The sequence below is a fragment of the Streptomyces albospinus genome (assembly GCF_014648695.1).
Classification (GTDB): Bacteria; Actinomycetota; Actinomycetes; order Streptomycetales; family Streptomycetaceae; genus Streptomyces; species Streptomyces albospinus.
This window is the reverse complement of record NZ_BMRP01000001.1, coordinates 506,504-564,174: the sequence shown is the minus strand read 5'-3', so window position 1 is coordinate 564,174 and position 57,671 is coordinate 506,504. Positions and strand designations below refer to the sequence as shown.

Annotated in this window: 48 protein-coding genes (1 of these 48 cut by a window edge); 32 read left to right on the top strand and 16 right to left on the bottom strand. The window is 71.9% G+C overall.

Annotated features, from left to right (window positions below; all coding sequences use genetic code 11):
- The 13 genes from gcvH to ectB all read left to right on the top strand — a co-directional run.
- Positions 1-63, top strand: the 3' portion of a protein-coding gene (gene gcvH, locus IEZ17_RS02460) for a glycine cleavage system protein GcvH (protein WP_189295815.1). 315 nt of this gene lie to the left of the window's left edge; only the last 63 of its 378 coding nucleotides appear in the window; the start codon falls outside the window, past its left edge; its stop codon occupies positions 61-63.
- Between the two features lie 51 nt (positions 64-114).
- Positions 115-1,374: a serine hydroxymethyltransferase gene (gene glyA / locus IEZ17_RS02455; protein WP_189295813.1), complete on the top strand. Its 1,260-nt coding sequence runs from the start codon at positions 115-117 to the stop codon at positions 1,372-1,374.
- 255 nt (positions 1,375-1,629) lie between these two features.
- The gene (locus tag IEZ17_RS02450) at positions 1,630-3,012 is read left to right on the top strand and encodes an L-serine ammonia-lyase (RefSeq protein WP_189295811.1); all 1,383 of its coding nucleotides are present in this window, start codon (positions 1,630-1,632) and stop codon (positions 3,010-3,012) included.
- 681 nt (positions 3,013-3,693) lie between these two features.
- Positions 3,694-4,968, top strand: coding sequence for a SidA/IucD/PvdA family monooxygenase (locus tag IEZ17_RS02445; protein ID WP_189295809.1), 1,275 nt, complete (start codon positions 3,694-3,696; stop codon positions 4,966-4,968).
- Positions 4,969-5,011: 43 nt separating this feature from the next.
- Entirely contained in the window at positions 5,012-5,356 is a 345-nt protein-coding gene (locus tag IEZ17_RS02440) for a cupin domain-containing protein (RefSeq protein WP_189295807.1), read from the top strand.
- A gap of 90 nt (positions 5,357-5,446) precedes the next feature.
- Positions 5,447-6,706, top strand: coding sequence for a cytochrome P450 (locus IEZ17_RS02435; RefSeq protein ID WP_189295805.1), 1,260 nt, complete (start codon positions 5,447-5,449; stop codon positions 6,704-6,706).
- Positions 6,706-7,905, top strand: coding sequence for an NAD(P)/FAD-dependent oxidoreductase (locus IEZ17_RS02430; protein ID WP_189295803.1), 1,200 nt, complete (start codon positions 6,706-6,708; stop codon positions 7,903-7,905). Before IEZ17_RS02435 ends, IEZ17_RS02430 begins: the two co-directional genes overlap by 1 nt.
- Before the next feature lie 10 nt (positions 7,906-7,915).
- The gene (gene epsC, locus IEZ17_RS02425) at positions 7,916-8,617 is read left to right on the top strand and encodes a serine O-acetyltransferase EpsC (protein ID WP_189295800.1); all 702 of its coding nucleotides are present in this window, start codon (positions 7,916-7,918) and stop codon (positions 8,615-8,617) included.
- A gap of 46 nt (positions 8,618-8,663) precedes the next feature.
- A complete protein-coding gene (locus tag IEZ17_RS02420; protein ID WP_189295799.1) occupies positions 8,664-10,292 on the top strand; it encodes a class I tRNA ligase family protein in 1,629 nt (542 codons plus the stop codon).
- Complete coding sequence (locus tag IEZ17_RS02415; RefSeq protein WP_189295797.1) at positions 10,292-11,506, top strand: hypothetical protein; 1,215 nt, start codon at positions 10,292-10,294, stop codon at positions 11,504-11,506. The genes IEZ17_RS02420 and IEZ17_RS02415 overlap by 1 nt, the downstream gene beginning before the upstream one ends.
- A gap of 75 nt (positions 11,507-11,581) precedes the next feature.
- A complete protein-coding gene (locus tag IEZ17_RS02410; protein WP_189295794.1) occupies positions 11,582-12,313 on the top strand; it encodes a hypothetical protein in 732 nt (243 codons plus the stop codon).
- 101 nt (positions 12,314-12,414) lie between these two features.
- Positions 12,415-12,693 (top strand): cupin domain-containing protein, encoded by a 279-nt coding sequence (locus IEZ17_RS02405; protein WP_229851756.1) that lies wholly within the window; start codon positions 12,415-12,417, stop codon positions 12,691-12,693.
- Between the two features lie 73 nt (positions 12,694-12,766).
- Positions 12,767-14,035 carry a diaminobutyrate--2-oxoglutarate transaminase gene (gene ectB, locus IEZ17_RS02400; RefSeq protein ID WP_189295792.1) on the top strand — a complete coding sequence of 423 codons (1,269 nt, stop codon included), beginning with the start codon at positions 12,767-12,769 and terminating at the stop codon, positions 14,033-14,035.
- 72 nt (positions 14,036-14,107) lie between these two features.
- Here the strand turns inward: ectB and IEZ17_RS02395 are convergent, their stop codons facing one another.
- A complete protein-coding gene (locus IEZ17_RS02395) occupies positions 14,108-14,680 on the bottom strand; it encodes a CGNR zinc finger domain-containing protein (RefSeq protein ID WP_189295790.1) in 573 nt (190 codons plus the stop codon).
- A gap of 117 nt (positions 14,681-14,797) precedes the next feature.
- Here IEZ17_RS02395 and IEZ17_RS02390 point away from each other — a divergent pair, with 117 nt between their 5' ends.
- On the top strand, positions 14,798-16,120 hold the full coding sequence (locus tag IEZ17_RS02390) for an APC family permease (RefSeq protein ID WP_189295789.1): 1,323 nt from the start codon (positions 14,798-14,800) through the stop codon (positions 16,118-16,120).
- A gap of 134 nt (positions 16,121-16,254) precedes the next feature.
- Here the strand turns inward: IEZ17_RS02390 and IEZ17_RS02385 are convergent, their stop codons facing one another.
- Positions 16,255-16,719, bottom strand: coding sequence for an Lrp/AsnC family transcriptional regulator (locus IEZ17_RS02385; protein WP_189295787.1), 465 nt, complete (start codon positions 16,717-16,719; stop codon positions 16,255-16,257).
- A 389-nt stretch (positions 16,720-17,108) separates the two neighbouring features.
- Between IEZ17_RS02385 and IEZ17_RS02380 the strand changes: the two genes are divergently transcribed.
- Positions 17,109-17,831: a LuxR C-terminal-related transcriptional regulator gene (locus IEZ17_RS02380; protein WP_189295785.1), complete on the top strand. Its 723-nt coding sequence runs from the start codon at positions 17,109-17,111 to the stop codon at positions 17,829-17,831.
- 4 nt (positions 17,832-17,835) lie between these two features.
- On the opposite strand, the gene IEZ17_RS02375 is transcribed toward IEZ17_RS02380, so the two are convergent.
- Positions 17,836-18,537: a pyridoxamine 5'-phosphate oxidase family protein gene (locus tag IEZ17_RS02375; RefSeq protein WP_229851696.1), complete on the bottom strand. Its 702-nt coding sequence runs from the start codon at positions 18,535-18,537 to the stop codon at positions 17,836-17,838.
- A 303-nt stretch (positions 18,538-18,840) separates the two neighbouring features.
- Here IEZ17_RS02375 and IEZ17_RS02370 point away from each other — a divergent pair, with 303 nt between their 5' ends.
- The gene (locus IEZ17_RS02370) at positions 18,841-19,017 is read left to right on the top strand and encodes a hypothetical protein (RefSeq protein ID WP_189295783.1); all 177 of its coding nucleotides are present in this window, start codon (positions 18,841-18,843) and stop codon (positions 19,015-19,017) included.
- A gap of 245 nt (positions 19,018-19,262) precedes the next feature.
- On the opposite strand, the gene IEZ17_RS02365 is transcribed toward IEZ17_RS02370, so the two are convergent.
- The 4 genes from IEZ17_RS02365 to IEZ17_RS02350 form a co-directional block, all read right to left on the bottom strand.
- Positions 19,263-19,559 (bottom strand): hypothetical protein, encoded by a 297-nt coding sequence (locus tag IEZ17_RS02365; protein ID WP_189295781.1) that lies wholly within the window; start codon positions 19,557-19,559, stop codon positions 19,263-19,265.
- A gap of 148 nt (positions 19,560-19,707) precedes the next feature.
- Positions 19,708-20,430 (bottom strand): phosphatase PAP2 family protein, encoded by a 723-nt coding sequence (locus IEZ17_RS02360; protein WP_189295778.1) that lies wholly within the window; start codon positions 20,428-20,430, stop codon positions 19,708-19,710.
- A complete protein-coding gene (locus IEZ17_RS02355; RefSeq protein WP_189295776.1) occupies positions 20,427-21,083 on the bottom strand; it encodes a phosphatase PAP2 family protein in 657 nt (218 codons plus the stop codon). The genes IEZ17_RS02360 and IEZ17_RS02355 overlap by 4 nt, the downstream gene beginning before the upstream one ends.
- 106 nt (positions 21,084-21,189) lie before the next feature.
- Positions 21,190-21,906: a DedA family protein gene (locus IEZ17_RS02350; protein WP_229851695.1), complete on the bottom strand. Its 717-nt coding sequence runs from the start codon at positions 21,904-21,906 to the stop codon at positions 21,190-21,192.
- A gap of 114 nt (positions 21,907-22,020) precedes the next feature.
- Here IEZ17_RS02350 and IEZ17_RS02345 point away from each other — a divergent pair, with 114 nt between their 5' ends.
- Positions 22,021-22,455 carry a BlaI/MecI/CopY family transcriptional regulator gene (locus IEZ17_RS02345; RefSeq protein WP_189295772.1) on the top strand — a complete coding sequence of 145 codons (435 nt, stop codon included), beginning with the start codon at positions 22,021-22,023 and terminating at the stop codon, positions 22,453-22,455.
- Entirely contained in the window at positions 22,452-23,423 is a 972-nt protein-coding gene (locus IEZ17_RS02340; RefSeq protein ID WP_189295770.1) for a M56 family metallopeptidase, read from the top strand. The genes IEZ17_RS02345 and IEZ17_RS02340 overlap by 4 nt, the downstream gene beginning before the upstream one ends.
- Positions 23,424-23,476: 53 nt before the next feature.
- On the opposite strand, the gene IEZ17_RS02335 is transcribed toward IEZ17_RS02340, so the two are convergent.
- On the bottom strand, positions 23,477-24,946 hold the full coding sequence (locus IEZ17_RS02335) for a sensor histidine kinase (RefSeq protein WP_189296217.1): 1,470 nt from the start codon (positions 24,944-24,946) through the stop codon (positions 23,477-23,479).
- Between the two features lie 6 nt (positions 24,947-24,952).
- On the bottom strand, positions 24,953-25,699 hold the full coding sequence (locus IEZ17_RS02330) for a response regulator transcription factor (RefSeq protein WP_189295768.1): 747 nt from the start codon (positions 25,697-25,699) through the stop codon (positions 24,953-24,955).
- A gap of 345 nt (positions 25,700-26,044) precedes the next feature.
- Between IEZ17_RS02330 and IEZ17_RS02325 the strand changes: the two genes are divergently transcribed.
- The 4 genes from IEZ17_RS02325 (at position 26,045) to IEZ17_RS02310 (ending at position 29,537) form a co-directional block, all read left to right on the top strand.
- Positions 26,045-27,316 (top strand): glycosyltransferase family 4 protein, encoded by a 1,272-nt coding sequence (locus IEZ17_RS02325; RefSeq protein ID WP_189296215.1) that lies wholly within the window; start codon positions 26,045-26,047, stop codon positions 27,314-27,316.
- 194 nt (positions 27,317-27,510) lie between these two features.
- Positions 27,511-28,065, top strand: coding sequence for a GH25 family lysozyme (locus IEZ17_RS02320; protein ID WP_189295766.1), 555 nt, complete (start codon positions 27,511-27,513; stop codon positions 28,063-28,065).
- A gap of 97 nt (positions 28,066-28,162) precedes the next feature.
- Entirely contained in the window at positions 28,163-29,002 is an 840-nt protein-coding gene (gene nadE, locus IEZ17_RS02315) for an NAD(+) synthase (RefSeq protein ID WP_189295764.1), read from the top strand.
- Positions 29,003-29,180: 178 nt separating this feature from the next.
- Positions 29,181-29,537: a hypothetical protein gene (locus IEZ17_RS02310; RefSeq protein ID WP_189295761.1), complete on the top strand. Its 357-nt coding sequence runs from the start codon at positions 29,181-29,183 to the stop codon at positions 29,535-29,537.
- Here IEZ17_RS02310 and IEZ17_RS02305 read toward each other — a convergent pair.
- The 7 genes from IEZ17_RS02305 to IEZ17_RS02275 form a co-directional block, all read right to left on the bottom strand.
- On the bottom strand, positions 29,534-30,430 hold the full coding sequence (locus tag IEZ17_RS02305; RefSeq protein ID WP_189295759.1) for a cytochrome c biogenesis CcdA family protein: 897 nt from the start codon (positions 30,428-30,430) through the stop codon (positions 29,534-29,536). The two genes, IEZ17_RS02310 and IEZ17_RS02305, sit on opposite strands and share 4 nt — an antisense overlap.
- The gene (locus IEZ17_RS02300) at positions 30,427-31,206 is read right to left on the bottom strand and encodes a DsbA family protein (protein WP_189295757.1); all 780 of its coding nucleotides are present in this window, start codon (positions 31,204-31,206) and stop codon (positions 30,427-30,429) included. Before IEZ17_RS02300 ends, IEZ17_RS02305 begins: the two co-directional genes overlap by 4 nt.
- Before the next feature lie 58 nt (positions 31,207-31,264).
- The gene (locus IEZ17_RS02295; protein ID WP_189295755.1) at positions 31,265-31,687 is read right to left on the bottom strand and encodes a hypothetical protein; all 423 of its coding nucleotides are present in this window, start codon (positions 31,685-31,687) and stop codon (positions 31,265-31,267) included.
- Positions 31,688-32,078: 391 nt separating this feature from the next.
- Positions 32,079-32,606: an ATP-binding protein gene (locus tag IEZ17_RS02290; protein WP_189295753.1), complete on the bottom strand. Its 528-nt coding sequence runs from the start codon at positions 32,604-32,606 to the stop codon at positions 32,079-32,081.
- A gap of 274 nt (positions 32,607-32,880) precedes the next feature.
- Entirely contained in the window at positions 32,881-33,648 is a 768-nt protein-coding gene (locus IEZ17_RS02285; protein WP_189295750.1) for an enoyl-CoA hydratase/isomerase family protein, read from the bottom strand.
- Positions 33,649-33,700: 52 nt separating this feature from the next.
- Positions 33,701-34,942, bottom strand: a complete 1,242-nt coding sequence (locus tag IEZ17_RS02280; RefSeq protein ID WP_229851693.1) for a L,D-transpeptidase — start codon at positions 34,940-34,942, stop codon at positions 33,701-33,703.
- A 179-nt stretch (positions 34,943-35,121) separates the two neighbouring features.
- Entirely contained in the window at positions 35,122-36,435 is a 1,314-nt protein-coding gene (locus IEZ17_RS02275; RefSeq protein WP_189295747.1) for a L,D-transpeptidase, read from the bottom strand.
- 386 nt (positions 36,436-36,821) lie between these two features.
- Here IEZ17_RS02275 and glgX point away from each other — a divergent pair, with 386 nt between their 5' ends.
- From glgX to IEZ17_RS02225, 10 genes are all read left to right on the top strand, one after another.
- On the top strand, positions 36,822-39,071 hold the full coding sequence (glgX, locus tag IEZ17_RS02270; protein WP_189296211.1) for a glycogen debranching protein GlgX: 2,250 nt from the start codon (positions 36,822-36,824) through the stop codon (positions 39,069-39,071).
- An 85-nt stretch (positions 39,072-39,156) separates the two neighbouring features.
- Complete coding sequence (locus tag IEZ17_RS02265; protein WP_189295745.1) at positions 39,157-41,253, top strand: ABC transporter ATP-binding protein; 2,097 nt, start codon at positions 39,157-39,159, stop codon at positions 41,251-41,253.
- Complete coding sequence (locus tag IEZ17_RS02260) at positions 41,250-43,145, top strand: ABC transporter ATP-binding protein (protein ID WP_189295743.1); 1,896 nt, start codon at positions 41,250-41,252, stop codon at positions 43,143-43,145. The genes IEZ17_RS02265 and IEZ17_RS02260 overlap by 4 nt, the downstream gene beginning before the upstream one ends.
- A complete protein-coding gene (locus IEZ17_RS02255) occupies positions 43,142-44,968 on the top strand; it encodes an ABC transporter transmembrane domain-containing protein (RefSeq protein WP_189295741.1) in 1,827 nt (608 codons plus the stop codon). The genes IEZ17_RS02260 and IEZ17_RS02255 overlap by 4 nt, the downstream gene beginning before the upstream one ends.
- Complete coding sequence (locus tag IEZ17_RS02250) at positions 44,965-46,902, top strand: ABC transporter ATP-binding protein (RefSeq protein ID WP_189295739.1); 1,938 nt, start codon at positions 44,965-44,967, stop codon at positions 46,900-46,902. Before IEZ17_RS02255 ends, IEZ17_RS02250 begins: the two co-directional genes overlap by 4 nt.
- Positions 46,903-47,235: 333 nt before the next feature.
- The gene (locus IEZ17_RS02245) at positions 47,236-49,275 is read left to right on the top strand and encodes a M4 family metallopeptidase (RefSeq protein WP_229851690.1); all 2,040 of its coding nucleotides are present in this window, start codon (positions 47,236-47,238) and stop codon (positions 49,273-49,275) included.
- Between the two features lie 278 nt (positions 49,276-49,553).
- Positions 49,554-51,188, top strand: coding sequence for a M4 family metallopeptidase (locus tag IEZ17_RS02240; RefSeq protein WP_189295737.1), 1,635 nt, complete (start codon positions 49,554-49,556; stop codon positions 51,186-51,188).
- 678 nt (positions 51,189-51,866) lie between these two features.
- Positions 51,867-53,870, top strand: coding sequence for an alpha-1,4-glucan--maltose-1-phosphate maltosyltransferase (locus tag IEZ17_RS02235; protein WP_189295735.1), 2,004 nt, complete (start codon positions 51,867-51,869; stop codon positions 53,868-53,870).
- On the top strand, positions 53,867-55,585 hold the full coding sequence (treS, locus tag IEZ17_RS02230) for a maltose alpha-D-glucosyltransferase (RefSeq protein WP_189295732.1): 1,719 nt from the start codon (positions 53,867-53,869) through the stop codon (positions 55,583-55,585). Before IEZ17_RS02235 ends, treS begins: the two co-directional genes overlap by 4 nt.
- A gap of 403 nt (positions 55,586-55,988) precedes the next feature.
- Positions 55,989-57,452, top strand: coding sequence for a maltokinase N-terminal cap-like domain-containing protein (locus IEZ17_RS02225; protein WP_189295730.1), 1,464 nt, complete (start codon positions 55,989-55,991; stop codon positions 57,450-57,452).
- Positions 57,453-57,671: the final 219 nt, after the last annotated feature.

Sequence of the window (57,671 nt, the reverse complement as noted above, 5' to 3'; positions counted from 1 at the left end):
ATCACCGGTGAGCCGGAGGACCTGCTCACGGCCGACGAGTACACCGCCTTCACCGCCGGCTGAGCCCGCCCCTGCCGGAGCTTCGCACCCCTCCCGATCCTCCAGGAAGAACTCATGTCGCTTCTCAACAGCTCCCTCCATGAGCTCGACCCCGACGTCGCCGCCGCCGTCGACGCCGAGCTGCACCGCCAGCAGTCCACCCTCGAAATGATCGCCTCGGAGAACTTCGCTCCGGTAGCCGTCATGGAGGCCCAGGGCTCCGTCCTCACCAACAAGTACGCCGAGGGCTACCCCGGCCGCCGCTACTACGGCGGCTGCGAACACGTCGACGTCGTCGAACAGATCGCCATCGACCGCATCAAGGCCCTCTTCGGCGCCGAGGCCGCCAACGTCCAGCCGCACTCCGGCGCACAGGCCAACGCCGCCGCCATGTTCGCGCTGATCAAGCCGGGCGACACCATCCTGGGCCTCAACCTCGCCCACGGTGGACACCTCACCCACGGCATGAAGATCAACTTCAGCGGCAAGCTCTACAACGTCGTCCCCTACCACGTCGACGAGAAGACCAACCTCGTCGACATGGACGAGGTCGAGCGCCTCGCCAAGGAGCACCGCCCCAAGCTCATCGTCGCCGGCTGGTCCGCCTACCCGCGCCAGCTCGACTTCGCCGCCTTCCGCCGTATCGCGGACGAGGTCGGCGCCTACCTCATGGTCGACATGGCCCACTTCGCCGGCCTCGTCGCCGCGGGCCTGCACCCCTCGCCCATCCCCCACGCCCACGTCGTGACCACCACCACCCACAAGACCCTCGGTGGCCCCCGCGGCGGCGTCATCCTCTCCACCGCCGAACTCGCCAAGAAGATCAACTCCGCGGTCTTCCCCGGCCAGCAGGGCGGCCCCCTGGAGCACGTCATCGCCGCCAAGGCCGTCTCCTTCAAGGTCGCCGCCTCGGAGGAGTTCAAGGAGCGCCAGCAGCGCACCCTGGAAGGCGCCAAGATCCTCGCCGAACGTCTCATCCAGGACGACGTCACCGCACACGGCGTCTCCGTCCTGTCCGGCGGCACCGACGTCCACCTCGTCCTGGTCGACCTGCGCGACTCCGAGCTCGACGGTCAGCAGGCCGAGGACCGCCTCCACGAGGTCGGCATCACCGTCAACCGCAACGCCATCCCCAACGACCCCCGCCCCCCGATGATCACCTCCGGCCTGCGCATCGGCACCCCCGCGCTGGCCACCCGCGGCTTCCAGGCCGACGACTTCCGCGAGGTCGCCGACATCATCGCCGAAGCCCTCAAGCCCACCTACGACCGCGACGCCCTCTCGGCCCGGGTCACGGCCCTGGCCGAGAAGTACCCCCTCTACCCGTCCCTGTGACGCGTCTCATGACGTGAGGGCCGGCCCGTTCGCGGGCCGGGACGAAGCGGGCGGCGAGCCCGGGGCCGGCCTTCGGCCCCGGGCTCGTGCCCTGCTGCCCGGATTCCTCCGTTTTTCCCGCTGACATCCGCCCGACGCCTGACGTCCGGCGGCAGCACCGCCCGAGCGGGTTACGCTCGACAGTCGGGACGGAAACACCCCTCCTGCCCGACTTGCTCCACCGTCCACCACGAGCAGACAAAGGAGTCCGCCCCCGTGGCCATCTCCGTCTTCGACCTCTTCTCCATCGGCATCGGCCCCTCCAGCTCGCACACCGTGGGCCCCATGCGCGCCGCCCGGATGTTCGCCGGCCGGCTCAAGAAGGACGGTCTGCTCGCCCAGACGGTCTCCGTACGCGCTGAACTCTTCGGCTCCCTCGGTGCCACCGGCCACGGCCACGGCACCCCCAAGGCCGTCCTCCTCGGCCTCGAAGGCCACTCCCCCCGCACCGTCGACGTGGAAACCGCCGACGACGAGGTGGAGCGCATCCGCACCACCGGCCGGCTGCGCCTCCTCGGCGCCGAGATAGGCACCGCCCACGAGATCGACTTCGACGAGTCCACCCAGCTGATCCTGCACCGCCGCCGCTCGCTGCCGTACCACGCCAACGGCATGACGCTCTTCGCCTACGACGGCACCGGCGCGCCCCTGCTGGAGAAGACCTACTACTCGGTCGGCGGCGGCTTCGTCGTCGACGAGGACGCGGTCGGCGAGGACCGCATCAAGCTCGACGACACCGTTCTGACGCACCCCTTCCGCACCGGCGACGAGCTGCTCCGCCTCGCCCGGCAGACGGGCCTGTCGATCTCCGCGCTGATGCTGGAGAACGAGAAGGCATGGCGGACGGAGGAGGAGATCCGCGCGGGCCTGCTGGAGATCTGGCGGGTCATGCAGGGCTGCGTCGAGCGCGGTATGTCCCGTGAAGGCATCCTGCCGGGCGGGCTGAAGGTCCGCCGCCGGGCCGCCAACGCCGCCCGCGCCCTGCGCACCGAGGGCGACGCCGCCGCCCACGCCATGGAATGGGTCACCCTCTACGCCATGGCCGTCAACGAGGAGAACGCCGCCGGCGGCCGGGTCGTCACCGCCCCCACCAACGGCGCCGCCGGCATCATCCCCGCCGTCCTGCACTACTACACCAACTTCGTCCCCGGCGCCGACGAGGACGGCGTCGTCCGCTTCCTGCTCGCCGCCGGCGCCATCGGCATGCTCTTCAAGGAGAACGCCTCCATCTCCGGCGCCGAGGTCGGCTGCCAGGGCGAAGTCGGCTCCGCCTGCTCCATGGCCGCCGGCGGCCTCGCCGAAGTCCTCGGCGGCACCCCCGAACAGGTCGAGAACGCCGCCGAAATCGGCATGGAACACAACCTCGGCCTCACCTGCGACCCCGTCGGCGGCCTCGTCCAGATCCCCTGCATCGAACGCAACGGCATGGCCTCCGTCAAGGCCGTCACCGCCGCCCGCATGGCCCTCCGCGGCGACGGCCGCCACCACGTCTCCCTCGACAAGGTCATCAAGACCATGAAGGAGACCGGCGCCGACATGAGCGTCAAGTACAAGGAGACCGCCCGCGGCGGGCTCGCGGTGAACATCATCGAGTGCTGAGGGGATGGGCCCTGACCAGCGCTTTTGCATCTTTCAGCGCTGGTCGGGGCCTTTCCTGCCTACGCGGCGGACAGTGCCTGGAGCCTCCCTGTCTGCACGGAGGGCCGGCTGCTCGCCGCTGCCGGCCCGCATGGCCACAAGTGCGCCCTCGACGCCATCGTGACCGCCACCGCACTCGCCTCGCCCGCCCCCGTGACCATCCTGACGTCGGGCCCTGAGGACCTTCACCTGCTGTGCGGCGCCGGCGTCCGCATCACCGAGGTCCGACTCCGCGAGGTTTTGTCCTGTGCGAGACGGGCAAGCGGCACGGCGCCGTACCGGTTGAGGTTTCCCGCACTTCCTCTGCAGCGTGGCGGAACACCCCCGGTTTCTTCCGGATTTCGTCGACCGGGCTCATGGAAGAGCGACAGTTCCGGCCATGCGTCGTTCGCCGCTCGCCGCTGGCATCCGACAGTCGGTTGTCCACCGACAGGCCCTGGGGCTCCACCTTCGAGGGAGTGCTGGACAGCCGGCGCTGGACGGCGGTGGAGCCCCGCGCCCTCAAACGTGCTGAAGAGTTGAATGGTCTCGCGCCGGGCGGCTGATGACCGCACTAATTTTCGACCCATAGTGTTCTGGTTGCCGTTGGGATGCCACCAGGTAATCCCCGGAGCGCCGTCGACCGGATTGGGGACCTGCAGCATGACAGCTCACGATGCAGATGTGATCGGCATTGGGTTCGGCCCGTCCAACATCGCGCTCGCCATCGCCTTGGAAGAGATCTATCCGGACATGAAGGCGCTCTTCCTGGAGGGCCAGAGTTCGGCGGCCTGGCAACCGGGGATGTTGCTGAGCGGCTCCGACATCCAGCATCATCCGGTGCGCGACCTGGTCTCCCCGCGCAACCCCCGAAGCCACTACAGCTTCATCAATCACCTGCACGAAGAGGAACGGCTCTTCGAGTTCCTCAACCTGAACATCCCCTTCCCATTGCGCAAGGACTATGCGCGCTACGTGAAGTGGGCGGCCCGGCAGTTCGACGACCAGGTGAAGTACGGGACCCGGGCGGAAAGCGTCGCACTCCTCCCGGATGGTGGCGTCGAGGTGAGCAGCGCCGACGGTCAGCGCTATCGGGCCCGCTCGGTCGTGGTCGCCACCGGACGCCCCACCCATTTCCCGCCCGCTTTCAAGGCACTCGACGACAGTCGGGTCTTCCATTACACACAGTATCTGGACCGGGTGGACGAGATAGCGGCCCTTCCCGGTGCCCGTATCGCAGTGGTGGGCGGCAGTCAGGGAGCCGCGGAAATATGCCTTGACGCGGCACAGCGCTTCCCGCAGAGCCCCATCAAGAACATCCTACGGGGATTCGGGTACCGGCAGAAGGACCTCAGTCCGTTCCAGGGAGAGGTCTTCTTTCCCGAATTCATCGACTACTACTACGAAGCCTCCCCCACGTCGAAGTCGGCACTGGACCGCCAACTCCGATACACGAACTACTCGGCGGCGGACATTGACGTACTCACCGCGTATCACACGAAGCTGTACGAGCAGCGGCTGGACGGCGAGTACCAGATCCAGCTCCTGCGCAATACGGATGTGGTGAACGCCGAGAGCTCGAAGAGCGGCATCACGTTGGAACTGTTCGAGCAACATCTGGGGGACAAGGGCTCGTTGGAGGTGGACTTCGTCATCGTCGCCACCGGATTCGTCGATCTGACGGACGAGCAGGGCGAGAACTTTCTGCCCCGCGTGCTCTCCCCTGTTCAGCACCTCGTCGACCGCACTCCGTTGCGGCACGCCCGGATCGGCCGCGACTACCGCCTCCAGCCGAGCGCCGGCGACGAGCTGCCGCCCATCTTCCTGAACGGGCTGTGCGAGACCACGCACGGACTGGGCGACGCCGGCTCCTTCAGCCTTGTGTCCCTGCGCGCCGCCGCCATTGCAGACAGCCTGAGCAAGGCCCTCGCGTCCTGACGCGTCCGCCTGCTCGGTGACGCCTCCGGAGAGGAAGCAAGCAATGCACATGCACAGCTGGGATGCGGACGACTTGACGTTCGAGCCCGCCTACAACGTGAAAGCGCAGCGTCTGCCGCGCTTCGACGGTGCGGCTGAGCCGTATGAGGGCGGTGCCTGGGTCGTCGTCCCGCCACACACCACCATGAGCGAGCACGTGAACCCCGACGGGGAGTCGGAACTGTTCTACGTCATCTCCGGTTCCGGGGAGATGGAGGTGGCCGGAGAACGGTCGCGGGTGAAGTTCGGCGACACCATCTTCATTCCACCGCACGAGAAGCATCTGCTGGTGAATGACACGGACGAGCCGTTCGTCTTCCTTTCGCTGTGGTGGGGCGGGCAGCCGTAGTCGAAGCCCTGGAGCAAGAGCCCTGGAGAAACCCGTAAGTCCTCGCGGGATCCAACGCGCCATACAGATCAGGGACAACTAGGAGAAGCAATGCCACAGTTGGCACACGATGGGGATCTGAGCTCGTTCAACAACCTTCTCCAGCCGGACATCCTCTCGGACCCGTATCCTGTGTACGACATGGTCCGCGAGCGGGAACCAGTCTGGTGGAACGAGCACCTCGGATCCTGGTTGCTGCTCGGTCATGACGATGTGCTGGAAGCCCTGAACCACCCGGAGAAACTCTCCTCCGACCGCACCTCGGCCTTTCTGGGCCACCTCAGCGAAAGCGAGGAGAACCGCTTCCGGGAATGGGCCGACATGCGCCGCCGGATGATGCTCTACAACGACCCTCCCCGGCACACCCGGCTGCGCCGCCCGGTCCAGCGGGGAATGAGCGTCAAGCTGTCCAAGCAGATGCGCCCCAAGATCCAGCGAGTCGTGGACGATCTGATCGACGGCGTGATCCAGCGCGGGGAGTGCGACGGAATCCAGGATCTGGGCTATCACCTCCCGGTCATCCTGAATTCGGAGCTCATCGGAATCCCCGCCGAGGACCGGAACAAGGTCAAGGTCTGGACCGCCGACTTCGTCAAGGCGATCAACGCCGGCGGCGCCAACGTCCCGATAGCGGACCTGGAATGCGGACAGAACGCCATCCTCGCCATGCGGGAATATTTCACGGATCTCGCCGCCGTGAAGCGGGCCAACCCCCAGGAAGACCTGCTCTCCGCCCTGGTCCGGCGTGACGGGAATCCGCTGGAGGGCGACGACCTCGTCGCCACCTGCATCGTGGTGATGTTCGCCGGCCTGGAGACGGCCCTCAACCTCATCGGGAACGGCCTGCTCGCCCTGCTGCGCAACCCGGACCAGCTGGAACTGCTGCGCGCGCAGCCCGAGTTGATGCCCTCGGCCGTCGAGGAAATCCTGCGTTTCGACGGCCCCCTGCACCTGGTGGGCCGTATGGCCACCGAGGACATGACGATCAGGGGCCGCGAGATCGGCAAGGGCGACAAGGTGCTGGTGATGCTGGGCGCGGCCAACCGCGACCCGAACGCCTATGAGAACCCGCACAAGCTCGACATCACCCGTGCCGACAACCGGCACCTGTCCTTCAGCCACGGCATCCACTACTGCCCCGGCGCCGAGATCTCCCGCATCATGGGCGAGCTCTCGTTCGCCACGATCCTGCGGCGCATGGGCGGCCTGCGGCTGGGCGCCGGAGAGCTCACGTGGCAGCCCAACCTCTCCTTCCGCGGCCTGAAGACCCTCCCGCTCGAATTCACACCCGGCCCGCGAAAGGCCTCGTGATGCCCGGCACCGCGGATGTCGCCGTCATCGGTGACGGAGCGATCGGCGCGAGCATCGCGTACCACCTGGCAGCCGCGGGCGCGAAGGTCGCGCTGCTGGCCCGTAGCGGCGGCTTCCGGTCCAGCGCGACCCGCCGGTCGGCCGGCCAGGTCCGGATGCACCACAGTGATCCGCACGATGCCCGCCTGGCCGCGCTCGGCCTGGAGACCTTCGAGCACTGGGCGGAGATCATCGGCGGCGACTGCGGGTTCCGGAGGGCGGGCTTCGCCTTTCTCGTCGACGAGGATCATGCCGGCGTACTCGCCCGTACGGTCGCGGAGCTGAAGGGCCTCGGTGTCGAGACCACCGTCCTGACCCCCGACGAACTCGCGGACGAACAGCCGGCCCTCGACCTCGACGGCGTGGCCGCCGTCGCCTACGAGCCGCGCAGCGGTTACGCGGACCCGGTCCGTACGGCGATGGCGCTGACCGAGCAGGCACGTGCCCGCGGCGCCGAGGTACTCACCGGGCCGGGGGGTGTCCGACTGCACCGCACCGGCGACCGGTTCGCCGGTGCCGTCCTCAACGGCGACCTGGTCAGCGCAGAGCACATCGTGGTCGCGGCCGGCGTCGGCTCGGCCGCTCTCTGCGCGGCGGCAGGCGTCGGCCTCGGCACCGCGGACGGCACCGGCGCGCCCCGGGCCCTGGTGCACTCCAAACAGGTCGGCTGGGCCGTGGCGAACACCTCGACGATCCCCTGCGCGGCGTCCCTGTGCATGGTCATCGACGACATCGCCGGGACGTACTTCCGCCCGGACGGCTCCGGCCAGGTGCTGTTCCGTGTCCCCTTGGACGGCAGCCAGGCACCGGGCGACGACACCCGCATACCCCGCCGCTCGGCGGAGGTCGCCGCGGCACGGGCGCTCGCCGCACCCCGGCTCCGCGGCCTCACCGCCGCCGAAGTCACCACGGCCGCCCGCGCCGCCGAGGCCTACACCTCCGACGGCCGTGCGCTCATCGGCCCGCTGGCGCCGCACCCCGGGCTCTACCTCGCCACGGGATTCAACGGCGGCGGATTCAAGGCCGCCCCCGCCGTGGGCCGCGCCGTCGCCGCGGAGCTGCTCTCGGGAGTCGTACGGCCCGAGCTGGATCCGTACCGACCGGACAGATTCGCCGCCGGGGAGCCCGTACCGATCATCCAGCGCTACCGGAATATGTAGGGCGACTGACATGACTCGACTGCTCCGTCGGCCGGCGAAGAGGACGAAGTCCGGGGAGGAAGAGACAGACGGACGGCCCAGGCGCCGTGCCATCCGCACAGCGCTGCGCCGCGCCCGCGAGGACGTCCAGGTCGTCTGCGACAAGGACCCGGCCGTGACGAACCCGTTCGAAGTGCTGCTCTACCCGCATGTGCACGCCCTGTGGCTGTATCGCGCCGCGCACTCCCTGTACCTCCGCGACCACCGGGTCGCCGCCCGCGCCATCTCCATGATGGGGCGCTTCATTTCGGGCGGCATCGACATCCACCCCGGAGCCCGGATCGGCCGGCGGCTGTTCATCGACCACGGCTGCGGGGTGGTCATCGGCGAGACGGTACGCATCGGCGACGACGTCATGCTCTACCACCTGGTGACACTCGGTTCGGTCGGGTGGTGGCACGACGCGACACGCGCACCGGGGGCCAAACGTCATCCCACCCTCGGTGACGGTGTGGTGGTGGGTACCGGAGCCTGCGTGTTGGGCCCGGTCGACATCGGCCCCGACAGCATGATCGGCGCCAAGGCCGTGGTGATGGCCTCGCTGCCCCCCAAATCCCGTGTCCGTCCGGGACAGATCGTCAACCGCACCGCAGAGAACGGCGGTCAGCCCCACCCGGTGCCCGCTGCGAACCCGCTCCCTCTTCGCGTGGCCAATCAGTACAGCTCCGAGTAGCGCCGAACCGCGTCCGCACTCTTCCACCGGAAAGGACCGCGCACCTATGCCCAAGAGGGTTTTGATCACCTGCGCTCCGCCGAACCCCAACGGTGACCTCCACCTGGGACACCTCTCCGGGCCCTTCATGGGAGCCGATGTGCTGCGCAAATACCTCGCAGCGCGGGATGTCCCCGTGACCTATGTGGCCTATACGGACGACCACTCCTGCTATGTCCCGCGCCGCGGAGCCGAGTTGGGCTGGGACGCGCGCACGACGGCCTTCCGTTACACCAACCGCATCGAGCACACCCTCGCGCTGGCCGACATGCTCCCCGACTACTACGAGCACCCCCACCGCGAGCCCAGGCACGACACGCTGGTGCAGGAGCACTTCCTGCGCCTCTGGGAGAGCGGCGTCATCACGGAGCACGAGGTGCCGACCCCGTACTGCACGACCTGCGACGGCTTCGTCTACGAGGCGTACATCCGCGGCAACTGCCGGTCCTGCGCGGCCCCGAGCGACGGTACGTACTGCGAGGAGTGCGGCCTGACCCAGGAGCCCGGAGGCGTGGTGGACGGCCACTGCTTCACCTGCGGCTCGCAGCCCGAAATCCGCACCGCATCAAGGCTGGTGGTGGCCCTCGCCCCCTTCGCCGAGCGGCTGACCGAGCTCTGCGAGAAGAGCCCCTGGCGGCAACGGGTGCTCGACTTCTGCACGGGACTGCTCGCGCGCGAACTGCCGGTGGTCCCGATCAGCCGGGTCGCGGACTACGGAATCCCGGTGCCCCTGGACGCGTGGCAGGGGCACATCCTCGACACCTGGTTCAGCGGGATCTTCGGCTATATCGCCGCGACCGCGGCACACGGCGCGGCCCTCGGAAAACCCGACGAGTGGCGCGATATATGGCGCGACCCGCAGACCGAACTGGTGCACTTCATCGGCTTCGACTGCAGCTTCTCGCACGCGGTGCTCTGGCCCTCGCTCCTGCTCGGTCTCGGCGAGTACATCACGCCCAAGTACGTGATCAGCAACGAGTTCTACACCCTGGAGGGAGACAAGTTCTCCACCAGCCGCGGCCATGCGATCTGGGGGTCCGACTTCCTGCGCGAGGTTCCCTCGGACGCGGTCCGCTTCCATCTGTGCCTGACGGCGCCAGAGGAGGCCAAGTCGGACTTCCGACTGGCCGACTTCGACCGGACGGTGAACACCCTGCTCGTCCGGGACTGGGAGGGGTGGGCCGCCTCGGTCGTCGAACTCCTGGCGAAGGAGCACGGTTCGGTCGTTCCCGAGACCGACCGCGCCGCTTGGCCGTCGACCATCCGTACGCTCGTCGAGCAGCTGCCTCTGGAGCTGGCCGGCCACCTGGAGCCGGCGACCTTCTCGCTGCGCGGCGCGGCGGCCCGGCTGCTCGAAGCGGTGCGGTCCGCCGCCGAGGACCTGCGGCGGTTCCAGGAGTCGCCGCCCGCCGACCGGGTGGAGGCGGCGGCCGTGCTCGCGGCCCACGCCGAGCTGCTCGGTGTCATCGCGGCGGTGTCGGGGCCCATCATGCCCACCTGGTCCCGGCACACGTGGCGGCAGTTGGGGCTGGCCCCCCGTTTCCACGACGTCCCCTGGCCGCAGCAGGACCGCGCGGTGCTCCCGACCGGGTCACGGATCGCTCCCGAGTACCGACGCATGTTCCAGACCCGTTGATGGACGGCGGGCCCGCACGGTCCGGTCTGGGCCTGGCGGTCAACGTCCTGGGCGTCGGGGCGCTGTTCCTGCCCTGGACAGCTCAGGCCGTCCAGGGCCGGGCAGCCCTGTGGGGCTGGGGGTACCACGTCGTCGCGGGGGCCCTGCTGGTGGGAGCCCTGACCGCCGTCTCCCGTGCCCCCGGTGCCGCGGCGGGAGCCATCTCCCTGATAGACGGTGCGCTCGGCCGGGCGCCGGGCCGGGCGGTCCGGGCGTTCTACGTTCTCGGCATCACGGCGGGGCAGGTCGTGGTCGCACTGGTGGCGGCCGGATTCCTCGGCCAGGCACTGGCGCCGGGTCTGAGCCGTACGGCGGCCGACGGGTCCCCCGGCGCGGACGGCTTCATCGGCTGGGTGGCGGCCGGGGTGCTCGTACTGGCCGTGGCGCTGGCCTCGTCCGACCGTGAGGTGGCGGGCCTCTGGGTGTTCGGCGCCCTTCTCGTGCTCCTCGCTCTCGCGCTGCTGACGGGGGCGCGAGCGGCACCGGGGACGGCCGGCGGTCCCTCGGTGGCGCCGATCGGCATCGCCAAGGCGACGGCCCTCCAGTTCTTCGTGGTCGTCGGCTGGGAGGCGTCCTGCCGCCTGGCCCCGACGACGGGCCGGCGTCGATGGCCGGGACCGTTGGGCGGGGTGATCGCGGTCGGCATCCTCTACGGAGCGGTCCTGTCGGCCGCCCCGTCCACCGGCACGGTCCCGGCGATCGCCGGCCTCGCCCTGCCGGACCTGGGCGGGAGCGCGGCGGGCCGGGCCGTGTCCGCGGGCATGGGGGTGGTCACCGCGTACTTCTGCGTACGCAACATCCGTACCGCCGCGCGGCTGGCGGCCGATCTGTCCGGTCGTGGTGCGTCCTCCCCGCGGACCGTCGCCACCACGGCCCTGTCCGCGGGCGCCGCGGCCCTGGCCGGGGTGGCACTCGTGCAAGGAGGGCTGCTGACAGCCACCGACGCGCTCTCGGTGCCCAATGCCATGGCCTGGGCCGTCTTCCTCACCGCCGCGGTCGCGGCCGTCGTCGCCGGCACGGGGCGGGGGCGCGGCCTCGGTGCGGCGGCCGTGGCCGCCTATCTGCCGCTGCTGCCGTTCCTCGGCGCGGCGGTGCTCCTCCCCCTCGCCGTACTGGGCGGTGCCGCCCTGCTCGATCCGGCCCGTTCCAGGAGCGGCCGGCGCGAGCCGTCGTGACCCCCGCACCCCCGCTCGCCCGTGCCACCACGTTCTTCCACGCCGAAAAGCCGAGACGCTGACGAAGGGAATCCCATGCCATTGCTCTCCCGTGGCGCATTCGAGCAATTCGAGGCCACCCCGAGCGGTCCGGCAGCCGACGAGTACGGCCTGACAGGCCGTCATCCCTTCACCGTGCTGCGGGAAGTCACCCGCGGACTGCAACCGGTGCCGCTGAAATTCGCCGCCTCCGCCGAGGAGCGGGGGATTGCGCTCACCCGGCTCGTCCTGACCATGGGCAGCCGCGTCATGCTGCGGCGGGTGGCCGATGCCTCGACCCCGTTGCACATCCTGTGCTGGTCCTGGGATCTCAGCGGCGAGCCGCCCCTGGTGCATCCTGCTCCGGATGCCGATCCGGCGCGGTGGCAGGTACCCCTGCGCGGGGACGAACGCCGCCTGGACGAAGGCCCCTTGGAGCTGGTGCCGCCCCGCCGGATCGTCGGCAGCCAGTCGGTACGTATCATCCTGTGGCAGTCGGACCGCGGCGCGGACCCGGCCACGGTCACCGGCGAAGTACGGGAGGCGCTGCGGCACAGCCGGCTCGCCAGCACGCTGGCGACGCTCTCACCGGACGCTCGGGCGACCATGATGACCGCCGTCGGAGTCCGGGAGGCCGCAGGCGAGTTGGGCCGCGAGATCGCCCCCGTGCTACGGGCCCTGTGCACCGACTACGTCGACTTCTTCGAGGGCTTCTACCCCGTGGTCGACGACGTCGTCCGCTCGGACCGCCTCGCCGGTTTCCACAGCGAGCTGTCGCTACGGATGTAATCACTACACAGGCAAGGAGATCGATCCCATTGCTGGACCAGCCGGAGTTCCATGAGTTCGAGAACGTCAGGCAGGAAGGGGAAGCGAGCGGCGAACGGTATGTGGAATTCCTCCGGGTGCCGACGATGAGCGCCGGGGTGTACGCACTGGCCGCCGGGGCCACGGACCCGCAACAGCCGCACGCCGAGGACGAGTTGTACATCGTCATCGCGGGGCGGGCGACCATCTGGGCGGGCACCGAGAGCCGCCCGGTCGGACCGGGATCGATCGTGTACGTACCGGCCGAAATGCCGCACCGCTTCACCGACATCACCGAGGATCTGCGAGTCGCGGTCGTCTTCTCACCCCCGGAGAGCCGTCCGACGGGCAGCGCGTCGTGACCCGGCGCACCGTCACCGGCTGCTCCTCCACAGCGCTTCACCCCTTACTCCTCTCACCCCCCAGGAGCTTGCTGTGACCCTTACCCAGCCGGATCTGAGCGTCTTCGAGACCCTGGAGTCGGAGGTGCGCAGCTACTGCCGCAGCTGGCCGGTTGTCTTCGACCGGGCGCAGGGCAGCCGGATGTTCGACGAGGACGGCCATGGCTATCTCGACTTCTTCGCGGGTGCGGGGTCGCTGAATTACGGACACAACAATCCGGTGCTCAAGCGGGCGTTGCTGGGCTATCTCGAACGGGACGGGGTCACCCACGGCCTGGACATGTCCACCACCGCCAAGCGGGCGTTCCTGGAGTCGTTCCATTCCATCGTGCTGCACCCGCGTGATCTGCCGTACAAGGTGATGTTCCCGGGGCCGACCGGCACCAACGCGGTGGAGGCGGCGCTCAAGCTGGCCCGCAAGGTCAAGGGCCGCGAGTCCATCGTCTCCTTCACCAACGCCTTCCACGGCATGACCCTGGGCTCGCTCGCCGTGACCGGCAACGCCTTCAAGCGGGCCGGGGCCGGCATCCCGCTGGTGCACGGCACCCCGATGCCGTTCGACAACTATCTGAACGGGCGCACCCCCGACTTCCTCTGGTTCGAGCGCCTCCTGGAGGACCAGGGCTCCGGGCTGAACCGTCCCGCCGCGGTCATCGTCGAGACGATCCAGGGCGAGGGCGGCGTCAACGTCGCCCGCGCCGAGTGGCTGCGCGCCCTCGCGGACCTGTGCGAGCGGCACGACATGCTGCTGATCGTCGACGACATCCAGATGGGCTGCGGTCGCACCGGCGCCTTCTTCTCCTTCGAAGAGGCCGGCATCGTCCCGGACATCGTCACCGTCTCCAAGTCCATCAGCGGCTACGGCCTGCCCATGGCGCTCACCCTGTTCAAGCCCGAGCTGGACATCTGGGAGCCGGGCGAGCACAACGGCACCTTCCGCGGCAACAACCCCGCCTTCGTCACCGGCGCCGCCGCCCTCAGCACCTACTGGGCCGACGGCCAGATGGAGAAGCAGACCCTCTCCCGCGGGGAAGTGGTCCACTCCCATCTGCGTGCGATCGTGGCAGAGCATCCGCACCCGGGGACCAAGTACCGGGGCCGGGGTCTGGTCTGGGGCCTGGAGTTCGCCGACCCGACTCTCGCCGGCCGTATCGCCAAACGGGCCTTCGCGCTGGGCTTGTTGGTCGAGACCTCCGGGCCCCGGGACGAGGTCGTCAAGCTGCTTCCTGCCCTGACGATCACCCCCGACGAACTCGACGACGGGCTGCGCACCCTGGCCCGCGCCGTCCGCGAGTGCACCTGACCTCCGTACGTGCACGACACAGCCGAAGCGGCGGTCGTGCTTCCGGGCCCCGGCTCGGGAGCGCGACCGCCCTCAGCGCTGCCGCTCGCGATACGCCCTGGTCTTCATGCGGTTCCCGCACAGCTCGGCAGCGCACCAGCGGCCCCTGCCGGGCTTCGAGCGATCGTAGAAGACCCACTGGCAATCGGCCGCCTCGCACATCTTCAGGCGGCCCCAGGTCCCTGCCGCAACCGCCTCGCAGACCAGTAGCGCGATACGCTCCAACGCGCCCTGCGCTCCCGCTCCCACGGGGACCAGAGCCGGCGGCTGCCCGGGGGGCGTACCGAGCCGAAGGTTCAGCGGAACACTCCCCTCCGGGCCGGGCCGCTCCTCCAACGGCCCTGGGGACTGCGCCCGTTGCCCCAGGGATCCCCGGAGCTGCGCCCGCAGCCGGCGGGCGTGGCGCAGGTCGTCCTCACTCGCGGCGGCATCGGCCGCCAGTAGACCCCGCTTCCGCAGCCAGTCCGTCAGCGCCTGCGTCGTGGACAGGTGGTCGCCACCGCGGTGCACGGTGCCGTGATGCGTAAAAGAGCGCAGGTCAAGGCTGTTGAGGAAGGCGTGCAGCGGCGCAATCTCGGAGGGCAGCGGTGTGCGTACGACATCCATGGGCACCCCTCGACCGATCACTGGCAACACTTGTTAACACCAATAGTAGGTGTTGACGGCGACCTTTTCCCGCCTCTACGGTCTCGTCGTACGTACGGGACGTTGGAGGTAAGGCCGATGGCAGAGCCGTCGTTACGTCGCAGCATCACGGTCACGCAGGGCGTAGCCCTCTACGTCGGCGCCATCGTGGGTGCGGGGGTTCTGCTGCTGCCGGCACTCAGCGCCACCAGGGCCGGGCCCGCCTCCATCCTGGCCTGGACCTTCGACGCGGTACTGGGCATCCCTCTGGCGCTCACGCTCGCCGCACTCGCCAGCCGGTACCCCAACGCCGGTGGCGCGGCGACCTTTGTGACCCAGGCCTTCGGCTCCGCGGCCGGCACCGTGATCGGCTGGTTCTACTTCATCGCCGCGGCCACCGCCCAGACCCTCGTCGCACTCACCGGCGCCTACTACGCCTCCTCCTACCTCGGCCTGTCCCGGGCCGTGACCTTCCTCCTCGCCGGGCTGATCCTCGTCGTCGCCACCGTGGCGAACCTGCGCGGAATCAAGGTCAGCGGTCGGCTTCAGCTCGCGTTCGCCGGGACCGTGGCCGTGATGCTGCTCCTTGCGCTGCTGGTCTCCATCCCCCGCTTCAGCGCCGCGCATTGGACGCCCTTCGCGCCGCACGGCATGGGTGAAGTGGGCAGCGTGGCGGTGGTGATCTTCTTCGCCTTCTTCGGCTGGGAAGCGATCACTCATCTCGCGGAGGAGTTCCGCGACCCGGTACGGGACGTACCGCGCAGCACCGTGATCAGCGTGGGGGTCATCACCCTGCTCTACGTCGGTGTCGTCGTCGCGACGATCAGCACCAGGACCTACGGCACCGATGCGGTCAACCGCACCGTCATCGCCCGGCTGTTGGCGAACGGGTTCGGTGGCCCGGCAGGCACCATGACCGCCGTCATCGCCCTGCTGATCTCCCTGGGCACGGCGAACGCGTTCGTCGCCGCCACCTCACGGCTGGGCTACGCCCTCGCCCGCGACAAGGCGTTCCCCGCTCCGCTGGCCCGCGTGAGCGCGCGGAGCGTACCGGCGGTGTCCGTCCTGGTGGTCGGCGGCTACGCGACGCTGGGCGTCATCGTCGGCTACTTCGCGCAGTGGGGACCGGAGACGCTGCTGGTCGTCCCGAACTCCCTTGTCATCATGACGTTCCTCGCCGCCATGGCGGCCGGGGTGCGGCTGTTGCACGGACGGGCGCGGATCCTGGCGGGCATCGGGACCGTCCTGTGCCTGGCACTCATTCCGTTCAGCGGCGTCGTGGTCGTCATTCCCGTACTGATCGCCGTGCTCGCTCTCCTCTACCGCAGGTGGACCAAGCGCCCCGGCACGAACGAGGGTGCCGAGGGGCAGCCGAACCCGCAGGCAGGCGCGCCTTCGGCCGCCGCCCACCACCAGGAGTAACGGAGAAATCCCCCCCTCACAGTCCGCCTCGCGTCGACCGGAAAGCCTCAGGCTCCCTACCGGTCGGCGCGAGGCCTCTTTCGCGCCAATTCCCGAGGGAATTTTTCTCGCCCACCGCTGACTACTGTCGGTCTCTACTGGCCGGAACCCGTCGGTATGCCACGGTCCTGCTTGACTTCCTTCATGATCAGATGGGAAGTGACCTGCACAACTCCGGGGAGATCGCAGAGCACTTCGCTGTAGAACCGCTCATAGGCCTGCACATCGTGAACGGCCACCCGCAGCAGATAATCCGGATCCCCGAAGAGCCGATGCGCCTCGATCACCGGGGGAAGCTGCGCCACCTCGTGCTCGAACCGCTCGACGTTGGAACGGTCCTCGCGATGCATCACCAACGTGACAAAAGCCTGTAATTCGCAATTCAAGGAATTGTAGTCCAGTAACGCCCGGTATCCGCGGATGACTCCAGCCGCCTCCAGCTGTCGCACGCGCCGCAGGCATGGCGATGCGGTCAGCCCCACCCGCGCGGCCAGCTCGGCATTGGCCAACCGGGCATCTTGTTGGAGCTCATGCAAGATTCTGCGATCGATTTGGTCCATGGCGCAACATCCTGCTGGCCGGACACCATCGGGGGCAAGAGATCGCAATCGCCTGCCAACCGGATCTTGCTAACGTTCGCTTCCAGGGCATGAACACTCGGGCACTGTCACGATCATGCGGCCGGTCGGCCGCGGAGGGACGTCCATAGATCACACACGTCTGGACCGTTTTGTACGGCATGCATGGAAACGCGACTGCACACGAACGAAGGGGGCCGCCTGGAGAACGGGCCCGGGGTGGATATTTTTACGCCTGTCAATGGGACAATTCAGGCAAGCATCACGCAACACCAACCTGACTGTACATCGATCACTGTAGCATTTTGCGAGGAATGGTGCCGGAATTCCACCACGGGGAAGACTGATTCATTGCGTCTGGGGAGCCGCGCATGGCGATTCGGGGAATTGACCACGTCCCACAAAGGCGAAAACACGACATCAAACGCATCATCGTTCTGGACCGGAACGAACTCAGCAGGGCGGGTTTCACCTCCCTGATTGCCGGAGAGCTTGACATCCGGGCAACGGAAGCCGATTTCTCCCGCATGGGAGTGGAGGCCGCCATCCGTCAGACAGACCCCGACCTCATCATCATTGCCTGCGACGACCGCGTGTTGGACAAAGTCGAGCGGGTGGTGTCCACCGCCACGCCGACCCCCATCGCGGCCTTCGCCCATCACTGGGACCGAGAGGACGCCATCAGCGCACTGCGCCTCGGAGTGCGCGGTCTGGGAGTGAAGTCGCAGAGCAAGGACACCATCATCGCGGCGATTCACACGGTCGCGGCCGGGGGTACCTACCTCTCCCCCTGCGTGGCCGACTGCATCATAGATGCGGCGCTTGACCGGATGACATCACCCGATGCGGAAGCACTCGCCAAAATAGCCGCGCTAACCGATCAGGAACGCCGGGTACTGACGTTCCTGGCCAACGGCATGACGACGGCGGAGATTGCCGGAGAAATCACCGTCAGCTCCGCCACCGTCAAGTCGCACATCTCCCATATCCTGCGCAAGCTTGAACTCCAGGACAGAGTGCAAGCCGTGGTATTCGCCTACAAATCAGGCTTCGCAGTGAAAGAAGCCTGCCTGACCGGCTTAAGGGACCGGTAAGGAATCAGCGATCGACGTGGTGCGCCGGTTTACCGGACATCGACGAAATGTGCGAGGGCAACCGCACATCCGACGGCAGGGCCGGGTCCGGCACCGGCGCACCCCGCACGACCGACGTGGGCACCACGCCTGCCCACAATCCCAGCACGGCGTCCGGACTGTCGCCGTCGCCCGGGGGGCCGGTGCGCACCTTCACCGACGCCTCGGCCAGACCGAGCGCCAGCAAAGTGGTCGCGGCCAGTTCCTTACGATTCGGTTGGCGCGCGTACTCCCATTGTCCTGGCGCGCACTGCTCGGTCAGTGCCCGCAACCCCGCCAGCTTTTCTTCGGGATCCTCCACGGTACGAGGAATGCCATAGATCATGGCGCTGCGATAGTTGATGCTCTGCTCGAACATGGAGCGCGCCAGCACGATGCCGTCCACATGGGTAATGGTCACGCACACAACGGATTCGGGTGCCTGTACCAGACTCCGAGAGGCCACGGAACCGTGCAGATAAAGGGTATCCCCGATAACGCCGTAACCCGTGGGAACGACCATGGGAGCGTCATCCACGACCACACCCAAATGGCAAACAAATCCGGCAGCCAGGACCGAGTCCAGATCGGCGCGTGCCGTACGCTCCTTCTCTCGTGCCCGGCGAAGTCGGGTCCGATCGGTGGCCACCAGTTTCGCCGCCGCGGAAGGTTCATCGGAATGTTTCACGACAGCTCTCCTATCGTCGGAACTCGCCTCAATTCAGCCGGTCGCATGATCGACTGAAACCCTAGCGCACATCGGATATGGCGAGAAAGGAGTCGGCCGATTTTCCGCCTTTTTCGCCCCTCACGAACGCGGATGGCACCCCTGACCCGCCGGATCCCCCGGCTCGTGACCAGCGCCCCCTGCCACCTACTGGGCTTGAATTCGTGACGTCGTGACAGGTAAGTCCGCATCGGAGATCACACCCGCCCGCTCCGCGCACGTCATGCCCGGAGCGGGCCGGCGCGGCTTGGCCGCGAGGGACACGTGACTGGAGCAAGATCGTCCGCGCACCGCCCTGAGAAGTCCCTGCGAGTTGACCGGATCACGGAAATACCCCCGAATCCGCAGGTCAAGGACATGATCGGGAAAGTGGTCGGCATCTGCTTCAAGTACGGGGAGACGGCGCGGGGCGGGCTCGCGGTCGACATCGGCGAGTGCTGACCCGGCCGCCACCGGGCCGGTGACTCCGCTGACGGGCCGACGGACCGCCCGCAGGAACTCCGCCGGCAGGCCGGCGGAGTCGGCGTAGTGGGCGGAGTCGGCGGAGTACCGCTGGATGCCGTCAGGCCGCTGGACGCCGTCCCGGCAGCGCGCCGGGCGCCGTCTGCCGCGTCGTCAGTCGCCCCGCCCGAAAGCGTGGGGCGCGGCACGGACCACGCCCGCCGCGGGCCGTTGCGCGGGCCGGGCTATCTGCCGATCTCCCAGGCGCAGGGCGGGAGTTCGCGCGCCCGGAAGTAGATGTCCAGGGCCTGGGCGGAGGGGACGAAGGGGTGCACGCGGGCGCCGTCCAGGCCGGCCAGGAGGCGGGCGCAGTGGTGGACGCAGCCGGCGACCTCTCTGCCGTCGCGGGCGACGATGGTGGCGGCGTCGCGCGGGCCCTCGCACGGGGTCGGGTCGGCGACCGCGGCGGCGGCGCAGCGGTCGCGGGGACGGCCCGGAGCGGCGGGGCGGCCGGCCGGCGGGACGTCGAGCGAATGATCCATTGCTGTCCCCCTGTCACACGGTGGTGCACGGTGAATCGGCGCCGGTACCGGTGACCGCTCCCTCGGTCGCCGGCACCCAGGACAGTGGTGCTCGGCGCGCCGGGCGTCCATGCGGCCTTGGCGAAGACCTGGGCCGTTCGTCGGTGATTCATGGACAAGCGGAGGGGGGAGCTTCCGGCGCGGCCGGGGCCGGGCGGGGGAGGACCAGCGGCTCCAGGAGGAGGGCGAGGGCGAGCAGGGCGGCGGCCAGGAACCAGCCGGCCAGGACGTCGCCGGCCCAGTGGACGCCCAGGTAGATGCGGGTGAGGCCGACGCCGGCGGCCCAGAGGGCGAGCAGGGCGCACCAGAGGCGGCCGGCGCCGGGGCGGGTGCGGTGCAGCACGCCCCAGGCGAGGATGCCGGCGGCCAGCGCCGCGGTGGTGGAGTGGCCGGAGGGGAAGGAGTAGCCGGTGGCCCGGGCGGCCCAGTCGGCGACCGGCGGGCGGGGGCGGGCGAGCAGTTCCATCAGGCCGTAGCGGATCGCCTGGCCGGCGGCCAGGACGGCCACCGCCCCGGTCACCGCCCGGCGCCGGCCGCGCCAGGTGCGGCCGGCCAGCAGGCCGGCGAGCACCGCCATCAGGTACGGGACGACTCCGGTGCCGGTCGCCGTCAAGACGCGGGCCAGGGAGCGCAGCGGCTCCCCGCGGTGGGCCGTGCTCCAGTGGAGTGCGGCCAGTTCGGGGGCGAACGGGGCTCCGTCGCGTACGGCCGTGACGGTGGCCGCGGCGGCGAAGAGGGCCGCGCAGACCGCCGCGACGGCGATCGGGCGGCCCGGCGCCGGACCGGGGCCCGGCCGGGGCGCCGGTGCCGCGTCCGCCCCCGGTGTCGTCACCTGGCGGACACCAGGGGGCGCAGCGAGGTGTCGCGGAGCCGTTCGACGAGGGGGGCGGCGCGCCGGGCGAGCGGCATGAGGACCGCGGCGACCAGGGCGCCGACGATCAGGCCGACCAGGACGTCGTGCGGGTAGTGGGCGCCGACCCAGACGCGCGAGGCGCCCATCAGGAGCGCGGCCGGGACGGCGATCCAGCCGAGCCGGCGGTCCAGGAGGACCAGGGCGACCGCGGCGGAGGCGGCGATGGCCGAGTGGTTGCTGGGGAAGGACCAGTCGCCCAGCGCGGGGCACGCCTCGACGGTGATGGTGTGGATCGTCTGGCAGGGGCGCTGCTCGTGGAAGAAGGCCTTGACCACGTCGTTGGCCACGTAGGCGAGGACCACGATCACGGGGACGGCCAGTGCCCTCGCCATGGCGACGGGGGCGGTGTGCCGCATCTCACCGGGGTCGAGCCGGCGGCGGGAGCTGCCGCCGAGCCGCTGGCGGGCCCGCCACCAACCGACGAGCATCAGGACGGCGAAGATCCCGAGGCCGAAGTCGGTCCAGAAGGAGACCAGGACGTTCAGGAAGTGCGGCATCTCCTGGGCGAAGCCGGTCACAGAGGTGTACAGGCCGCCGTCGATCGAGGCTCCGCCGAAGGCGAGGTCGGTCACTGGGTTTTCTCCTTGGCGGGTCGCTACGTGGTACGTGGGCTGGGGGACGGGACGGCTTACGGGGTGCCCGGGCCGGCCGCGTGCTTCAGCAAGTGTGCCGGGTCCTTCAGGGTGCCGGTGGCGCGGAGGGGGTTTCGACCGGTTCCGTCCCCTGTCGGGCGGCCGGGCGCCGCTTGCGGGAGCGCAGGACTTCGAGGGCGAGCGGGGTCAGCGAGGCGATCACGACGAGGCCCACGACCGGCAGAAGGTACCGGTCGACGTTGGGGACGGACGAGCCGAGGGCGTACCCGGCGAGGGTGAGGCCGAACGTCCAGACCAGGCCGCCGGCGATCTGCCAGAGGGTGAAGGCGCGGGTGGGCACGTTCAGGGCGCCGGCCAGCGGGTTGAGCACGGTGCGGACGACGGGGACGAAGCGGGCCAGGATGATCGCCTTGGCGTGGCCGTAGCGCTCCAGGTACTCCTCGGCGCGGGCGGCGCCGTCCTGGAGCTTGCGCGAACGGCCGCCGGCCAGCAGGGCACGGCCGCCGCGCCTGCCGATCCAGAAGCCGGTCTGGGATCCGGCGAGCGTGCCGACGACGGCGGACGCCAGGACCTGGGGCAGGGAGAGGTGGACGGCACCGCCGACGCCCGGGGCGCAGAGCAGTCCCGCGGTGAACAGCAGCGAGTCGCCGGGCAGCAGGAAGCCGACCAGCAGTCCGGTCTCCGCGAAGAGGACGACGGCGACACCGAGGGCGCCGAAGGCGGCGAGCAGTGAGCCGGCGTCGAGGATGTTGACGGCCTGGGTGACCGCGCCCAGGTGCAGGTCTGCGGCGGCTACGGCCATGTCGGTGGCCCCTCCCATAATGGGTTCTGGGCCCGCCGAGCGGCCGACCCCACCGTCTACAGTCCCGTAGACGGTCTACAAAACTGTAGACGACGGAAAGGTGGAGGGCGTTCCATGTCGGAGACATCACCCGTGCAGCGGCGCCCGGCCGGTGAGCTGGAGGCGAGCGTGCTGGCGGCGCTCTGGGCGGCCGAGGGCCCGCTGAGCCCCGCCGAGGTGCAGAACGGGCTGGGCGGCCGGCTCGCCCGTACGACCGTCACCACCATCCTCACCCGGCTGCACGACAAGGGGGCGGTGTCCCGCACCCGGGCGGGCCGCGGCTTCGCGTATTCGCCGATACACGACTCCGCGGGACTGACCGCCCGCCGGATGCGCAGCGAACTGGACAAGCAGGACGACCGCGGCACTGCCCTCGCCCGCTTCGTGTCGGAGCTGACCACCGAGGACGAGCAGCTGCTCCGCTCGCTGCTGGACGAGGCGGAGGCCGATGACGCCGGCGGTGCGGACGCCTCCGACGGCCGGCTGCCGGGACCCGGGGCCGCACCGTGATCTTCGCCGTCTGGATCCCGCTGCTGATGCCGCTGCTCGCGGTGCCGGCCGCCCGCCGGCTCGCCGAGTCGCTGCCGCCGCGCGCCGCCGCCTGGCTGCTGACCGGGTGCGCCGCCGCGCTGGCCGCCTGCACGACCGCCGCGCTCGGCCTGCTGATGGCCGCCGGGGCGCTGTGGCTGCCGCCGGTCGCCGCCTTCGGCCATCTCTCGCTGTCGCTGCTCGGCGGCGACGCGGACGTGACCGTGCCGGCCGCCTCGGTCGCCGGCGCGCTGCTGACCTGCTGCGCGATCGCCGTCACCCGCCGCGCGCTGCGCCACCGCGCCGAGCTGCGCGCCGCCCGGCGCACCGCCGACGCCCACGCCCTCGCCGGCGATCTGTGCATCGTCCCCGATGCCGCGCCCGACGCCTTCGCCCTGCCGGGCCGGCCGGACCGCGTGGTGGTCACCGCCGGGATGCTGCGGGCGCTGCCGCCGGCCGAACGGGAGGCCCTGTTCGCCCATGAGCGGGCCCATCTCACAGGCCGGCACCACCTCTTCCTGCTGACGGTCGCCCTGGCCTCGGCCTGCCATCCGCTGCTCCGCGGGCTGCGGCCCTCGCTGGCGTACGCCCTGGAGCGCTGGGCGGACGAATCGGCCGCCTCCCGGGTGGGCGACCGCCGGGTCACCGCCCGCGCCATCGGCCGAGCCGCACTGGCCGCCCGCGCGCACACCGCGGCGGTCCCCCGCCCGAGCACCGCGCTCGCCGCCACGACCGGTCCGGTGCCGCGCCGGGTCGCCGCGCTGCTGGCCCCCGACCATCCGACCGACCACCCCCGTATCCACCTCGGCCTGCACGGCCGCCGGCTGATAGCCGCCGCGCTCCTGGCCTGTGTCACCTTCTCCGCGGCTGCCGCGGTGGAAGCCGCGGCCGATCTGCACCAGACGGTGGAGTCGGCCCAGGGCGAGCACCACGGGGACCACGGGGACTGAGCCCGGTCCGAACCGTGTCCGGTGGGTAGAGCCGGGATGGTGGCCGGGCGGCGCTACCCGGCGCCCGGCCCGCCGTCGCGCACGGTGAAGCCGATGCCGGCCCCGCCGCCGGGGCGTACGGTCGCGAAGACCTGGCCGCCGTGGGCCGCCGCGATCTCCCGGACTATCGCCAGGCCGAGGCCCGAGCCGGGGAGGCCGCGGGCGGCCGGGGCGCGGTAGAAGCGGTCGAAGACCCGGGTGAGGTCGGCCTCGGCGATGCCCGGGCCGCGGTCGAGGACCTCGACGCGGGCGCCGGTGACGACGACCTCGATGGGCGCGGTGCCGTCGGCGTCGAACTTGGCGGCGTTCTCCAGGAGGTTGCCGAGCGCGCGGTGCAGCGCGGCCGGCCGGCCCTCGACGACCGCGGCGCGGCTGGTGCGCACGGTGATCTCGCGGCCGGTGCGGCGGCGGGCGGAGGCGGCGGCCCGCTCCGCGACCTCGGCCAGCCGCACCTCCGACAGCGGGGAGTCGTCGCGCTGTCCGGCCGCCAGGTCCACCAACTCGTTGACCAGGTCGGTCAGTTCGCGGGCCTCGCCTGCCAGGTCGGCGAGCAGGTCCTCACGGGCGTCCGGCGGCAGTTCGTCGAAGCGCTTGAGCAGCGAGATGTTCGTACGGAGCGAGGTCAGCGGGGTGCGCAGCTCGTGGCCCGCGTCCTGGACGAGCCGCTGCTGGTCCTGCACCGCGCTGGTCAGCCGCCCGAGCATGTCGTCGAAGGCCCGCCCGAGCCGGGCCACCTCGTCGCGCCCGGCGACCGGCACCTGGACGTCCACCGGCCCGTGCTCCGCGACGCGCTCGGCGACCGACGTCAGCCGGACCAGCCGGCCGGTGATCCGGCAGGCCAGCCACCAGCCGACGGCGCCGGCCAGCGCGATGACCCCGGCGGCCAGCAGCACGGTGCGCTTCTGGAGCGCGGCGAGCAGGTCCTCGGTCCCGCTGACCTTCCGGGCGACCTGGACGGCTCCGCGCCCGCCGCCGAGCGAGACGGTGGCGAGGTGGTAGGCGTCGCCGTCGAGCAGCACCTCGTCCTGCGCGTAGCGGCCCGCGTCGCGGTGGGCGGCGATCCTCCGCTCGGCGTCCCCGGCCGGGAGCGCGGGGTGACCCGGTTCGACGACCCGCCCGCCGGCGCCAAGGATCTGCACGTCCGTCCGGGCCGGCCGGGTCAGGTCGTCGCGCGGCCCGTCGTGGTCCGGGCCGGCGGCGGTGTAGTCGGCGGGCGTGTACGGCCGCTCCCGGACCTGGGACCGCAGATCCGCTACGACCTCGGAGAACACCGACTTCTCGTCCACCCGCACCAGCCGGGCCGCCGCGTCGTAGCCGAGGAACCCGACCAGAACGGTCACCCCCGCGGCCCCGGCGGCGAAGGCCAGCGCGAACGAGGTGCGCAGGCTGGCCGGCTTGCGGGTGCGCAGCCAGGCGACCGGACGGCAGTCCCGCAGCCGGGCGGCGATCCGCCGGACGCCGGACCGCCGCGGGCCGGGGGGCACGCGCACTCAGTCCTCCCGCAGGACGTAGCCGACGCCGCGCACGGTGTGGATCAGCGGCCGGCTGCCCGGCACATCGACCTTGCGGCGCAGATAGCCGACGTAGACCGCGAGGTTCTTCGAGCCGGGCCCGAAGTCGTAGCCCCAGATGCGGTCGTAGATCGTCGAGTGGTCCAGGACGATCCCGGCGTTGCGGGCCAGCAGCTCCAGCAGCTCGAACTCGGTCCGGGTCAGCTCCAGTTCCCGCTCCCCGCGCCAGGCCCGCCGCGAGGGGCCGTCGATCCGCAGGTCGGCCGCCTCGACGACCCCGCTGTCCGCCGCCCGCGCGTCGTACGCCTCACCGGCCTCGGCGCCGTCCCCCGCCGCCGGTCCCGGCGCCACCGGCCCCGCCGTCGTCCGCCGCAGCAGGGCCCGCAGCCGGGCGAACACCTCCTCGACCTCGAAGGGCTTGACCACGTAGTCGTCGGCCCCGGCGTCCAGGCCGGCGATCCGGTCCGCGGTCTCGACCCGGGCGGTGAGCATCAGGATCGGGGTGCGGTCCTGTTCGGCGCGCAGCACCTGGCACACCTGGAGCCCGTCGATGCCCGGCATCATCACGTCCAGCAGGATCACGTCGGGCCGCTCGCGGTGGGCGGTGGCCAGCGCCTGGATCCCGTCGGCCACGGCGGTGACCCGGTACCCCTCCAGGGTCAGGGCACGCTCCAGCGCGGTGCGGATGGGGCGGTCGTCCTCGGCGAGCAGTACGGAATGGGTCACCCGGCAAGTCTGCCAAGACCGGCCCGGCAGGTCGGAGGGCGGCCGGTGGGGCGGGGGGTTTCTTACCGGGCTCTCACCCGGGACACGCCCTCGGCTTACCCCGTCCCGGGACGGTGACGGGTGCCGGACGGGCCGGCCGCGGCGGACCACACCGCCCAGGGTCCCGGCCGGCGGCAGCAGGCCGGCACACCCGGGCACACCGGGTCGACACCGCGTGAAGAGCACCATATGCACCGCATGAAGAGCACGGATGACGCAGGCCGCACGGAGGGCGCGGACCGTACGGAGGGCGCGGACCGTACGGACCGCGCCGGGCGCCGGGGCCGCCCGGACCGCCCGGACCGCCTGAAGGTGACCCTCCTGCTGCACGACGCGTACGCCGTCGGCGGCACCATCCGCACCACCCTGAACCTCGCCGCGGCGCTCGCCGACCGGCACGACGTCGAGATCGTCTCGATGCTGCGGCACCGCGAGGTCCCGCGGTTCGCGGTGGACCCCCGGGTGCGGCTGATCCCGCTGGTGGACACCCGGGTGGGCAGCGACGACATGGCGCATCCGCTGTTCGGCGAGCCCGCGGTGGACTTCCCGCTCGACGAGAAGCGGCACCACCAGTACAGCCGGCTGGTGGACCTGCGCGCCGCGGAGTTCCTGCGCGGCAGCGACGCCGATGTGCTCATCGGCACCCGGCCCGGCGTCAATGTCTATCTGGCGCTCTTCGGTCCCCGCCGCGCCCTGCGGATCGCGCAGGAGCACCTCCGGCACGACGCGCACAGCACCCAGCTGCGGGCCGAACTCGCCCGCCACTACCGGTCGTTGGACGCGGTGATCACCACGACCGAGGCGGACGCGGCGGTCTACCGCACGCGGATGCCGCTGCCCGGCGTACGGATCCTGGCGGTGCCCGACGTCGTCCCGGCGCCCGCCGGGCCGCCGTCCGACGGCACCTCGAAGATCATCGCGGCGGCCGGCCGGCTGGTCCGCGGCAAGCGCTTCGACCTGCTGATCGAGGCGTTCTCCGCGGTCTCCGTCAAGCACCCCGACTGGCGGCTCCGCATCCACGGCGGCGGCGCCGAACGCACCCGGCTCCAGAACCTGATAGACGGGCTGGGGCTCTCCGGGCGGGCCGAGCTCACCGGGCCGCGGACGCCGCTTGAGGAGGAGCTCGCCAAGGCGTCGATCGTCGTCTCGGCCTCGGACGCCGAGTCGTTCGGGATGACCCTCGTCGAGGCGATGCGCTGCGGCGTACCGGTCGTCAGCACCGACTGCCCGCTGGGCCCGGCCGAGATCGTCCACGACGGCGCGGACGGCGTGCTGGTGCCGCGCGGCGACGGACGGGCGCTGGCCGGCGCGCTGCTCGACCTGATCGAGGACCCGGAGCGCCGCCGGGAGATGGGCGCCGCCGCGCTGGCCGGCGCGCACCGCTACGACCCCGAGCCGATAGCCGAGCGGTACGAACTCCTCTTCCGGGAACTGCGGTCGACCCGCCGGGTCCGGGCGCTGCGCCGGGCCGCGGACCCGGCCCGGACCCGTGCCCGCGGACTGGTCCGGCGGGTGCGGCGGCGCCTCGACGTGCGGACGGAACCCGGCGCCGGCGGCATGTCGACGACCGGCCGCTGAGCGGCCACCCGCACCCCTCCCGCACCATCCGCACCACGGACGCCATGCGTCACCAACTCGCCTGCCCCGTCGGGAACTTCAGCGCGTCGATCTGGCGTCTCCGGTCGTGAACATGCTGAACTGCTGGGGGGCGGCTGCCGCTTCGCGCAGATGACGCTTCGCATTCCGCAGATCCGATCGGCAGGAGGTCGCTCATGCTGCACGGTGTCGATGTCAGCTCCTACAACACCGGTTATTCCGCCCAGGGGTTGGACTTCGTATTCATCAAGGCCACCGAAGGCCGCTCCTACGTCAATCCGCATCAGTCGGCGCAGGCGGCACGGGCACGCGAGGCGGGCGCCGTGGTCGGTTTCTACCACTTCCTGTGGCCGGGAAATATCGCCGCCCAGGCGCAGTACTTCGTCGAGCAATGCGCCTCGGTCCACGGCGACCTGCTGGCGGCCGACTGGGAGACCACCGGAGCGGGCTCGTACGCCAGCAATGCGCAGAAGGACCAGTTCCTTGTGGAGGTCAAGAAACTGCGGCCCACGCACCGCGTGCTGCTCTACTGCAACCGCGATTTCTGGCTGAACCGCGACACCACGTCCTACGCCGCGGACGGCCTGTGGATCGCCGACTACGTCGCCGCAGGGGAGCCGCGGATCAAGGCGAAGTGGCGTATCCACCAGTACACGGACCAGCCTCTCGACAAGAACGTCGCCGCTTTCTCCAACAAGGCCGAGCTCAAAAGCTGGGCGCACCCCGCATAAACTTCTCCGGCAGTATCCGGATACGCGCAACGGGCACACCGCGTGACAATCCCACGCGGCCGGCACACAGTGCGTGACGAGAACCAGAGGAGCACCCGTGACCGACCCGGCGTCGAAGGCCCTGCAACAGCACATAGCCCAGGAACTCCAGGTGGCACCGTCCACCACGGCCTTCGACGCCGAGCGGGAGATCGAGCGCCGGGTGGCCTTCCTCACAGAGCGGCTGACGTCCACGGGCCTGCGCTCCCTGGTGCTGGGCATCAGCGGCGGCGTCGACTCCACCACCGCGGGCCGGCTCTGCCAGCTCGCGGTGGAGCGGGCCCGCGCGGCCGGCCACGACGCGACGTTCTACGCGATGCGGCTGCCGTACGGCGAGCAGGCGGACGAGAAGGACGCACAGCTGGCGGTGGAGTTCATCCGCGCCGACCGGCTGCTGACCGTGGACGTCCGCCCGGCGAGCGACGCGGCGCTGGCCGCGGCGCTGGCCGGCGGTGTCGCCTTCCGCGACGCCCACCATCAGGACTTCGTCCAGGGCAACATCAAGGCCCGGCAGCGCATGATCGCGCAGTACGCGGTCGCGGGTGCCCATGACGGCCTGGTCGTGGGCACCGACCACGCCGCCGAGGCGGTCTCCGGCTTCTTCACCAAGTTCGGCGACGGCGCGGCCGATGTCGTACCGCTCACCGGGCTCACCAAGCGCCGGGTGCGCGCCGTGGCGCAGGCCCTCGGCGCCCCGTCCGAGCTGGTGTGGAAGGTCCCGACCGCCGACCTGGAGACCCTCGACCCGGGCAAGCCCGACGAGGACGCGCTCGGTGTCACCTACGACCAGATCGACGACTTCCTGGAGGGCCGCCCGGTCGACGAGGACGCCTTCGCGGCGATCGTCCGGCGCTACCGCCTCACCGAGCACAAGCGGGCGCTGCCGATCGCCCCGTGACGCGGCGGGTGCCCGCGCCCGCGCGGTGCGGGCACCCCGTTCCGTCATGCTCCGGCCAGGGGCCGGTCACCGTCCCGGTGCTAAATCGTGGGTGGGAGCGGGCATGCATGCGGCCATGGGAAGCCACGAAGTGCGATCGGAAGATCAGCTGTCAGTGGGGCCGCCTACTCTCCAGGACATGGGTTACGCAAGCCTGGACGAACTCCGTACCGCGCTGACCACCGCCTCCGACCTCGCCTCCTCCTTGCCGTCCGCGCCCACCCGGGGGGACGCCGACCAGCTCGTCGACGTCCTCCGGCGCGCGCTGACCGCCGCCAGCTCGCTGGGCGCACAGACGCCCGGCCCGACGGGCTGCCCCCTGCACCCCAACGGCGCGGTGGATCCGCTGTACGGCGATCCCGAAGACCCCCTGCCGCCGGGCTACGGCAGGTGCCTGCTGTGCAACGACCGGCGGCGCCGGGCGGACGCCCACCCCCCGCACGCCCGCCCGCGCCCCCGGCCGCATCCGCACTGGCACCGGCGGCTGAGCGCCTAGGACCGGTCCGACGGGGCGGGGCCGGACGTCTCCGCCGCCGGCCCGGCGGTGTCGTCGTCGGCGGCCCGCGGCGCGCGCTCCGGCCGGAGGGCGATCCGGCCCAGCACCGCGGCGACGGCCAGCCCGGCAAGGGCGATCAGGACGAAATCCGGTACGCCGTTGCCGATCCGGGTGGCCCACTCCTCCAGCCGCATCTCGGCGTCCGGGTCCAGGATCCCGGGCAGTGCGCTGGTCCCGTTGAAGCGCAGGAACAGTACGCCGATGCCGATGAAGAAGGCGCCGGAGAGCACCGACGTGGTGTGCAGGTGCAGCCGGCCGAGGCGGAAGGCCCGGCCGCGCAGCCAGCCCCGGGTGCCGAGCCGGAAGCGGTCCCACAGCAGCGCCAGGACGAACAGCGGCAGCGCCATGCCCAGGGCGTAGACGGCGAGCATCGAGGCGCCGTAGAGCGGTGAGCCGCTGACCGCGGTCACGGTCAGCACCGCGCCCAGGATCGGCCCCGCGCAGAAGCCCGCGAGGCCGTAGACGCAGCCGAGCAGGAAGGTGGACAGCGCCGAGCGGGGGGTGATCCGGGCGGCGGCGGCCTGGGCGCGCTTGGAGGCGAAGCCCAGGCCCAGGATCTGCGCGAACCCCATCGCGATCACCACCCAGCCGCCGACCGCCACCAGCAGATCGCGGTGGCCGTTGAACAGCCTGCTGGCCGCCGTACTGGCCGCGCCCAGCGGCACCAGCGTCGTGGCCAGCCCCAGGTAGAACACCCCGGTACGGGCCAGCAGCCGGCCGGGGTTGGCGAGGGAGTAGGCGAAGAACGCCGGCAGCAGCAGCGCGCTGCACGGGCTGACCAGCGCCAGTGCGCCGCCCAGGAATGCCGCGAGGTAGCCGATGTCGGTGCTCACTTCCCGGCCCCCGTGCCGTGCCCGCCCTTCGCCGCGGCGGCGGCCTGGGTGATCGCCTGCTCGAAGACCGCGGTGGGCTGGGCCCCGGCCACCGGCCGGCCGTTGATCAGGAAGGACGGGGTGGACTGCACGCCGAGCTGGTAGCCCTCGTCCTGGTCCTTCTTCAGGGCCTGTTCGGCGGCGGCGCTCTTCAGGTCGGCGCGGAACTTCTCGATGTCCGGCACGCCGCTCGCGCGCGCCAGGTCGACGAGCTTGTCCTCGGCCAGCGCGTCGCCCTTGCGGGTCTTGGCGTACAGCTGGTCGTGCAGCTGCCAGAACCGGCCCTGCCGGCCGGCCGCCCAGGAGGCGCGGGCGGCGCGCTCGGAGTCGGCACCGAAGACCGGGAAGTTGCGGAACTCGATGCGCAGGGTGCCCGCGTCGACGAACTTCTTGATCAGCGCGGGCTGGGTCTCGCGGGTGAAGCGCCCGCAGAACGAGCACTGGTAGTCGGCGTACTCGACCAGGACCACCGGGGCGTCCGGCTTGCCGACGGCCAGCGGGTCGCCGGCGACGCGCCGGCTGGTGCGCCGGGCGAAGTCGTCGTACAGCTTCTGCTGTGCGGGGTCCTCCTGCGGCAGTGCGGAGGCGGCGGTCCCGGGTGCGGCGGTGCCGCCCTCGTCCCGGCCGCCCTCGACGGCCTTGCCGACGGCGACCGCGATGGCGATCACGGCGACGACGAGCGCGACGACCGCGCCGATCGCGGCCAGTTTTCGGGTGGGGGAAGCGGAAGTGGGCATGCGAAAGCTCCAGACGTACGGAAGCGGAAGGAACAGGCGGGTGCGTCGGGGCAGCGGCCTATATCCGCAGTACGGGCAGGAGCGCCGTGCGGTCGGTGGCGGGGGCGGCGTCCGTCGGCGGGCGGGCCCGCGCGAACTGCGCGGGCAGGTCCGCGGGGAGCGGCCCGGGGCCGGTGGTGGCCGGGGTGAGCGGCTCGGCGCGGTGCGGCGCCGGGATCGGGGCCGATTCGTCGGGGCTCGGCGCATGGCGGCCGGAGCACTTCTTGGAGGTGTCGGCGACCGCGATCGGGGCGGCCTCGGCGAGCGGCAGGCCGCGCTGTGCGGCCGGGCCGGCGGGACCGGAGTCCCGGGCCGCCGCGGCGCTCGCCGCCCGGCCCGCGAGCCATGCCTGGTCGCCGCCGATCCGGCAGAGCATCGGCCCGAAGGTGACCGCGAGGAGGAGCAGCAGGGTCAGCGTCGCCGACCGGCGCAGCTGGCGCATGTTCCCTCCCCCTCGATGGCGGTCCCGATCCGGCGGTCCGTGTCCGGTGGGCTCGGTGATCCGGTGGTCTGCGTCCGGCTGGTCCCGGTCCGGCGCGCGGATGAACGTCCCATCCTACGGACCGCTGCCGGGAGGCGGCCCGCGGTGGCACACCTCACCCCGCGGGCGCGATCGATTAATAGCACTATGCCCGAATATCTACCGTTCGGCGTCTTTGACCGCCCCCCGCCCCGGCTGCCATGGTCGATCGCGGCGGCCCCGCCGATGCGGTCCGGGCCGTCCACGACCCCGCGGGCCCACCCCTTCCGCCCGCCGGAGGTCGGGTCACCGGGGCCCACCCCGCGGCATCCCGCGGGAGGGCCCCGGTCCCGTCTCGGGGCGGCCCGCCCGGTCAGCGGTCGTTGACCCGCACCTCGAACCACGTCGTCTTGCCGCGCGGCAGCAGATCCACGCCCCAGCGGTCGGAGAGCTTGTCGACGAGGAAGAGGCCGCGACCGCTGGTGTCCATCGCCTGCACCGGCATCAGGCAGGGCAGGCCACGGGACGGATCGCGCACCTCGACGCGGATCCAGCCGCGCCGGCGGAGCATCCGCAGCCCGAACGTACGGGCACCGGTGTGCCGTACGGCGTTGCCGACCAACTCGGAGACCAGCAGCACCGCGTGCTCGGCGAGCTGCGGCGAGAGCTGCCACTGCCGCAGGAGCACCGCGGCGGTCAACCGCCGGGCGGTGCCGGCGGACTGGGGGCGCGACGGGAGTCTGACCTCGCCGAGGGTCGGGGCGCCGACCAGGTCGAGGGGCGCGGACACCGGACCGACGGAAGCCGGAGCCGCCTCCCGGTCCGCACCGGGAGCGCACCGACGCGCGGCGGCCGTACCACTCCCCGGCCGCGGCTGCTCCATTCCATCGAGGCCCGCCATGCCTCCATCATGGCCGCTGATCGGCACCTCGGGGGGCGGAACCGGCGTAATCAGTTGTCCGGAATCACCAGCTCCGCGCCCCCGACAGGACATATGCCAGCGGCAGTTAAGGTTCGGCGTCACCTCGCTGACCTGCACCGACCGCGCGCCCGCAGTGGATCGACGGGCCACGCCGACAAGGTTCTCTTAAGGTGCAACGAGATTTTCGGCAATTCGCCCACACGAGGCACCGCGTCCCGGACGAACCCCAGGCGTCCCGTCAACACCAGGCGCATCAGCGGAACTTGGCCTTGCCGGGACCCTCCTCGACGAAGCTGCGCATCCCGGTCTCCCGGTCCTCGGTCGCGAACAGCCCGGCGAACCAGTTGCGTTCGATCGTCAGCCCGGTGTCGATGTCCGTCTCCAGCCCGGCGTCGACGGACTCCTTGGCGGCCCGTAGGGCCAGCGCGGGGCCGGACGCCAGCCGGGCCGCCCAGGCGTGCGCCTGCGCATGGACCTCGGCGGCGGGCACCACGCGGTCCACCAGGCCGATGGCGAGCGCCTCTTCGGCCTTGACGTGACGGCCGGTGAAGATCAGGTCCTTGGCCTTGGACGGGCCCACCAGCCGGGCCAGCCGCTGGGTGCCGCCGGCGCCCGGGATCAGCCCGAGCAGGATCTCGGGCTGGCCCAGCCGGGCGTCGTCGGCGGCGATCCGGAAGTCGGCGCAGAGCGCCAACTCGCAGCCGCCGCCCAGCGCATAGCCGGTGATCGCGGCGACCACCGGCTTGGGGATCCGGGCCACGGCGGTGAACGCGTCCTGGAGCGCCTTCGAGCGGACGACCATGGCGGCGTGGTCCATGGCCTGCATTTCCTTGATGTCCGCGCCGGCCGCGAACACCTTCTCGCTGCCCCGGACGACGACGGCACGGATGTCGTCGCGGCGGCCGGCCTCCTCCGCCAGCTCGCGGAGCCGGTCCTGGGTGGCGATGTCCAGCGCGTTCATCGGCGGGCGGTCCAGGCGGATGGTGCCGACGCCGTCGGCGACCTCAAGATTCACAGTCATGCGGGCAGGTTAGTACGCGTTAACGCCGCCCGCCGCCCCGCATCCGGCCGGGCTACCCGCCGGCCCGCCACGTGTCCCAGGAGAGGTTCCAGTCGCCGAAGCCGTTGTCCGGCTGGATCGTTTCGTCGTGGGCGTTCTCGACGATGACGACATCGCCGATGATCGAGTTCTGGTAGAACCAGGCCGCCGGGGTGGAACCGTCGCCGCCGCCCCGGGCGTCGAACAGGCCGACGCAGCCGTGGCTGGCGTTGCGGGTGCCGAACGTGTCCCGGCCCGACCAGTAGTTGCCGTGGATGAAGGTCCCGGAGGTGCTCAGCCGCATCGCGTGCGGGACGTCCTTGATGTCGTACTCGCCGCCGAAGCCGACGGTGTCGCCGTTCATCCGCGTCACCAGATGCTTCTCGCTGATCACCATCTGACCGTTGTACGTCTCGGTGCCCGGCGCGCCGGCGGTGATCGGGACGGTCTTCAGCGTCTTCCCGTCGCGGACCACCGTCATCTGCTTCGAGCGGGCGTCGACGGTGCTGACCTGGCTGCGGCCGACGGTGAAGGAGACCTCTTTGGCCTGGGTGCCGTAGACGCCGGGGCGGCCCTCGACGCCGTTGAGGTCGAGCTTGAGGGTGACCTTGGTGCCGGGCGCCCAGTATTTCCGGGGGCGGAAGTCGAGCCGGTCGTTGCCGAACCAGTGGCCGGCGACCGGGACGGCCGGCCGGGCCGTGACCGTGATGGCCTTCTCGACGGCCGCGGGGTCGGTGATCCCCCGGGTGAAGTGGATCGAGACCGGCATCCCGACGCCGACCTGCTGGCCGTTCTCGGGGCTGTACTGGCCGATGAAGGTGTTCTTCGGGACGAGGGTGGTGAACGTGGCGTGCTCGGCGGCCTGGCGGCCCCGGGCGTCCACGGCGACCGCGTCGACGGTGTACTTCGTCGAGGCGCCGAGATGGCCGCTCGGCTCCCACAGGGCACCGGCGCCGGATATCTTCCCGTCGACCTCGTTGCCCTTGGCGTCCTTGACCTTGACGGACCGCAGCCGGCCCTTCTGGGCGGACACCTTCAGCGCGCCGCTGGTGGCGACGTCGTGCGCGCCGTCCCCGGGCGCGATCGTCACGGCGGCCTGCGAGGCGGCGGTGTCCGACCCCGCTTTGCCGGACGGTCTGCCGCCGCCCTCCTCCCCTCCCCCGCACGCGGTCACCAACAGCAGCATCGAACCGAGCAGCAGCCCGAGCGGGGCGCGCCCCCGGCGCGGCCACGGCCGCCGGCGGGCCGGCTCCCCCGATATCGGCTGGACGTTCACGACTGGCCCCTCTTCCCCTCGCACCGCCCGCGGACCACCGCGCGCCGGCCCCGAGGCCGCGCGCGTGCCGCTAGATAACCACACCGCACTGACACTCAACTCCCCCCGGACGTCACCGTTCAGTCCCAAGTGGGAGGGTGGGTGTTCGCTCGTGCGTACGAACGCGGGCGGGGGCTCGTTCAGTGGAGCGCGCTGCCCGCCTGCCAGGCCGGCCACGACATGTTCCAGCCGCCCAGGCCGTTGTCCGGGGCGACCGTGCGGTCCCGGGAGTTGAGGACCTCCACGGTGTCGCCGACGATCGAGTTCCGGTAGAGCCAGCCGGCCGGGGTGTTCGGGCCACCGCCCTTGACGTCCTTGAGCCCGACGCAGCCGTGGCTGGTGTTGGCACCGCCGAAGACCCGCGGCGGCGCCCAGTAGTTGCCGTGCAGGAAGGTCCCGGACCGGGTCAGCCGCATCGCGTGCGGCACGTCCGGGATGTCGTACTCGGCGCCGAAGCCGACGGTGTCGCCGTCCATCCGGGTCACCACCTGGCGCTCCAGGATCACCATCTTCCCGTTGTAGGTGGGGTTGTCGGCGTTGCCCGCGGTCACCGGCAGGGTCGCCAGCACCTGGCCCGAGCGGCGGACGGTCAGGGTGTGCCGGGCCGCGTCGATGACGCTGATCTGGTCCCGGTCGACCTGGTAGTGGAGGGTCTTGCGCTGGAGCCCGTAGGAGCCGGGGCCGGCCTTCACGTCGCGCAGCCGCAGCCGGACGGTGATCCGGGTGCCCGGCCGCCACCGGTGCCGGGGCCGGAAGTCCAGCCGCCGGCGGCCGAACCAGTGGGGGGCGACCTCGACGCCCGGCTCGGCGCTGACCGTGATGGCGCGCTCGACGGCCGCGCGGTCGACGACCGCGCGGTTGAAGGCCAGCGAGAAGATCAGGCCGGTGCCGACCGTGGTGCCGCTCTCGGGCGTGTAGTAGCCGATGAGGCGGTGCGGGGGCAGGAAGGTGGTGAAGGTGGTGTGGCGGGCCAGGCGGCGGCCGGCGGCGTCTCGCGCGACGGCGTCGACGGTGTACCGGGCCCCGAGTTCCAGGGAGTCCGCCGCCGGCCGCCAGATCGTCCCGTCCCGCGAGAAGCGGCCGGCCACGGATTCCCGGCCGTCGCTGCCGGTCCGGGTGACCTCCACCCGCTCCAGCCGCCCCTCCTGGACCCGGACCTCCATCCGCCCGTTGGCCCGTACGCCGCGCGCGCCGTCGCCCGGCAGGACCCGGATCGCCTCCTCCGGGGTGGCCGGCGGACTGCCGATCAGCGCGTCCGGACCGCCGCAGCCGGCCAGCGCCGCCCAGCCCGCGAGCGCGGCCAGCAGTGCGCGGGCGGCGCGCAGACGGGGCGCCCGCGGGGGCGCCCCGGAGGGCGCGCGGCGGACCGGCAGGCCCGGCACCGGGGCCGTCGTCCGGTCCGTCCGTCGGTCCCCCGTGTGGTCCCCTGCTCGGTCGTGCTGATGGCCGGTCATACGCCGGATTGTGACGGATGATGCGCGGGTTGGGCGGTATGCCACGATTCGGAATGTCATGGACGCGGCCCGCGGCGGGGCGGGGACGGCGCGCGGGCGGGCTGCGGGAGCGCCGGGCGTCCACGGCGGCCGGAAGCGTGAGGCAACGCCCGGTTGCGGGCAGAACAACGGGGAGCGACACCGAACAGCGCAGCACGACACCTCGCGACACAGCACGACGCAGCAGGCACCGCACGACGCAGCACGACAGTGCGGGCGGTGGGCCCGCGCGCGGCCGGGACTCCGCCAGCTGACGCTGGGAGGTGCCCCCAGGCTCGGGGCCGCCACCCGACCGAGCCCTGAGCCGCAGGAGGCCGGCAGTGTCCAGCGCACCCGAGCAGGAGGCGATGGCGGGGCAACCGCTCACCGCACCCGCGGACGTCCGCCCCGGCAGCCCGACGCCCCTCGGGGCCCGCTGCCGCACCGGGCCGGACGGCGTCGCGGGCACCAACTTCGCCCTGTGGGCGGGCGGTGCCGAGGCCGTCGAGCTCTGCCTCTTCGACGACGAGGGGCAGGAGACCCGCCATCCCCTCACCGAGCTGACCCACGAGATCTGGCACGGCTTCCTGCCCGGCGCCGGCCCCGGGCAGCGCTACGGCTACCGGGTGCACGGCCGCTGGGACCCCTGGACGGGCGCCCGCTGGAATCCGGCCAAGCTGCTGCTCGACCCGTACGCCCGCGCCGTGGACGGCGACTTCGGCACGTACACGGAAACGGGCCCCGGCGGCCCCGCGCTGCCCGCTCAGCTCTACGGGCACGCCCGGGACTGGCCGCAGCAGCAGTACGCCGACACCGTGCGCGACGACCGCGACTCGGCGCCGTACGTCCCCAAGGGAGTGGTGGTGACCGACGACGAGGGCGGCGACGCGTGGCGGGACGACCGGCGGCCCAAGACGCCCTGGCCGGATTCCGTCCTCTACGAGCTGCACGTCCGGGGCTTCACGATGCGCCACCCCGGTATACCGGAGGAGCTGCGCGGCACCTACGCGGGACTGGCGCACCCCGCCGCGCTGGACCATCTGACCCGGCTCGGCGTCACCGCCGTCGAGCTGCTGCCCGTCCACCAGTTCGCGCACGAGGACCATCTGGTGCGCCGGGGGCTGCGCAACTACTGGGGCTACAACTCCATCGGCTATTTCGCGCCGCACGCCCGGTACGCCGCCACCGGCACCCGGGGCCAGCAGGTCGGCGAGTTCCAGCGGATGGTGCGGGCGCTGCACGACGCCGGTATCGAGGTGATCCTGGACGTCGTCTACAACCACACCGCGGAGGCCGGTGAACTGGGCCCGACGCTCTCCCTCCGGGGCATCGACAACCGCGGCTACTACCGCCTCCAGGGCGACGCCCGCCGCTACGCCGACTACACCGGCTGCGGCAACACCCTGCACGTCGTCCAGCCCAACGTGCTGCGGCTGATCACCGATTCGCTGCGCTACTGGGTCACCGAGATGGGGGTGGACGGCTTCCGCTTCGACCTGGCGGCGGCGCTGGCGCGCTCCATGCACGACGTCGACATGCTCTCCCCGTTCCTCGCGGTGATCGCCCAGGACCCGGTACTGCGCCGGGTCAAGCTGATCGCCGAGCCCTGGGACGTGGGCTCCGGCGGCTATCAGGTCGGCGCCTTCCCACCCCTGTGGACGGAGTGGAACGACCGCTACCGCGACACCGTCCGCGACTTCTGGCGCGGCGGCACGCACGACGTCCGCGACCTGGGCTACCGGCTCTCCGGGTCGAGCGACCTGTACGCCTGGGGCGGCCGGCGCCCGTACGCCTCGGTCAACTTCATCACCGCGCACGACGGCTTCACCCTGCGCGACCTGGTCACCTACGAGCAGAAGCACAACGCGGACAACGGCGAGGACAACCGGGACGGCACCCACGACAACAGGTCCTGGAACTGCGGCGCCGAGGGCGAGACCGACGACCCGGGCATCACCGCACTGCGCCGCCGCCAGCTGCGCAACCTGCTCACCACCCTGCTGCTGTCGACCGGGGTCCCGATGCTGGTCGCCGGCGACGAGCTGGGCCGCACCCAGCACGGCAACAACAACGCCTACTGCCAGGACGGTCCCACCAGTTGGCTGGACTGGTCGCTCCTCGACGACCCCCACTGGCGCGCCCTCGCCGCCCTCACCGCCCGGCTGATCGCGCTGCGCCGCGCCCATCCGGTGCTCCGCCGCCGGGCGTTCTTCTCCGGCCGGCCGCAGCGGCACGGCGGGCTGCGCGATCTGGCCTGGTTCGGCGCGGACGGCACGGAGATGACCGAACCGGACTGGTACGCACCGGGCGCCACCCTGGCCATGTACCTGTCCGGCAACGACATCCCGCAGCGCGACGACCGCGGCGTCCGGGTCGTCGACGACAGTTTCCTGGCCGTGCTGCACGCCGGCGCGCAGCCGCGGGCGGTGACCCTGCCGGGGCCGCCGTGGGCGGGCGCGTACGAGCTGGTCGTGGACACCTCGGCCGACGGGGCGGACGCGGACACCGCGGACGGTCCGGGAGCCGGCGGGGCGCCTTCGGCCGTGCGGTACGCGGCGGGAGCCGAGGTGAGCGTGCCCGGGCGGACGGTGCTGCTGTTCCGGGTGGTGCCCGGATAGCGGAGACCCGCCGCCGGCTGCCGCACCACCGCATGCCGGAAAACCGCATGAGCGCTGTCAGTGCCTCGCCGTACGCTCGCGAGTGATGGCACTCACCGCGCACACGACGCCCCGGACCGACCCGGCCCACCCGGCCGCGCCGGCCCAACACTCCGCCGTGCGCTCGCTGTTGCGCCTGTGGCCGTTCGTGCGGCCGGTGCGGGCGCGGCTGTTCACCGCCGCGTTCGTGGCGGTGGTCGCGTCGTGCATCGGCGTGGTCATTCCGCTGGTCCTCAAGTGGCTGGTGGACGGGCCGGTGGCGGCCGGCGACACCGGAGGGGTGTGGTGGGGCGGCGGCTGCCTGCTGCTGCTCGGGCTTGCCGAGGCGGGCCTGTTCGGGCTGCGGCGGTGGCTGGTGGCGCGGCCGACGGCCGGGGTGGAGGCGGCGATGCGCGAGGCGCTGTACCACCGCGTGCAGCGGCTGCCGGTCGCCTTCCACGACCGCTGGGCATCGGGGCAGTTGCTCTCCCGGGCCACGACGGATCTTCAACTGCTGCGCCTGTTCCTGGTCTTCCCGCTGACGTTCCTTCTGGTCAACGGCGCGACGATCGTGGTGGGTTGTGCGATCCTGCTGGCCCAGCGCTGGTCGCTCGGGCTGGTGCTGCTGGCGCCGGTGCTGCCGCTGACGGTGATGTGCTCGGTCTTCCAGGCGAAGTACGCGCAGGTCGCGCGCCGGGCGCAGGACCAGCTGGGCGATCTGACGACGGTCGTCGAGGAGTCGGTCCTCGGCATCCGGATCATCAAGGGCTTCGGCCGGCACCGCAGCCAGGCCCGCGCCTTCAGGGAGCTGATCCGGTCGGTCCGGGCGACCGAGCTGCGCAAGGCCCGGCTGCTGTCCGTCGTCTGGGGCGCCAACACCCTCCTCCCGGAGCTCGCGGTGGGCACCGCGCTGGTGCTGGGGGCGGTCCAGGTCGCCGACGGCCGGTTGTCCGCGGGGACGCTCGTCGCCTTCCTGTCCACCGCGCTGGCGCTGCGCTGGCCGGTGGATTCGATCGGCTTCCTGCTGGCGATGAGCAGTGCGGCGGCGACGGCGGCCGACCGCTGTTTCGAGGTGCTGGACGCGCCCCTGGCGGACGACCCGGCGGCGCCGGACCGGGCCGCGGACGCCGGCGGCGGCCGGACCGGCGGTGCCCCGCCCGCGGGCGGCCTGGTCTTCGAAGGGGTCGGGTTCCGGTATCCGGACGCGCCGCCGGACACCCCCGCCACCCTCCGGGGTGTCGATCTGCACATCCGGCCCGGGGAGACGATGGCGCTGGTCGGGGCGACCGGCAGCGGGAAGACCACGCTGACGGCGCTGGTGCCGCGGCTGTACGACCCCACGGCGGGCCGGATCACCCTGGACGGCCGCGATCTGGCCACGCTCAGCCGGGACGAGGCGCGGGCGCTGGTGGCGGTGGCCTTCGAGGAGCCCACGCTGTTCTCGGCGACCGCGGCGGAGAACGTCCTGATGGGCGCGGCGGGCACCCCGGACGCGGACCGCGCGGCGGGCCGGAGCGGCAGGCAGGACGAGCGGGACCACCCCCGGGCTGCCCGGGACACGGAGGACGGCCGGGACACCGGGGACGGGCACGGCGACCGCGACGTCCTCGCCGACCGCACCGGCCTCGCCACCGCCCGCCAGGCGGACCAAGAAGCCGCGCTGCGGCGGGCGTTGGAGGTGGCGCAAGCCGACGGATTCGTGGCCGCGCTCCCCCAGGGCGCCGCGACCGAGGTCGGTGAGCAGGGGATGAGCCTGTCCGGTGGGCAGCGGCAGCGGCTGGCCCTGGCCCGCGCCGTGGTCGGCCGGCCGCGCTTCCTGGTCCTGGACGATCCGCTCTCCGCCCTCGACGTCCACACCGAAGCCCTGGTGGAGGCGGCGCTGCGGAACGTCCTGGCGACCACCACCGCGCTGGTCGTCGCGCACCGTCCGTCCACGGTCCTGCTCGCCGACCGGGTGGCGCTGCTGTCGGACGGCCGGATAGCCGCCGTGGGCACCCACCGCCAACTCCTGCGGGACAGCCCGGAGTACGCCGCGCTGATGTCCGGTGCGGCGGAGCCCGGCGACGGGGGTCCCGCCCATGGCAGCGGCCCGGACGCCGGAGCCGGCCGCGGCCCCGCCCGTACCACCGGCACCGGACCGCACGAGGGGGAGAGCGCCCGATGACGACCACGGCGACCGGCCTGCCGGCCGACGACCCGGACGGCTGCGGCGGGCGGCACGGCCGCCCCGCCCCCTCCGGGCAGCGGCGTCCCCCGGAGGCCGCCCCCGACGCCTTCGCGACGGACCTGCTGCCCACCCCCGAGGGCGCCTCGCGCGCGCTGCTGCGGTCCTTACTGGCGCCGCACCGCGGACGCATCCGTGCCGCCGCCTTCGTACTGCTGCTCCAGCAGGCCGCCGTGCAGGCCGGACCGCTGCTGGTCGCCTACGCCCTCGACCGCGCGGTGCCGGCGCTGCGGGCGGGCGACCGCGGCCCGCTGATCGCCGTGGCGGTGGCGGCGGCGCTGTGCGCCACGGCGGCCGGCGGCTTGCAGTGCGCCTTCGTCCGGCTCTCCGCCCGGGCCGGCCAGGACGTGCTGGTCGACCTGCGCGACCGGATCTTCCGGCACGCGCAGTCGCTGAGCCTGGACTTCCACGAGCGCTACACGTCCGGCCGGCTGATCTCCCGGGCCACCACCGACGTCGAGGCGCTGCGCGAACTCCTCGACGAGGGCCTCCAGGAGCTGGTCACGGTCGTCCTCTCGACGGTGTACATCACCGCGACCCTCCTCTGGCTGGACCCGGGGTTCGGTGCCGCCGCGCTGGTCTCCGCGGTGCCGCTGGCATTCCTCGTCCGCTCCTTCCAGCGCCGCTCGAAGCGGGTGTACGGGAAGCGGTCCACCGCCATCGCGGCCGTCATCGTGCGGTTCACGGAGACCGTCAACGGCATCCGCCCGGTGCAGGCGTTCCGCCGCGAGCGGGCGAACGACGCGGCCTTCGCCCGGCTGAACGCCCGTCATCTGCGGATCAACGGCGACGCGATCCTGGAGATGGCGCGCTATGTCGTCGGCTCCCGGGCGGTGGCCAACATCGCGGTCGCCGCGATCGTCCTGTGGGGCGCCTACCGCGTCGCCACCGGCGGTCTGGCCCTCGGTGTGCTGGCCGCCTCGGTGCTGTATCTGCGCCGGCTGTACGAACCCATCGACCGGCTCGGGATGTTCCTCAACGACTATCAGTCGGCGGCGGCTTCGCTGGAGAAGATCGCCGGGCTGCTCGCCCAGCGGCCGACCGTGCCCGAGCCCGCCGCCCCGCGCGCGCTGCCGGCCGCGGCGCCCGCCCGGCCCGGCCGTGAAGTGGCCTTCCGCGGCGTCCGGTTCGCATACCGGACCGGCGGTGAGGTGCTGCCGCGCTTCGACCTGGCGCTCGCGCCCGGCACGACCGTGGCGGTGGTCGGAGCCACCGGCGCCGGCAAGTCCACCCTGGCCAAGCTGCTGGCCCGCTTCCACGACCCCACCGAGGGCCGGGTCCTGCTGGACGGCGTCGACCTGCGCGAGCTGGCCGGCGCCGAGCTGCGCCGGGAGGTCGTCATGGTCACCCAGGAGGCGTTCCTGTTCTCCGGTACGGTCGCCGACAACATCACCATCGGCCGCCCGGACGCCACCCGCGCGGAGGTCGAGCGGGCCGCGAAGGCGATCGGCGCCCATGACTTCATCGCCGCCCTCCCGGACGGCTACGACACCGACGTCCGCAAGCGCGGCGGCCGGATCTCCGCGGGCCAGCGGCAGTTGGTCGGCTTCGCCCGCGCGCTGCTCGCCGACCCGGCCGTCCTCATCCTGGACGAGGCGACCAGCTCGCTGGACATCCCGGGCGAGCGGGCGGTGCAGCGCGCCATGGGCACGGTGCTGCGCGGCCGTACGGCCCTGGTGATCGCCCACCGGCTGTCGACGGTGGAGATCGCCGACCGGGTGCTGGTGATGGCCGACGGCCGGGTCGTCGAGGACGGCAGCCCGGCCGAACTGATCGCCGCCCGGGGCCGGTTCGCACAGCTGCACCGGGCGTGGCGGGAGAGTGTCGGATGACGCCCGACCACCGGAGTCCGGCGCGCTATCTGTGGTGGCTGGTGACCAGCCAGCGGCGGCGGGTCGCGGCGGGCTCGACGCTGGGGAGCCTGTCGATGGTGGGGCTGATGCTGCCACCGTATGTGCTCTCGCGCGCCGTTGACGAGGGGCTGGCTCCGCGCCACACGGGAGCGCTGCTCGGCTGGACGGCGGTGCTGCTGGCCATCGGGGTGTTCAACGCCTTCGTGGGGATCATGCGCCACCGCACGATGACCCGGATCCGGATGGACGCGTCGTTGCGCACGGTGCGGGTCGTCGTGGCGCACACCCTGCGGCTGGGCGCCGCGCTGCCCCGCGAGGTGACCGCCGGAGAGGTCGTCGCCATCGGGATCGGCGACGTCGCGGTGATCAGCCAGACGCTGACGATGACCGGGCCGGGGCTGGGCGCGGTGCTGGCGTATGCGGTGGTCGCCGCGCTCCTGCTGTCCGTCTCGCCGCTGCTGGCCGCGGTGCTGCTGCTCGGCGTGCCGCTGCTCGCGGTGCTGGTCGGGCCGCTGCTGGGCCGGCTCCAGGGCGTCGAGGCGCGCTACCGCGAGCGGGAGGGCGGGCTGGCGGCCCGGCTCACGGACCTGGTCGGCGGGCTGCGGGTGCTCAACGGGCTCGGCGGCAAGGAGGTGTTCGCCGACCGCTACCGGCGCGACGCACGGGCGCTGCGGGCCGAGGGCTATCGGGTCGGCGCGGTGACCAGCTGGGTCCAGGCGCTCGGGGTCGGCCTGCCGACGCTGTTCCTGGCCGCGGTGACCTGGCTCGCGGCCCGTATGGCGGCCCAGGGCACCCTGACCATCGGCGAGTTGGTGGCCGTCTACGGCTACACGGCGGCGCTGGTGGTGCCGGTGTCGTTCTTCATCGAGGGCGGCTACGACCTCGCCCGGGGCCTGGTGGCCGCCCGCCGGGTGGTCCGCTTCCTGGAGCTGGCGCCGGACGGCCGGGGCGGCGGTGCCGCAGCGGTCGGCGCGGGCGGCGGGCCGGCGGGCCGCGCGTACCGGGACCCGCCCGAAGTACCGTCCCTGCTGCGGGATCCGGCCTCCGGCGTCGTGGTGACGCCCGGGTCGCTCACCGCGCTGGCGAGCGCCCGCCCGGCCGAGTCGGCGGCGGTGGTCGACCGGCTCGGCGGCTTCGCGGATCCGGCGGCCACCTGGGGCGCCGTACGGCTGGACGAGATCGCCCCGGCGCGGCTGCGGGACCGCGTGCTGGTCGCGGACAACGAGGCGGACCTGTTCGCGGGCACCCTGCGCGAGGTGATATCCGGCCGCCGGGACCGCGACCAGGAGGCGATCGACCGGGCCGTCGAGGCGGCGCTGGCCGGGGACATCGTCCGCGGGCTGCCGGACGGGCTCGACTCCCCGGTGGCGGCGCAGGGCCGCGACCTCTCTGGCGGCCAGCGGCAGCGGCTGCGCCTGGTACGGGCGTTGCTGGCCGACCCGGAGGTCCTGCTCGCGGTCGAACCGACCTCGGCGGTCGACGCGCACACCGAGGCGGCCGTCGCGACCCGGCTGCACGCCGCCCGCGCGGGCCGCCGGACGACCGTGGTCACCACCACCTCACCGCTGCTGCTCGACCGGGCGGACACGGTGTACTACCTGGTCGGCGGGCGGGTCGCAGCAGCGGGCAGCCATCGCGAACTGCTCGACGGGCAGCCGGGATACCGGCGCCTGGTGTCGCGCGGGGAGGACGAGGCGACCGGGCCGGACGGAGTCGTACCCGCCGACGGCCGCCCCCCGCCCCACGGCAGCGCACCCGCACCCGCACCCGCACCCGCACCCGCACCCCAGGAGGCCCGATGACCGCCGCCGAGGGCGAGCGGGCCTCGCGGTCCGTACGAGCCGGGCGAGCCGGGCGAGCCGGACGGCCGTCGCGCGGGCACGGCGAGGAGGCGCCGCCGCCCGGTGCGCTGCCGGTGGCCGGTCCGGCCGCCACCCGCCGCGCCGCCGCCCGGCTGGTCCGCCGGGACGGCCGCGCCTTCCCGCTGATCCTCGCGCTGAACGGGCTCGCCGCCGGCGCCGGCCTGATCGCCCCCTGGCTGCTCGGCCGGATCGTCGACACGGTGCGGGCCGGCGGCGGGGTGGCCGCGGTGGACCGGATGGCGCTGGTCATCCTCGGGTGCGCGGTGGCGCAGCTGCTGCTGTTCCGCTGCGCCCGGTACGCGGGGCACCGGTTCGGCGAGCGGACGGTGCTGCGGGTCCGGGAGGAGTTCGTCGAGCGGGCGCTGGCGCTGCCGGCGGCGGCCGTGGAGCGGGCCGGTGCGGGCGATCTGACGACGCGCGGTACGACCGATGTCACCTCCGTCGCACGGACGTTGCGGGATGCCGCGCCGGAGGTGCTGATCGCGGCGGTGCAGGTGCTGTTCGTGCTCGGGGCGGTGCTGGTCCTCGATCCCCTGCTGGGGGCGTGCGGTGCGGCGCTGCTGGGCGCGCTGTTCGCCACCCGGTGGTATCTGCGCCGGGCGCGCGCCGCGTATCTGGCGGAGGGAGCGGCCAGTTCGGCGCTCGCCGAGCTGCTCGCGGCCACCGCGACGGGCGCCCGGACGGTCGAGGCGCTGAGCCTCCAGGAGGCCCGGCACGCCGCCTCCGAGGCGGCGATCGCCCGCTTCCGCCGTACCCGTCTCCGCACCCTGTTCCTGCGCAGCGTGTTCTTCCCCGCGGTGGACGTCTCGTATGTGCTCCCGGTGGTGGCGGTGCTGCTGGTCGGCGGGGCGCTGCACGGGCGGGGCGCGATGAGCCTGGGGGTGGTGGTCTCCGCGGCGATGTATCTGCGGCAGCTGTCGGGGCCGCTGGACACGATCCTGCTCTGGGTCGAGCAACTCCAGTCCAGCACCGCCGCGTTCGCCCGCGTGGAGGGCCTGGGCAGCGCGCCGCGCCCCCCGGAGCCGGCCCTCGCCTCCCCCGTCCCGGCGGACGACCGCATCGACGTCACCGGCGTCCACTACGCCTACGGGACCGCGCCGGGGGCCGGGGGCACGACCGGGCCGGCGGCGGGCTCCGGCGGCGGGGCCGGGGGCGCTCCCGCCCCCGCCGATGTGCTGCGGGGCGTCACCCTCACCGTCCGCCCCGGCGAGCGGATCGCCGTGGTCGGTCCGTCCGGCGCCGGGAAGTCCACCCTGGGGCGGCTGCTCGCCGGTGTCGACGCGCCGCGCCGGGGCTCCGTGACCGTCGGCGGGGTGCCGGTCGCCGGGCTGGATCCCGAGGTGCTGCGCCGCCAGGTCGTCCTGGTCACCCAGGAGCACCATGTCTTCCTGGGCACCGTCCGGGACAATCTGCGGATCGCCGCGCCGGATGCCGCGGACGGCGCGCTGCGCGCCGCGCTGGCCGCGGTGGGGGCCGACTGGGCTGCCGAGCTGCCGGACGGCCTGGACACCGAGCTGGGCGCGGGCGGCTACCGCCCGGACGGCTCGCAGTCCCAGCAACTGGCCCTGGCGCGCGTGGTGCTGGCCGATCCGCACACGCTGATCCTGGACGAGGCGACGGCGCTGCTGGATCCGCGTACCGCCCGCCATACGGAGCGCGCGCTGGCCGCCGTCCTCAAGGGCCGTACGGTCATCGCCATCGCGCACCGTCTGCACACCGCGCACGACGCGGACCGGGTGGCGGTGATGGAGGCCGGCCGGCTGACCGAACTGGGCCCCCATGACGAGCTGGTGGCGGCCGGCGGCGCCTATGCGGCCCTGTGGCACTCCTGGCACGGCGACCACTCCCGGCACGGCGACCGGCACCGCCCGTGACGTGCACCGGTCCGCGGGGCCGGCTGCGCGGACCGGCGGTTGCCGTGGCCGGAACGTCCGGCTTCCGGACACCGATTTCGCCCAACGGACGTTTTCCGGCCAATTAGTTGAACGGCACCTGACAATCACACGGTGGCGGTGGGACTCTTCCCGGCAACCACCGCACGGGATCCCCCACATCGCCATCCCGGGCGGTCGCCTCGTTCGCACCACCCGCTCGTTCCCCCCACACGCTCCACGAGTTCTGCCTCGCTCTGCCCGGACGGCCCTCGCCGCCCGGTCCCCCTCAGCCGCCGCCCCCTTGGGTCCGGTGGCCCCGCAGAAGGAGTCAGTGTGAGACGCACCCCCCATGCCTTGACCCCCCGCAGACGCACCACCGCCGCCGGCGCGCTCGTGGCGGCCACCGCGCTGCTGGCCGTCGGCGCACAGGCCGGCACCGGAGCGGCGGCCCAGCCCGGCGCCGCGGCACGTACGGGCACCGTGCACGCCACGCCGTTCGCCGGTGCGTTGCCGGCCAAGCTCTCCCCGTCCCAGCGTGCGGAGCTGATACGGAAGGCCACCGCCACCACCGCGGCCACCGCCCGGCAACTGCGGCTCGGCGCCCAGGAGAAGCTGGTCGTCAAGGACGTCGAGAAGGATGCCGACGGCACCCTGCACACCCGCTACGAGCGCACCTACCAGGGCCTGCCGGTCCTCGGCGGCGACCTCGTGGTGCACCAGACCAGGAGCGGTGCGCTCAAGGGCGTCACCAAGGCCGTCCGCGCGCAGCTCACGCTCGCGGGCACCACCGCCAAGGTGGCTCCGGCCGCCGCCGAGGCAACGGCCGTCAAGGCGGCGCAGGCCCGCGGTTCGAAGAAGACGGCGGCGGCCAAGGCTCCGCGCAAGGTGGTCTGGGCGGCCGACGGCACCCCGCGGCTGGCGTACGAGACGGTGGTCGGCGGCCTCCAGGACGACGGCACCCCCAACCAGCTGCACGTCGTCACCGACGCCGACTCCGGCAAGAGGCTCTTCCAGTACCAGGGCATCGAGAACGGCGTCGGCAACAGCGAGTACAGCGGCCAGGTCACCATCGGGACCTCGGGCTCGGCGCCGAACTTCACGATGACCGACCCCACCCGCGGCAGCCACAAGACCTACGACCTCAACCACGGCTCGTCCGGGACCGGTTCGCTCTTCACCAACTCCACCGACACCTGGGGCGACGGCACCGCGCAGAACGCCGAGACCGCCGGGGTCGACGCCGCCTACGGCGCCCAGGAGACCTGGGACTACTACAAGAACGTGCACGGCCGCACCGGCATCCGGGGCGACGGCGTCGGCGCCTACTCCCGCGTCCACTACGGCGACAGCTACGTCAACGCCTTCTGGGACGACGGCTGCTTCTGCATGACGTACGGCGACGGCCAGGGCAACCAGAAGCCGCTGACCGCACTGGACGTGGCCGGCCACGAGATGACGCACGGCGTCACCGCGGCTACCGCGGCCCTGAACTACAGCGGCGAGTCCGGCGGTCTCAACGAGGCGACCTCCGACATCTTCGGCACCGCCGTCGAGTTCTACGCCAACAACCCGGCCAACCCCGGCAACTACCTCATCGGCGAGAAGATCGACATCAACGGCGACGGCACCCCGCTGCGCTACATGGACAAGCCGTCCAAGGACGGCTCCTCGGCCGACTACTGGTCGAGCGACGTCGGCAACCTCGACGTCCACTACTCCTCCGGCGTCGCCAACCACTACTTCTACCTGCTGTCCGAGGGCAGCGGTCCGAAGGACATCAACGGCGTCCACTACGACAGCCCGACCTACGACAACCTGCCGGTACCGGGCATCGGCCGGGCCAACGCGGAGCAGGTGTGGTTCAAGGCGCTCAGCCAGTACATGAACGCCAACACCGACTACGCGGGCGCCCGCACCGCCACCCTCCAGGCCGCGGCCGACCTCTTCGGCCAGGGCAGCGCCACGTACAACACGGTCGCCGACACCTGGGCGGCGGTCAACGTCGGCTCCCGCGTCTCGGGCGGCGGCGGCACGGTCTTCCAGAGCACCACCAAGGTGGCGATCCCGGACGCGGGCCCGGCGGTCACCTCGCCGATCTCCGTCAACCGCAGCGGCAACGCCCCGAGCGCCCTGAAGGTAGGGGTGGACATCACCCACTCCTACCGCGGCGACCTGGTCATCGACCTGATCGCCCCGGACGGCACGGCCTACCGGCTGAAGAACGCAAGCTCCCGGGACTCGGCCGCCGACGTGAAGGCGACCTACACCGTCAACGCCTCCGCGAAGCCGGCGAGCGGCACCTGGAAGCTGCGGGTCCGGGACGTCTACTCCGGCGACACCGGCACCCTCAACGGCTGGAAGCTGACGTTCTGACGGTGCGTGGCCATCTGACCGCCACCTGTATGTGACATAGGCGGCACGGCACTTCACACATTCCGGCAACTCGCCCTCTATGCGGGCAAATTGGGCGCCGTTCCCGGCCCTCCGGGGGCGGCGCCCCACTCCGTTATGCGGACGGCGCATACCTCTCTACGGACGAGTTTCGGACAACCTCTTAACGGCCTCCTGACATGCACGCGTTCAGCTGGCAGTCTTCCGGACGCATGCATCGCTTTGCACCCCCACCGTTTGGCAAAGTTGAAGGAGCACGCGTGACCCCCCGCATATCCCGTAAGACCCGTGTGGCCGGAACCGCTTTCGCCGCGGCGGCCCTGCTCGCCGCCGGCATCACCGCCGGTACCGCCGGCGCCTCCCCTGCCCCCACCGCCGCCGCCCAGGGCGGCTCCCCGCTCAAGCTGAGCGCCTCGCACCGCGCGGAACTGCTCCGCGACGCCGGTGCCGCCCGCGCGCAGACCGCGAAGGCACTCGGCCTCGGCTCGCAGGAGAAGCTGGTCGTCAGGGACGTCATCAAGGACGCCGACGGCACCACGCACACCCGCTACGACCGCACCTACGCCGGACTGCCGGTCCTGGGCGGCGACTTGGTGGTGCACACCGCCAAGGGCGGCGCGATCAAGAGCACCACCAAGGCGTCCCGGTCCGCCATCGCGGTGGCCTCCACCACGGCGAAGATCGCCCCGAAGACGGCCGCGCTCGCCGCCGAGTCGACCGCCACCCAGTCCATCGGCGCCAAGAAGGCCGACGCGCAGACGCCGCGCAAGGTGATCTGGGCCGCCAAGGGCACCCCGGTGCTGGCGTACGAGACCGTGGTCGGCGGCCTCCAGAAGGACGGCACCCCCAACCAGCTCCACGTCATCACCGACGCCAACACCGGCAAGAAGCTCTTCCAGTACCAGGGCATCGAGAACGGCGTCGGCAACAGCGAGTACGCCGGCAAGGTCGACGTCGCCAGCAAGAAGGGCGGCAACGGCTACGAGCTGACCGACGACAGCCGCGGCGGCCACCAGACGTTCGACCTGGGCGGCAGCGAGAGCGGCAACGGCAAGCTCTTCACCAACTCCACCGACACGTGGGGCGACGGCAAGCCGGACAACCCGCAGACCGCCGCCGTCGACGCCGCCTACGGCGCCCAGGAGACCTGGGACTACTACAAGAACGTGCACGGCCGCAGCGGCATCAAGGGCGACGGCAAGGGCGCGACCTCCCGGGTCCACTACGGCCAGAACTACGTCAACGCCTTCTGGGACGACGGCTGCTTCTGCATGACGTACGGCGACGGCCAGGGCAACAAGAAGCCGCTGACCGCACTGGACGTGGCCGGCCACGAGATGTCGCACGGCGTCACCGCGGCCACCGCGAAGCTGGAGTACAGCGGCGAGTCCGGCGGCCTGAACGAGGCCACCTCGGACATCTTCGGCGCCTCCGTCGCGTTCTACGCCAAGAACCCCGCCGAGCCGGGCAGCTACTTCATCGGCAAGAAGATCGACATCAACGGCGACGGCAAGCCGCTGCGCTACATGGACAAGCCCAGCAAGGACGGCCAGTCGCTGGACAACTGGAGCGCCGACGCCGGCAACGTCGACGTCCACTACTCCTCCGGCATCGCCAACCACTTCTTCTACCTGCTGTCCGAGGGCAGCGGCCCGAAGGACGCCAACGGCGACCACTACGACAGCCCGACCGCCGACGGCTCCAAGGTCACCGGCATCGGCCGCGATAAGGCCGAGAAGATCTGGTTCAAGGCGCTGACCACCTACATGACCTCGACCACCGACTACAAGGCCGCCCGCGAGGCGACCGTCAAGGCCGCCACCGACCTCTACGGCGCGAACAGCGCCGAGGTCAAGGGCGTCGAGTCGGCCTGGACCGGCGTCAACGTCAAGTGAGCCGAACAGGCTGAGCAAGCTGAGCAAACCAAGCAAACGAAGCGAAGCCGCCTGCTGATGTAACGTCAAATCAGGCCGCGTCACGGCCGGTTGGGTGTACTCCCGACCGTGCGCCGATCGCACCGGGGTGACCTCACCCCAAGAGCGGGGCGGTGTCCGGAAACACTTCCGGACACCGCCCCGCCCGCATGTCACCCCGCCGCTACCGCCCGGTCCGTCGATATGGCCGATTCCACCCCCTCACGCGCTCTTGTACGGACCCCTCCGCGGCGAGAGGCTGCGGTGGTGGCGCCGACGGGCCCCGGCGCGGCAACGGACTTCCGCACACCGCAACTCCGCTGTGATCAGACCGAGTTGAGGAGGCGAACGCCGACCGTGGCAGCACCGAGCCACCGCCGCCCGCCAGGGCGCCGGGCCCTGCCCGCCGGATCGCGGGGCGTGAGCGGTTACGTATCAGTAGTTCACGTTCCGGCTGATTTCCCGGCCACCGCGCGCGGGAAGGCTCACCGCGTACACCGTTCCTCGCACACGATCCGCAGGGCCCGATCCGGTCCGCCGTGCCATCCGCCAGCAGAGTGAAAGCGGACAGGAGCGCCCATGCCCGCACCCCGTCCTCCTACCGTGGAGCGGATACAAAGGACAAAACCCCACAAAGCATCACAAGCCCCAGGTGAGCCCATGATCGGTCGCATCCCTGTTCTGGACATCCGCCCGCAGATCGACTGCGGGCGTCGCCCGGCGAAGGCGGTGGTGGACGAGACCTTCGAGGTATCGGCCACCGTCTTCCGCGAAGGGCACGACGCGGTCGCCGCGAATGTGGTGCTGCGCAACCCCGCGGGCCGCTGCGGCCCCTGGACCCCGATGCGGGAGCGGGCACCGGGCACCGACCGGTGGACCGCCGAGGTCACGCCGGGGATCGAGGGGCGCTGGACGTTCACCGTGGAGGCGTGGTCCGACCCGGTCGCCACCTGGCGCAAGCACGCCGCGGTCAAGATCCCGGCCGGCATCGACACCGAGCTGGTGCTCGCCGAGGGCGCCGGGCTGCACGAACGGGCCGCCGCCGAGGTCCCCAAGAGCGACGGCCGGGAGTCCGTCCTCGCCGCCGTCGACGCGCTGCGCGACACCGGCCTGCCGGCCGCCACCCGGCTCGCCACCGCGCTCGCCCCGCAGGTCGTCGAGGCCCTGGACCGCCATCCGCTGCGCGAACTGCTCACCGTCTCCCGCCCGATGCCGCTCGTCGTCGAGCGCCGCAGAGCCCTGTACGGCTCCTGGTACGAGCTCTTCCCGCGCTCCGAGGGCGCCGTCGTCGGACCGGAGGGCACCGGCGTCGGCGGCACCCTGCGCACCGCCGCCGAGCGGCTGCCGGCGGTCGCCGCGATGGGCTTCGACGTGGTCTACCTCCCGCCGGTCCACCCCATCGGCACGTCCTTCCGCAAGGGCCCCAACAACGCGCTGTCCGCGGGCCCGGACGATGTCGGCTCCCCCTGGGCCATCGGCTCGCCGGCCGGCGGCCATGACGCGCTCCACCCCGACCTGGGCACCTTCGAGGACTTCGACCACTTCGTGACGGCCGCCCGCGACCTGCGGATGGAGGTGGCGCTGGACTTCGCCCTCCAGTGCTCCCCGGACCACCCCTGGGTCACCCTGCACCCCCAGTGGTTCCACCACCGCTCCGACGGCACCATCGCCTACGCGGAGAACCCGCCGAAGAAGTACCAGGACATCTACCCGATCGCCTTCGACGCCGACTTCCGCGGGCTGGTGCGCGAGACCGAGCGGCTGCTGCGCTTCTGGATGGCCAAGGGCGTCCGGATCTTCCGGGTGGACAATCCGCACACCAAGCCGGTGGCGTTCTGGGAGAAGGTCATCAGCGACATCAACCGCACCGACCCGGACGTGCTGTTCCTGGCCGAGGCGTTCACCCGCCCCGCGATGCTGCACACCCTCGCCCAGATCGGCTTCCACCAGTCGTACACCTACTTCACCTGGCGCAACACCAAGCAGGAGCTGACCGAGTACCTCACCGAGCTGAGCGGCGAGAGCGCCGGCTACCTGCGGCCCAACTTCTTCGTGAACACCCCCGACATCCTGAACGCCTACCTCCAGGAGGGCGGCCGGGCGGCCTTCGAGGTGCGCGCCGTACTGGCCGCCACCCTCTCCCCGACATGGGGCGTCTACGCGGGGTACGAGCTGTGCGAGGCGACCGCGCTGCGGCGCGGCAGCGAGGAGTACCTCGACTCCGAGAAGTACCAACTCAGGCCCCGCGACTGGGATACCGCCGCCCGCGAGGGGCGTACCATCGCCCCGCTCATCACCGCCCTCAACCGCGTCCGCCGCCGGCATCCCGCACTCCAGCAGCTGCGCAACCTGCACTTCCACCAGGTCGACAACGACGCCGTCATCGCCTACTCCAAGCGCGAGGGGCACGGCGAGGGAGCCGACACGGTGCTCACAGTGGTCAACCTCGACCCGCACCACACCCACGAGGCAACGGTGTCGTTGGACATGCCGGAACTCGGCCTCGGCCGGCACGATTCCTTCCCGGTGCGCGACGAGCTCACCGGCGACACCTACCACTGGGGCAGGGACAACTATGTGCGCCTGGAGCCCGGCAGCTCGGCCGCGCCCGCTCATGTGCTGTCACTGCGACCGTCCTCACCGATCGGAGGGTCACCCAATTGATCGTCAATGAGCCTGTTCCCGACACGTTCGAAGACACCCCGGAAAAGGACCGGGATCCCGGATGGTTCAAACGGGCCGTCTTCTACGAGGTCCTGGTGCGCTCGTTCCAGGACAGCAACGGCGACGGTATCGGGGACCTCAAAGGCATCACGGCCAAGCTGGACTATCTGCAATGGCTGGGGGTGGACTGTCTCTGGCTGCCGCCATTCTTCAAATCCCCGCTGCGGGACGGCGGCTACGACGTCTCCGACTACACCGCGGTACTCCCCGAATTCGGCGACCTGGCCGACTTCGTGGAATTCGTGGACGCCGCGCACCACCGCGGAATGCGGGTCATCATCGACATGGTGATGAACCACACCAGCGATCAGCACCCGTGGTTCCAGGAGTCCCGCACCGATCCGGAAGGCCCGTACGGCGACTACTACGTCTGGGCGGACGACGACAAGCAGTACGCCGACGCCCGGATCATCTTCGTCGACACCGAAGCCTCCAACTGGACCTTCGACCCGGTCCGCAAGCAGTACTACTGGCACCGGTTCTTCTCCCACCAGCCCGATCTCAACTACGAGAACCCGGCGGTCCAGGAGGAGATGATCTCCGCCCTGCGGTTCTGGCTCGACCTGGGGATCGACGGCTTCCGGCTGGACGCGGTGCCGTACCTCTACGCCGAGGAGGGCACCAACTGCGAGAACCTGCCCGCCTCGCACGCCTTCCTCAAGCGGGTCCGCGCGGAGATCGACGCGCACTACCCGGACACCGTGCTGCTGGCCGAGGCCAACCAGTGGCCGGAGGACGTCGTCGACTACTTCGGCGACTACGCGGTCGGCGGCGACGAATGCCATATGGCCTTTCACTTCCCGGTCATGCCGCGCATCTTCATGGCGGTACGCCGTGAATCCCGCTACCCGGTGTCGGAAATCCTCGCCAAGACCCCGGCGATCCCCTCCGGCTGCCAGTGGGGCGTCTTCCTGCGCAACCACGACGAGCTGACCCTCGAAATGGTCACGGACGAAGAGCGCGACTACATGTACGCGGAATACGCGAAGGACCCGCGTATGCGCGCCAACATCGGCATCCGCCGCCGGCTCGCCCCGCTGCTGGACAACGACCGCAACCAGATCGAGCTCTTCACCGCGCTGCTGCTCTCGCTGCCCGGCTCGCCGATCCTCTACTACGGCGACGAGATCGGGATGGGCGACAACATCTGGCTCGGCGACCGGGACGCGGTGCGCACGCCGATGCAGTGGACGCCGGACCGCAACGCCGGATTCTCCTCGTCCGACCCGGGCCGGCTGTTCCTGCCGACCATCATGGATCCCGTCTACGGCTACCAGGTCACCAACGTCGAGGCCGCGATGAGCTCGCCCTCGTCGCTGCTGCACTGGACCCGCCGGATGATCGAGATCCGCAAGCAGAACCCGGCGTTCGGGCTCGGCAGCTACACCGAACTGCCCTCCTCGAACCCCGCGGTGCTGGCGTTCCTGCGGGAGGCGCCGGGCAGCAACGGCGCGGACGACGACCTGGTCCTGTGCGTGCACAACTTCTCGCGCTTCGCGCAGCCGACGGAGCTGGACCTCCAGTCCTTCAGTGGCCGCCATCCGGTGGAACTCATCGGCGGCGTGCGCTTCCCCGCCATCGGCCAGCTGCCGTACCTGCTGACCCTCGCGGGCCACGGCTTCTACTGGTTCCGGCTGCGCAGAAACCCCGCCTAGGTCCTGTCGTCGAACTCCCGTCGTCCGCCCGAAGGGCGGGCCGGGAGCGCGACAACAGGCCCCGGGCCGCGCGCCCCACCGCGCACGGGCCCCGACACCTCGCCCGTACGCGACGTGCCGTCGCGTGCGGGCGTTTTCTGACCTTCCGGTCGGGCAACCTCCCTACTACCGCACGGGCCAGGAGGGCCATGGACGGTCCCCCCGGCCCGGGTGGGGGTCCCCCTGCTCGTCAGGGCTCGGGGACGGGAACCGCCGCGCAGCAAAGCGAACGCCGAGAAACGCCGAAAACGCGCGCGCGTACGGACGATCTCGCCCGACACGTCCCATACCGCCGCTCAGTGAAGGCCGCATTCCGGGACACTTTGCCCTGTCTGTCGTGTGCCCGGGGAAAGGACGCGACGCCATGTCGGACACCGCCTCGACCCGTGCCACCCGAAACATCCCTGACCGCCCGCTCGTCACCGCCCCCGACCTGCTCTCCTCACTGGCACCGCTGCTCGCCGAGTGGGTGCCCCGCCAGCGCTGGTTCGCCGGGAAGGGACGGCTGATCACCGGCTTCACGCTGGTCTCGGCGACCGAACTGCTGCCGTCCCACGGCGACGGCGGCGGCACACCGGGCCTGGTGCAGCTGCTGATCCGCGCCCAGCAGAGCGCCCCGCCCGGCCGCGCGCCGGCCGGCGGGGACTGCTACCAGCTGCTGCTGGGCACCCATCCCGCGCCGCCGCCGAAGCTGGCGCCCGCGGTGATCGGCCGCCCGGCCGGCGGCCCGCTGCGCGGCCGTACCGTCTACGACGCGCTGCTCGACAACCGGCTCTGCGGGCTGCTGCTGGAGCGGCTGCGGGTCCCCGGCCGGATCGGGGCGCTGCGCTTCTGCCGGGAACCGGACACCGAGATCCCCTCCGGGCTGTCCGCCCGGCCGATCGCCGTCGAGCAGTCCAACTCCTCCATCGTCTATGGAGATACGTTCATCCTGAAGGTCCTCCGGCGGATCGAGCCCGGTATCAATCCGGACCTGGAGCTGCCGCGCGCGCTGGCCGGCGCCAAGTGCGCCCGGGTCCCGGCCCCCGCCGCCTGGTTCGAGGCGGCGACGCCCGAGGAGAGCGGCGAGGCGACCACGCTGGGCGTCCTCCAGCCGTTCCTGCCCGGTTCGGCGGACGGCTGGCAGCTGGCCCTCAACGCGCTCGCGGTGCGCGCCGACTTCACCGGGTCGGCACGGGCCCTCGGCCATGCCACCGCCGAGGTGCACACCGCGCTCGCCCAGACCCTCCCCACCACCGAACTGCGCCGCCCGCAGCTGGATGTGATCGCCGCCCAGATGCACGAGCGGCTGGAGGCCACCGCGCGCGCCGTGCCGGTGCTCCAGCCCTACCGCGGACGGCTGCGCACCGCCTTCGACGCGCTCGCCGCGGTCGGCCACGACGGCCGCAGCTGGGCCGCCCAGCGCATCCACGGCGACCTCCACCTGGGCCAGACGCTGCGCTCGGCCGAGGGAGGCCACTGGTCGCTGATCGACTTCGAGGGCGAACCGGCCCGGCCGCTGGCCGAGCGGCGCCGCCCGCAGCCGGCCGTCCGCGATGTGGCGGCGATGCTCCGCTCCTTCGACTACGCGGCCCGCAGCGGACCGGCGGGCGGCGACCCCTGGGCGCTGGACTGGGCCCGCCGCACCCGCGCCGCCTACTGCCTGGGCTATGCGGAGGCCGGCGGCCTGGACCCGCGCTCCGCCCCGGAACTGATGCGCGCCTACGAGACGGACAAGGCCGTCTACGAGGTGCTGTACGAGGCGCGGCACCGGCCCGACTGGCTGTCCGTGCCGATGGCGGCGATCCGCAGGCTGGCGGCCTGCGGGGAGCCGGGCGCGGCCGGCTGACCCGCGCCCGTACGCCGGACCCGCCGCCCGCCCGCCAGGCACCGACCGAACCCCGCCCCTAGGAGGCCCTCTCGTGACCGCCCGCCCGTCACCCGCCACCACCGCCCCTGACGGACTCCCCCCGGGGCTCCGTCCGGGAGGCCCCCCGCCGCCGAGCCCCGCCGCCCGGTCCGCCGCCCGGTCCGCCACCCCGGCCGCCGCCCCGGCCGCCGGCGGGCG

Excerpts from the sequence above, each read along its gene's own strand:
- glyA (WP_189295813.1), top strand. The coding sequence starts at position 115 with ATGTCGCTTCTCAACAGCTCCCTCCATGAGCTCGACCCCGACGTCGCC.
- IEZ17_RS02445 (WP_189295809.1), top strand. The coding sequence starts at position 3,694 with ATGACAGCTCACGATGCAGATGTGATCGGCATTGGGTTCGGCCCGTCC.
- IEZ17_RS02440 (WP_189295807.1), top strand. The coding sequence starts at position 5,012 with ATGCACATGCACAGCTGGGATGCGGACGACTTGACGTTCGAGCCCGCC.
- IEZ17_RS02435 (WP_189295805.1), top strand. The coding sequence starts at position 5,447 with ATGCCACAGTTGGCACACGATGGGGATCTGAGCTCGTTCAACAACCTT.
- IEZ17_RS02430 (WP_189295803.1), top strand. The coding sequence starts at position 6,706 with ATGCCCGGCACCGCGGATGTCGCCGTCATCGGTGACGGAGCGATCGGC.
- epsC (WP_189295800.1), top strand. The coding sequence starts at position 7,916 with ATGACTCGACTGCTCCGTCGGCCGGCGAAGAGGACGAAGTCCGGGGAG.
- IEZ17_RS02420 (WP_189295799.1), top strand. The coding sequence starts at position 8,664 with ATGCCCAAGAGGGTTTTGATCACCTGCGCTCCGCCGAACCCCAACGGT.
- IEZ17_RS02415 (WP_189295797.1), top strand. The coding sequence starts at position 10,292 with ATGGACGGCGGGCCCGCACGGTCCGGTCTGGGCCTGGCGGTCAACGTC.
- IEZ17_RS02410 (WP_189295794.1), top strand. The coding sequence starts at position 11,582 with ATGCCATTGCTCTCCCGTGGCGCATTCGAGCAATTCGAGGCCACCCCG.
- IEZ17_RS02395 (WP_189295790.1), bottom strand. The coding sequence starts at position 14,680 with ATGGATGTCGTACGCACACCGCTGCCCTCCGAGATTGCGCCGCTGCAC.
- IEZ17_RS02390 (WP_189295789.1), top strand. The coding sequence starts at position 14,798 with ATGGCAGAGCCGTCGTTACGTCGCAGCATCACGGTCACGCAGGGCGTA.
- IEZ17_RS02385 (WP_189295787.1), bottom strand. The coding sequence starts at position 16,719 with ATGGACCAAATCGATCGCAGAATCTTGCATGAGCTCCAACAAGATGCC.
- IEZ17_RS02380 (WP_189295785.1), top strand. The coding sequence starts at position 17,109 with ATGGCGATTCGGGGAATTGACCACGTCCCACAAAGGCGAAAACACGAC.
- IEZ17_RS02365 (WP_189295781.1), bottom strand. The coding sequence starts at position 19,559 with ATGGATCATTCGCTCGACGTCCCGCCGGCCGGCCGCCCCGCCGCTCCG.
- IEZ17_RS02350 (WP_229851695.1), bottom strand. The coding sequence starts at position 21,906 with ATGGCCGTAGCCGCCGCAGACCTGCACCTGGGCGCGGTCACCCAGGCC.
- IEZ17_RS02345 (WP_189295772.1), top strand. The coding sequence starts at position 22,021 with ATGTCGGAGACATCACCCGTGCAGCGGCGCCCGGCCGGTGAGCTGGAG.
- IEZ17_RS02320 (WP_189295766.1), top strand. The coding sequence starts at position 27,511 with ATGCTGCACGGTGTCGATGTCAGCTCCTACAACACCGGTTATTCCGCC.
- IEZ17_RS02310 (WP_189295761.1), top strand. The coding sequence starts at position 29,181 with ATGGGTTACGCAAGCCTGGACGAACTCCGTACCGCGCTGACCACCGCC.
- IEZ17_RS02300 (WP_189295757.1), bottom strand. The coding sequence starts at position 31,206 with ATGCCCACTTCCGCTTCCCCCACCCGAAAACTGGCCGCGATCGGCGCG.
- IEZ17_RS02295 (WP_189295755.1), bottom strand. The coding sequence starts at position 31,687 with ATGCGCCAGCTGCGCCGGTCGGCGACGCTGACCCTGCTGCTCCTCCTC.
- IEZ17_RS02290 (WP_189295753.1), bottom strand. The coding sequence starts at position 32,606 with ATGGCGGGCCTCGATGGAATGGAGCAGCCGCGGCCGGGGAGTGGTACG.
- IEZ17_RS02285 (WP_189295750.1), bottom strand. The coding sequence starts at position 33,648 with ATGACTGTGAATCTTGAGGTCGCCGACGGCGTCGGCACCATCCGCCTG.
- IEZ17_RS02275 (WP_189295747.1), bottom strand. The coding sequence starts at position 36,435 with ATGACCGGCCATCAGCACGACCGAGCAGGGGACCACACGGGGGACCGA.
- glgX (WP_189296211.1), top strand. The coding sequence starts at position 36,822 with ATGGCGGGGCAACCGCTCACCGCACCCGCGGACGTCCGCCCCGGCAGC.
- IEZ17_RS02265 (WP_189295745.1), top strand. The coding sequence starts at position 39,157 with ATGGCACTCACCGCGCACACGACGCCCCGGACCGACCCGGCCCACCCG.
- IEZ17_RS02260 (WP_189295743.1), top strand. The coding sequence starts at position 41,250 with ATGACGACCACGGCGACCGGCCTGCCGGCCGACGACCCGGACGGCTGC.
- IEZ17_RS02255 (WP_189295741.1), top strand. The coding sequence starts at position 43,142 with ATGACGCCCGACCACCGGAGTCCGGCGCGCTATCTGTGGTGGCTGGTG.
- IEZ17_RS02250 (WP_189295739.1), top strand. The coding sequence starts at position 44,965 with ATGACCGCCGCCGAGGGCGAGCGGGCCTCGCGGTCCGTACGAGCCGGG.
- IEZ17_RS02235 (WP_189295735.1), top strand. The coding sequence starts at position 51,867 with ATGATCGGTCGCATCCCTGTTCTGGACATCCGCCCGCAGATCGACTGC.
- IEZ17_RS02225 (WP_189295730.1), top strand. The coding sequence starts at position 55,989 with ATGTCGGACACCGCCTCGACCCGTGCCACCCGAAACATCCCTGACCGC.